A 55,721-nucleotide genomic window follows, 5' to 3' on the forward strand; every position below is an offset into this window, starting at 1 on the left:
ACGGGTAAGAAACAGGCGATCATCGCCTGCACCAGGAAGCTCCTGACCATTCTCAACGCCATGGTCAGAGACGACAAGGAATGGCAGCCTATGATCAAATAACAAACACGGTTGCTTCGAGATGCCGCTTGCGCGGTCCCTCAGGATGACGCTGAATGAATGATGCCCCTCGCCTGATGCTCATTCAGAGCTTGTATTCAGTCCCTGATATCTGCTCCCAACCTCCAGGATGTTTCACATGGCCGTTTTTGTTGCCCTGCTGCGGGCCGTCAATGTCGGCGGAACCGGCAAATTGCCGATGGCCGATCTGCGCGCCATGGCGGAGGCCCTCGGCTTCGACAACATCGCCACCTACATCCAGAGCGGCAATCTGGTGTTCACCTCCGACCTGGCAGCAGAAGAGGTCCTCGCCGGGCTCGATGACGCTTTGACCGCCCATTTCGGCAAGTCTCCCGGGATCATGCTGCGCGCCCTGGACGAGCTGGAAGCGCTGTATGCCCGGATGCCGTTTCAGGACGCGCAGCCCAGCCAGGTCCTGGTCACGTTTCTGCAAGAAGAAACTGCGCCGGATGCCCTTGAGCACATGGTTGCCGCCGATGGCGAGGAGGCCGTGGTCCTGGGGTCCGAGATCGTCGTTCATTACCCGAACGGACAGGGACGCTCGAAGCTGAAGCTGCCGGCCCTGAAGCCGGGCACCGCGCGCAATCTCAACACGGTGCGCAAGCTTCTGGAGTTGGCCCGGGAGCGGGGGTGATAAGGAGGCCCACTCTCGGCAGTCATCCCGGAGGCAGCGCAGCGGAGATCCGGGACCGGGGAGCCCCTGACAGTCAGCAACTGCCATTTGCCTTTATTCAGGAAACTGGCTCCCCGATCCCGGCACGCGTTTCACTTGGCCGGGATGACGAAAGAGAGTTGTGTTGAAAGACCAAGGCCGCCCGGATCGCCCCGGACGGCCCGTTCCTGTCAGCTCTCGAACACCACCAGAAGGTCCTTGGCATCGATCTGGGAGCCTGGCGAGACCAGCACTTCCTTGACCTTGCCGTCGCGCTCGGCGTGGAGCGCGGTTTCCATCTTCATGGCTTCGATGGAGACCAGCACGTCGCCCGCCTTGACGTCCTGTCCGCTCGCAATGGCGACCGTGGAGATGACGCCCGGCATCGGCGCACCGACATGGGCGGCATTGCCGTCCTCGGCCTTGCGCATCGCTGCGGCGCCGGTGGCTCCATGGGCGCGGTCCGGAACCTTGATGATCCGCGGTTGGCCATTGAGCTCGAAGAACACTTTCTTCTCGCCCTTCACGTCCGTTTCGCCGATCGCCTGGCAGCGCACCACCAGGGTCTTGCCGGGCTCCAGCTCGACGAAGATCTCGTCACCAGGCTCAAGGCCATAGAAATACACCGGCGTCGGCAGCACCGAGGTCGGACCGTATTGCTGCTGGGCCTTGTCGAAATCGGTGAAGACCTTCGGATACATCAGATAGGAGGCGAGCTCCGTGTCGCTGATGTCGTGGCCGGTCTTTTCCTCGGCCGTCTTGCGTTCAGCGTCGAGATCGGCCTCCTCCAACAGCGAGCCCGGACGCACCGTGATCGGCGTTTCGCCCTTCAGCACCTTTTTCTGCAGCGCCTCCGGCCAGCCGCCCGGGGATTGGCCGAGATCGCCATGCAGCATCTTGACGACGCTGTCCGGGAAGGCAACGTCCTTCGCCGGGTCCTCGACATCGGCAACGGTCAAGCCCTGGCTGACCATCATCAGCGCCATGTCGCCAACCACCTTGGAGGAGGGCGTCACCTTGACGATGTCGCCGAACATCTGGTTGGCGTCGGCATAGGCCTGAGCAACCTCGTGCCAGCGGGTTTCGAGGCCGAGCGAGCGCGCCTGTTCCTTCAGGTTGGTGAACTGGCCGCCCGGCATTTCGTGGAGATAAACCTCAGACGCACCGAAGCGCAGGTCGCTCTCGAAGGCCCGGTACTGGGCCCGGACCGCTTCCCAGTAGAAGGAGATCTGTCGGATGGTCTTGGCGTCGAGACCGGTGTCGCGCTCGCTGCCGCGCAACGCCTCGACGATGGATCCGAGGCAGGGCTGCGAGGTCAGGCCCGACAGCGCATCCATGGCCGCATCGACCGCATCCGCACCTGCCTCGACCGCCGCCAGGACCGTGGCCGCGGCAATGCCGGACGTGTCATGGGTGTGGAAGTGGATCGGCAGGTCGACTTCTTCCTTCAGCGTCTTGATCAGCAACCGGGCGGCTTCCGGCTTCAACAGGCCGGCCATGTCCTTGAGGCCTAGAATATGCGCGCCCGCCGCTTCCAGCTCCTTGGCCAGGCCGACATAATATTTCAGGTCGTATTTCGGCCGGGCGCTGTCCAGCATGTCGCCGGTATAGCAGAGCACGCCCTCGCAGAGCTTGCCCGCCTCTTGGACCGCGTCCATGGAAACACGCATGTTTTCGACCCAGTTGAGGCAGTCGAACACGCGGAAAAGGTCAATGCCGTTTTCGGCTGCCTGGGCAACGAAGAACTTGACCACATTGTCCGGATAGTTGGTGTAGCCGACGCCGTTGGAACCGCGCAGCAGCATCTGCAACAGGATGTTCGGCGCTTTTTCGCGAATGTGATGCAGGCGCTCCCAGGGGCTTTCCGTCAGGAAGCGCATGGCAACGTCGAAGGTGGCGCCGCCCCAGCATTCCAGCGAGAACAGGCTCGGCAGGCCGGCGGCATAAGCGTCTGCGATGCTGACGATGTCATGGCTGCGCATGCGCGTTGCCAGCAGAGACTGGTGCGCGTCGCGCATGGTCGTGTCGGTGACCAGCGCCCGCTTTTCCGCCTTCATCCAGTCGGCAAAACCTTTCGGACCAAGTTGGTCGAGCAGCTGGCGCGTTCCGGCCGGCTTGTCGTCGCCGAAATCCGGAATGACCGGCGCGGCGACATCTTTGGGCGGGCGGGCCCGGGTCTTGGTTTCCGGATGGCCGTTGACGGAGACGTCGGCGATATAGGTGAGCAGCTTGGTCGCCCGGTCCTGGCGGCGGGTCTGTTCGAACAGCGCCGGGGTCTCGTCGATGAACCTTGTCGTGTAACTGCAGGCCTTGAAGTCCGCATGGCCGATGATGTTTTCCAGGAACACCAGGTTTGTGGCAACGCCGCGGATGCGGAATTCGCGCAGGGCGCGGTCCATGCGCTTGCGCGCGTCTTCCGCGGTCGGCGCCCAGGCGGTCACCTTCTCAAGCAGCGGATCGTAGAAGCGGGTGATCACCGCGCCGGAATAGGCGGTGCCGCCGTCAAGACGGATGCCGAAGCCGGTGGCGCCGCGGTAGGCGGTAATGCGGCCGTAATCCGGAATGAAATTCTGCTCCGGATCCTCCGTGGTGATCCGGCACTGCAGCGCATGACCATTCAGGCGGATCTTGGCCTGCTCAGGCACGCCGCTTTCATAAGTGCCGATCCTGGCGCCTTCACAGATCTTGATCTGCGCCTGTACAATATCGATGCCGGTGACTTCCTCCGTCACCGTGTGCTCGACCTGGACCCGCGGATTGACCTCGATGAAGTAGATCGCGCCCGTGTCGGCATCCATCAGGAACTCGACAGTGCCGGCGCCGCGATAATTCACCGCCTGGCCGATCTTGATGCCGTACTGACAGAGTTCCGCGCGCTTGGCTTCGTCGAGATACGGTGCCGGTGCGCGCTCGACCACTTTCTGGTGGCGGCGCTGAATGGAACAGTCGCGCTCATAAAGGTGAACGACCGTCTCGCCGTCGCCGAGGATCTGCACTTCGACGTGGCGGGCGCGCTGGACCAGCTTTTCCAGATAGATCTCGTCCTTGCCGAATGCGGCCATGGCCTCGCGCTTGGCGGCCAGCACTTCCTTTTCCAGGGTAGCTTCGTCCGGAATGACGCGCATGCCGCGTCCGCCGCCGCCCCAGGAGGCTTTCAGCATCACCGGATAGCCGATCCCGGCAGCCAGGCTCTTGATCTCGTTGATGTCGTCCGGCAGCGGATCGGTTGCCGGCATGACCGGCACACCGGCCTCGATGGCCAGGTTGCGCGCGGCGACCTTGTTGCCAAGACGGCGCATGGTGTCGGATTTCGGACCGATGAAGGTGATGCCGGCCTCTTCGCAGGCATCGACGAATTCCGGACTTTCCGAAAGCAGGCCGTAGCCCGGGTGAATGGCATCGGCGCCGGAATGTTTGGCAACACGAATGATCTCGTCGATGGACAGATAGGCTTCGATCGGCCCGAGCCCCTTGCCGACCTGATACGCCTCGTCCGCCTTGAAGCGGTGCAAGGCCAATTTGTCCTGTTCCGCATAGATCGCAACGGTCTTCAGACCGAGCTCATTAGCGGCCCGGAACACCCGGATCGCGATCTCGGATCGGTTCGCAACGAGAATTTTTGTTATTGCCAAACGCCCATTCCCCCTAATTTTCAGCAAAGAGACCTGCTGGTTTCGGCAAGATTTCTACTTTGGTCGGACGCTCTTGAAAAGGGGCAGAAGGGATGTCCTTTTTTTAACCTGGAAAATATTTTTGCGCCTGCACTGATAACTGTAGGAAAACGAACGCTAAATTGATTGAACCTCAAGCGTTGCGTCGCAATCAGATAAATTTGCGCCGCAGCATTTTCGCGGGTCTTCATGGACATCCTGAAGGCAATTTCCGCGCCTGGACGCTGAGCCGCCTCATTTTGAGACAAGTTCGAGCCGCCAACACAAACGGCTCCGCTTCGGCCTATGGGCATCACGCCGGCCACCTACTACATCTTGTCGGAACAAAGCCGAAACACCGTTGAATCAGCGATTCGTCCGGGATTCGTTCACGCTGTGTCCACGGGTAAACGGGCCGGAACTCCGGCACGGCAGCGACCTTTACAATAAATTATCTATTGACAGCGATTCGACGCAAACGCGCGCACCAGACGGCCCATGACTCAAACCCTTGACCAGATTCAGGATTTCGTAGCGTCACCCTGCCTCAAGACCACATCTGGTAGGGAACAAATCCTGAATCGCCAAGAGTCCGCGATTCGGTTTCGGTTTGTTCCGGAGTCGTTCTCCACAGCTTATTTTTGCCAGCAAAAACCTGACCTTTTGGCCAAAAGATAGGGGACATGCCGTCCCGGCCTGTGCTAGACACGCGGCACCAGATATAGGTGTCCGCTATCCCGACACCGAGCCGTAGAAAGCCGATCACAAGCACTTTCATGCCCCGTCTCCAGAACCTGCCGCTGCCGCCGTCTGCCCGGTCCCGCACAGTGACGGCCGTGCTCGGCCCCACCAATACCGGCAAGACCCACCTCGCCATCGAACGCATGCTGGCCCAGCCTTCCGGCCTGATCGGCCTGCCGCTGCGGCTGCTTGCGCGCGAAGTCTATGGCCGCGTCGCCGAACGCGCGGGCGAGGACACCGTCGCGCTGATCACCGGTGAAGAAAAGATCATTCCGGAGAAACCGCGCTTCTGGGTCTCGACGGTCGAAGCCATGCCGCTCGACCTCGACACGGAATTCGTGGCCATCGACGAGGTCCAGCTGGCCGGCAATCTCGACCGCGGCCATGTCTTCACCGACCGGATCCTGAACCTGCGTGGCCGCTCGGAAACCTTGCTGCTGGGTGCGGCAACCGCCCGCCCGCTTTTGGAAAAACTGCTGCCGGGACTCAATGTCGTCACCCGGCCGCGCATGTCGGTGCTGGAATATGCCGGCTCGAAAAAGGTCTCGCGGCTGCCGGCGCGCTCCGCGATCGTCGCCTTTTCCTCCGACGAGGTCTATTCGATCGCCGAACTGCTCCGGCGCCAGCGCGGCGGGGCCGCCGTCGTGCTCGGTTCGCTCAGCCCGCGCACGCGCAATGCCCAGGTGGAGCTGTTCCAGAACGGCGATGTCGACCACCTGGTCGCCACCGACGCCATCGGCATGGGCCTGAACCTGGATGTTCACCACATCGCCTTTGCCGGCAACCGCAAATATGACGGTTATCAGTACCGTCAGCTGACCCCCTCGGAAATGGGCCAGATCGCGGGGCGCGCCGGCCGCCACACCAAGGACGGTACCTTCGGCGTAACCGGACGGGTCGATCCGCTGGACGACGAATTGATCCAACGGATCGAAAGTCACCAGTTTGACAGCCTGAAAGTGCTGCAATGGCGCAACAGTTCCCTGGATTTTTCATCTTCCGCGGCCCTGCGCCAAAGCCTGGATGCGGTGCCCAGGGAAGAGGGTCTCGCGAGGGCACCGATTGGCGACGACCTCACCGCTCTTGAATATTTATTGCGCGATCGCGCAATATCCGGCATGGCTACGGGCGCAAAAGCGGTCGAATTGTTATGGGACGTGTGTCAGATCCCCGACTATCGTAAGATCGCGCCGGCCAACCATGCGGAGCTGCTGAACACGATTTACACCCATCTGATGCAGGACGGCGCAATCGCCGATGACTGGTTCACCCGTCAATTGGCCTTCGCAGACCGCACGGATGGTGATATCGACACACTCGCGAACCGGATTGCACATATCCGGACGTGGACCTATGTCGCCAATCGACCTGACTGGCTGGCCGATCCGGCTCACTGGCAGGGCGAGACACGCGCCATTGAAGACAAACTATCCGACGCCCTTCACGAACGGCTTACCCAGCGCTTCGTGGACCGGCGTACAAGTGTATTGATGCGACGTTTGAGAGAGAACGCAATGCTGGAAGCGGAAATTACATCGAGCGGCGATGTGCTCGTTGAAGGTCAGCACATCGGGAATCTGCTTGGCTTCCGGTTTGCTCCCGACGCGGCGGCCGAGGGACCGGACGGCAAGACCGTTCGCGCGGCCGCCCAGAAGGCCCTGACCACCGAGATCGAATCCCGTGCTGAAAAGCTCGGCAAGTCGGAGAACAGCGATTTCGTGCTGGCTTCCGACGCCACCATCCGCTGGCGCGGCGAACCGGTGGCCAAGCTGGTCGCCGGTGAAGAGGTCCTGGTCCCGACCGTGCTGCTGCTGGCCGACGAACATCTGACCGGTCCCGCCCGCGATGCGGTTCAAAGCCGGATCGACCTGTGGGCCAAGGCCCAGATCGAAACCCTGCTGAAGCCGCTGGTCGATCTCAAGAACGGCGAAGGCCTTGAAGGCCTTGCACGGGGCATCGCGTTCCGCATCGTGGAAGGTCTCGGCATTCTCGAGCGTCAGGACGCGGCCGACGAAATCCGTCAACTGGATCAGGACATGCGCGCCGGTCTGCGCAAGCACGGCATCCGCTTCGGCGCCTATACCGTGTTCGTGCCCGCGCTTCTGAAGCCGGCGCCGAGCCAGTTGCTGGCCCAGCTCTGGGCCCTGAAGCACGGTTCTCTTGACATGAACGGCATGACCGAGCTGCCGCAGCTGTCCGCCTCCGGCCGGACGTCCATCCCGGTCGACGAGACCATCGACAAGGCGCTTTACAAGGTCGTCGGCTTCCGCGTCTGCGGTCCGCGCGCCGTGCGCGTCGACATCCTGGAGCGTCTCGCCGACCTGATCCGGCCGCTGATCGCCTGGAAACCGCTCGACGCGGAAGTCAGCCCTCCGGAAGGCGCCGTGGAAACCGGTGGCGGCTTCACCGTCACCGTGGCAATGACCTCCCTGCTCGGCTGCGCCGGCGAGGATTTCTCAGCCGTGCTGAAGTCCCTCGGCTACCGGGTCGAGACCAAGGAGGTCCAGCGTCCCGTGACTGCCAAGCCGGACGCCGAAGAGGCCGCTCCGGCGGAACCTGCATCGGCTGAAACGGAAACGGCCCAGGCGGAAGCTTCCGAAGCACCCGCCGAAACCGAGGCGGCCGAGACCGCGCCGGCGGAACCGGTTGCCGAACTGGCCGGCGCCGGAGCCGATGCCCCCGTAGCGGAAGAGACAGTTGCTATGGCCGAACCGGTGGAAACGCCAGCCGAGCCGGAAAGTGCAACCGAACCGGCCGCAGAAAGCACCGTTGCCGAGGCTGTGACCTCTGATGAGGCAGCGGCCGATACTGCGCCTGAGGAATCCGCGCCAGTGGAAACCGCATCCACCGACACTGCCACCGGCGAACCTGTCGAACTGGAAACGGTGACCATCGAAATCTGGCGGCCGGGCCGCCACGACCGGCGCCCGCGCGGCCGCAATGACCAGCGCCGCGGCGACAGCCGCAGGAGCCAGGGCCCGAAGGGTGGCCAGGGCGAAAAACGGCATGGCAAACCCGGCGGCAAGGGCGGTCCGAACCGCAACCGCGGGCAGCAGGGCGGCAAGGGCTTTGACGGCGGCAACCGCCGTGACAAGGCGCCTCGCGACAAGCCGATCGATCCGAATTCGCCCTTCGCGGCCCTGATGGCGCTGAAGGCGGATATGGACAACAAGGACAAGAAGTAATTTCCGCGCCTGAGCCTCAAGCTGCTGCCGGCAGCCTGCGCATAGACAAGTGGCTCTGGTACGCCAGGGTCACCAAATCCCGGTCGCTTGCCCAGAAACTGGCGACCTCCGGTCATGTCCGGGTCAACAAGGACAAGATTGCTTCCGCCAGCAAGACCATCAAGGCCGGCGATGTCCTGACCGTTGCCCTGGAGCGGCGGGTGCTTGTTCTGAAGGTGCTGGCGCTCGGCACGCGGCGCGGCCCTTTTGAGGAAGCGCGCAAGCTTTACGAGGATCTGTCGCCGCCGCCACCGCCCAAACAGGACGCGCCGCCCCCGCCGCCAGGCCAGCGCGAGGCCGGCGCGGGCCGGCCGACCAAGCGCGACCGGCGCAAGATGGATGCCTTTCGCAGCGACGACTGACGCAAAATCCGGCTTCGCCCTTAAAAACGGAAAAACATTCTCTTATTCGGCCGGACTGCGTCATCCAGGGCGCTTGCGCGCGCAGGACAAAAACGATACCCAACAGCAGCATGAAGCGATAAACGTGCCCCGCAAGCGGGCGCACGGCGGAAAACAGATCGCCGGTTGCGATTGACGGCGGGGACCGTCAAGGCAATGCCGGAGCCGAATGAGGATTGAGATGACCTACGTCGTCACAGACAATTGCATCAAGTGCAAATACACCGACTGCGTTGAAGTCTGCCCGGTTGATTGCTTTTATGAAGGCGAGAACTTCCTGGTGATCAATCCGGACGAGTGCATCGACTGCGGCGTCTGCGAACCGGAATGCCCTGCGGAAGCCATCCTGCCCGATACTGAGCCGGGTCTGGAAAAATGGATCGAGATCAACGCCGAATACTCCGAAAAGTGGCCGAATATCACGGAGAAGAGGGATCCGCTGCCGGACGCGGAAGAGTTTGACGGCAAAGAAAACAAGTTCGAACAGTACTTCTCGCCGAAACCGGCTGCCTGATTCGCCACTGGAGTTTCTGCGACGCAGTGCCGCAAGTCGTTTACATAGGACTGGGGCGGTCGATTTTTTGAATGGATTCAGGAACCTGACGGACGTGTTCCGTTAGGTTACTTGTGCTTTTTGCGCACCTGCAAAGCACAACGCTTTAATTTTCCACAAAAGTGTGTTATATATAACAGCTAGTCGCCAACCACGAGAACAACCCCCAAAACGGAGTTTCTGAAATCCTGTCCCGGGCCTCAACAACCGGACGGAGCAAGCTCCCGGCAGCTCATATGACTGACAAGGTTCTAGTGTGGAAATAGACGACTGACCAGCCCTGACACGCCGCATATCAACAGGCGTTCCACTTTGGATCGCTCGGCGGGCTTCGTGTCGCATAAGAAAAGAGGACCGCACGGCGGTCCATCACCGGTCCGGCAAAGACCGATCAACTGCGCAGGAGAGAATACGAGTATGGCAACCAGCACCAAAAAGACCGCGCAGCGCCAGGGATTCAAAACCGGCGAGTACATCGTTTATCCGGCACACGGCGTCGGCCAGATTACCGCCATTGAAGAGCAAAACGTTGCAGGTCACTCTTTGGAGTTGCTCGTTATCGTTTTTGAACAGGACAAGATGACCCTTCGTGTCCCGGTCGCCAAGATCGCGTCCGTCGGCATGCGGAAGCTCGGCGATCCGACTGCCGTCAAGAAGGCTCTCGAAACCGTACGGGGCCGTCCGCGCGTGAAGCGGACCATGTGGAGCCGCCGTGCCCAGGAATATGAAGCCAAGATCAATTCCGGCGATCTGATTGCCATTTCCGAGGTGGTCCGCGACCTTTTCCGGTCCGAGAGCCAGCCGGAGCAGTCCTATTCCGAACGCCAGCTTTACGAAGCAGCCCTCGACCGCATGGCGCGGGAAATCGCTGCGGTGAACAAGTGTTCGGAAACCGAGGCCATCAAGCAGATCGAACAGAATCTGGCAAAGTCTCCGAGCCGCATGAAGGCAGCTGCTGAAGCCGCCGCGGAAGAAGACGAAGACAAGGAAGAAGCCGCCTGATCTCAGCGCGGTTCAGTCCGGAAAACGGAAAGGGTCTGGAAATTCCAGGCCCTTTTTCTTTTTGCCGCCGCGGATGATCGCGTCTTGTTCACGCGAAAGTGCACAATTTTCTGCCCCTACGGAAGCCACATGTGATCTAACCTGAAGTCAGGTACGTAGAACCCCCGATACCACATCGGAGTGTCGATCATGTCCATGAGCGAAAAACGGCAACTGGTGCAAGCCGCGATGAAGGCGCCTTACCTCACGCGCGAGGAGGAGCTGGACCTCGCATTGCGATGGCGGCACGAGCGGGACGAAAAGGCACTGGAAAAACTGTCGCTCTCCCACATGCGCCTGGTGATTGCGGTTGCCTCCCGGTTTCGCAATTTCGGTCTGAACCTCGGTGACCTGATTCAGGAAGGCCATGTCGGCCTGCTGGAAGCCGCCGCCCGGTTCGAGCCGGAGCGGGAGGTCCGCTTCTCAACCTATGCCACCTGGTGGATCCGCGCCTCGATCCAGGACTATATCCTGCGCAACTGGTCGATCGTGCGCGGCGGCACTTCCTCGTCCCAAAAGGCGCTGTTCTTTAATCTGCGCCGGCTGCGCGCGAAACTCTCCAGCAACCAGACGCCGCTCACCGACAGCGAACTGCATCAGAAGATCGCCGATGCCATTGGCGTCAAACAGGCCGATGTCGCGCTGATGAATGCGCGCCTCTCCGGTCCGGACACTTCCCTCAACGCGCCGGTGACCGACAGCGACGGTTCAAGCGCCGATCGGCAGGATTTCCTGGTGTCAGACGCGCCCCTGCCCGATGAAATCGTCACCGGCCATATCGACAGCGAACGACGCCACAGATGGCTGAATTCGGCGCTGGAGGTGCTCAGCGAACGGGAGTTGAAGATCGTGCGCGAACGCCGTCTGTCGGAAGACGGCGCCACGCTGGAATCCCTCGGTGCCAAGCTCGGCATTTCCAAGGAGCGGGTTCGCCAAATCGAAAGCCGCGCCATGGAGAAACTGAAATCCGCGCTCCTGGCAGCCCAGCCCGATGAAGCTGTTTACAGCGCCTGACCAAGATCCAAGACGACCACTGACATGGGAGCCGCAATGGCTCCCATTTTTTGTGGTTTCCCGCATAACCCTCGCCAAAACCACTGTTTCACCCCGAGCAGGCACAAAGCGCCGTCACGCAGGATCCGACACCCCCAATAGAGCAAGTGGCCACTCCTTCGAGACGGACCTGAAGGTTCTCCGCAGAATTTGTTTGTACAAGCAGGTTCTCGGAAAGCGGCCTAGTCCACCACCAGCTTGATCGCCGTACCGGCCGGAATTGCCTTGTCCGCGCCAAGATCGTTCAGGATGGTGAAGAATTCGAGCCGCCTGGACGGTTCCACCCCGCTCATGCCGATGGCCAGCTTGCGCGCCGTGTCGCCCGGCTTCGACTGCACCACCTTGATCCGAAGCGACCTGAGGCGCGCGCGTTCCGTCGGCGACAGCTGCGTGAAGCTCTCGACGGTTTCGTGGAAATCCCGGTCGAACCGGTCGTTCGGCGAACGGCTGGCGAAGATGAAGCGGTAACCCGTCTTGCCGATGCGCACCACCGCAATCCGGAAGGACCAGCCTTGCGTGATCGCCGCGCCGGTTACCGCCGGCAGGCCGTTGATGGTGGTCTCGCGCACGCTGGCCGGCAGAAGGCCATTGATCCAGCCGGAATTCATGTAGTCCCGCAGGCTGGAATAACCGCTGACATCGGCACCGTCGAACCGGATGGCGGTGCCGTCGCCATTGCTGGCCAGCACGGCTTCCGGCGTGTTTTCCAGAATATAGCCCGCAGGCACGGTGTAGCCGATGCCGAGCGCCTTGTGCAGGAACGACCGGCCGCGCACGAAGCCTTCCAGCGGATCGTCGCCGAACAGCATGCCGTTGATCTGGCTGAGATAGCGTTCCCGGTCACGTTCGCCGATGCCCGGCGCGCCGATCTGGCGGGCGGAACGCACCGCGATCTGAAGCCGCTCCGGCGTCGACGGGTGCGAGGACAGGAAGTCGGGCGCCGATGAGCCGGACTTGTCGGCGGACTGATATTGCGCAAACGCCGCCATCGAGCGGAGGAACCGGGCGGCCGCGTACGGATCGAAGCCTGCCTTGGCCAGGGTCTTGACCCCGATCGCATCCGCCTCCAGTTCCTGCACCTGGCTGAAGCGCGCGAACGACAGCTGCGAGGAGATGATCGCCTTGCGTGCTTCCTCGCTGTCCTGGACCACATCGGTCAGGATCCGGTTGGCAAGCTGCTTGGCTTCTGCCCGCTGCTGCCGCTTGATGGCGTGGCTGGCGGTCACATGGGCCATCTCGTGGGCCAGCACGGCGGCCACTTCCGACGTGTCATTGGCAAGCGCCAGCAGGCCGCGGGTGACATAGAGATAGCCGCCCGGCAGCGCGAAGGCGTTGATCGCCGGTGAATTCAGGATGGTGATCTTGTAGCTCTGGGACGGGTCGTCGGAGGCGGCGACAAGACGGCCGACCACGCTGGCGACCGCCCGTTCCGCGCCGGCATCCTTGTAGACACCGCCATAGGTGGCCACAACGCGGGGATGTTCGCGCTCGCCGATACCGGCGGCAAGGTTCGGACGCAGGGTCCCCGGTGCCACCGTGGTGCCGACACTTGGCCCGTCGCCGAGAAGCTGGCAGGAGGCAAGCAGCAGCGCGGCAACACAGGCTAGCGCGCCGCGCAAGGGACCGCGCAAGCGGCTGCGCCCGGTGCATGGCTGTGCCCTCGATCCGCCGGGGCACCGGAAATCAGATGTTGCCTTGGCCTTCACGTGCTGCCCTTCAATCGTCCAGTACCACCAATTGTTCCGGATGCCGCAGCGTGATCAGCGGCCCGTCTTTCAGCTCCACCACACCGCGCAGTTCGACAAACCGGCCCGCCAGCGCGTCCAGCGCTCCGGCCGCGCCGCCCAGCGCCGCGCTGAACCGGTCTTCCTCCGCCGTCTTCAGCGTGCCCGTCACATCTGTTTTCCAGTATTTTCCGAAGTTGAGATAGCGGGTACGGCGGGTTTTTCCAAGAGAAACAATGCGCCCGCGCGCAATCACATAGCGCCCGGCGGCGGCCTCCAGAGGCCCGGGCCGGTCCGTGGAATAGATCCGGACCGTGCCGCCCTGGCGCCAGATCCCCATGCCGGTCCGCCGTGCGTGGCTTTCGGCGCGGCGCAACGCCTGCGCACAGGCGGCTTCGCCATGACCGGGCGCAAAGATGGCGCGTCCCGCTTCCAGCTGGAGCGCTTGCCACAACCCGGCTTCGCCGGCTCGTCCGGTCACGATCCAGGCGGGTATCAGCCCCCAGCGGTTCGGTTCACCCAGCGCGATGGCGGAAAACTCTTCAGCCGGTGCGTCCACCGTCCTGGCATCCGGCGGGGATTGATCAGCCGCTCGCTCCGGGAAGCGCAGGTCGCTGGCGAAATAGCGTGCGCCATCCGCCGCAAGGAACAGATTTTCGGCGGGGGCGTAGGTGACGCTTACACCTTTGACCGGATCCGCGGCGCAATCCTTGAGGATGACCGTGTGACCGGCCTCGTCGGCAAGGGTGCTTCCAACAGACAGAAGCGCGACGCACAGCCCCAGGCAGGCCGCGCCCACGCGCACTCTCCGCCCGCGCCCGCGGGCCGTCTTTCCAGGTCTGGCCAACCTTAGCGGCACGGTCCCCACCTCAGCCGATCAAAAGGGGTCACCCCTTTCCCAGGGCGCCTTCATGAACAGGCGGCTCGGGCAAAGCTGAGAAAGTGGTCACGACGAACCTCTGTGCTACGCACGGAATACGGCAAGTCCAAGACAACAGCCCAAAAACCCGCCCCAGCCCGCACAATCGCCCCGCGACTGAGGGGGTCGCCAAGCCCGCCAAATCATGTTATCCGCTGACTTAAGGCCCCGTAGCTCAGCAGGATAGAGCATCAGATTCCTAATCTGAGGGTCGCGCGTTCGAATCGCGCCGGGGTCACCAAAATCTCTATATTTCTCAATTAACTATTTGGCAGACCACAACGATGCCGGCCGCGCCGGTGCGAATCCCTTGAAGACCGGCCATCTCAGATCGCTGTAAGGCCGGCCGCGCGGGTCATTTCCGTTCGGAAAGATCACCCGTTCCATCGGCTTTCCGAACCGGTTCGCCTTGCGCTCCTCCCGCGTTTGAATATCGTCCAGGCCGCGCATGAACAGGAGATAAGTGATCTGTTCGATCACCTCGTGTGGATTGGCGATGCCACCCGCCCAAAAAGCATTCCAGACACTGTCGATCTTGTTGCGCAGCTCTCCGGTGATCACGGGACGGAGCCTCCTTGTTTTCTGATTCGCCCGTGCAATTTAAAAGTGCTTTCGCGCGCAGGAAAGAGGCGGCGATCCATGGATCGAATAGAGTTCGGGCGACCGCTCAGAAACGCTTGATCCTGGTATCAGCGTGCCCATAGGCGCCTGCGTCCGCGAGCACCATGAAATCCAAGCCTGTCTCCGCCTCTGCGCGAAGCACAACTTCTGCTGCCGCGCGTGCGTCTTCCTCCCCGTCGTGATGCCTGAATACGAGACCAAGATGGCTTTTGAGCGACTTCAGGCCATGGCCGCCATTTCCTTTAAGCTCCGGCCACGCCCGGCGGGCAACAGCAACACTGTCCCGCCAGTGCCAGTCCGGTGCAAGACAGCCATGCAACGAGCAGGCAGCGTTGACCGCGCTGCGGTCGAAACTGCTGTGCTGGAAGACAGTATGGCCTGCGACCACCTGCGTGAGCATGGCAAGCACCTCCGGAAAACGCGGGGCGCCTCGCACGGTCTCCTCGTTGATGCCGTGGACCCAGGTGCAGGTCCAGGTCGGCGTACAGGGATCGACATAGGTCGACCAGGTCGCGACCGATCCGTCCATATCGACACAGGCAAGACCCACCTGGCAGATGCTGGCGCGGTCGTTGTTTGCCGTTTCGACATCCAGAGCCATGAAACGAAAAGACCCCGTGGGGAGCAGCTTTCCAGCAGTTCGATCAAAAATCACGGGCACTTCCCCTTCTTGTTGCACAATATCTTTCCCGCTGGAGCTCAAGCGCTGCCATGACACGCCGGAGACGATCCCCAATGACCCTGGTCGTTCGGGCGCCGCCTTTCGCCACCAGTAACACCGAATGGCAGTACACCCGCATCGCTTCCGTGTGCCGCACGTCTCCCATCTCCCTCACCCCCGCAACAACGCGCTGATCTCGTCCTCCGCCAGCAGTGCTTCGCCGTTGCTGCGGATATAGTCCAGAACCGTCGTCATCGCCGGGTCCGGGGTGAGGTCGGCGCGGTGCAGGACGAACCAGTGGCGGACGATCGGCAGGGGCGCAGCGCGCAGGATGGCGAGGCGGCCGGATTTCAGTTCCTCGATCACCGTGTGGGCGGAAATCAGGGCAATGCCGAGACCGGCGATCACCGCCTGTTTGATCGACTCGTTCGATTCCATTTCCGTGAAGGTGAAGGTCTGGCCTTCGCCGAGCTGGTCCAGAAACCGCATCGACAGGATGCGCGTGCCCGAGCCGGGTTCGCGCATGATGAAATTCTCTTTCAGGATATCGGACTTGTCGGCCTTCCCGGCCGCGACCAGCGGATGTTCCGGGTGGGCAATCAGGATATGGGGATGATCGCCGATATTAAAGGCGGTCACCTCCGGCTGGCGCGGCGGACGGCCCATGATCGCCAGGTCGATCTTGCCCGAGCCCAGATCTGAAATGGTCCTGTCCCGGTTGCCCACCTGCAGCACCACCTCGATATCCGGATAGTCCCGTTTCAGCTGCGCCACGATAGAGGGTGCAAAATATTTGCCGGTGCTGACGACGCCCAGGACCACACGGCCCGCCCGGCCCTTTTTCATGGCATCGATGCTGCCGACGGCCCGGGTCAGGGCAGACAGCGAGGCTTCGTAAGCCTCCAGCAGCGCCCGCCCGGCTGCCGTCGCCTCGAAGCCCCCGGCTCTGGCCCGGTTGACCAGCGCGCAGCCGAAATTTTCCTCCAGAACCTTGAGCTGGGTGTGGACCGCGGGCGGTGTCAGACCCAGAACATCCGCAGAAGCACTGATACTGCCGGTCTTCACGACGGCAGCCAGCGCCCGCAACTGCTTGAAAGTGATCGTGTTTATCAGCGTCATTTAATTTTTTTGAAAGCCGGTTCCGAAGTTTTAAATTCAGTTTACATTCAGAACCGTGAATATCAAGGCCAGCCCACAAGGACGGGAGGCCTTGATGAAAGCGACACGCCCGGCAATAGACCCGGCCCGAATTCCATTGGAAGGTTTTGCGCTGCTCAACGGCCTGTGCCAGGTCGTGGAAAGCCTGTCGCGGACCATCGCCATGGGTCCTCTGACCGGCGGCCTCGGCCGCGAAGTCGGCCGGAACACGGACGGCGATGACCAGAAGGCGCTCGATGTCGAGGCGGACAGAGCCTTTCTCGACGCCCTCGCCAAGTGCGATATCCGCTGGTACGCGTCCGAGGAACAGGACGCGGTCCTGGAGGTGACGCCCGGCGGCCGCTACGCGCTGGCCATCGATCCGCTCGACGGCTCCTCCAACATCGACGTCAACGTCTCGATCGGCACCATTTTTTCCGTCTTCGAGGCCAACAATGATCCGGAAGCCTCGTTCCTGCGGCCGGCCCGGGACCAGCTCGCGGCGGGCTATTTCATCTACGGTCCGCAGACCGCGCTGATCGTGACCTTCGGCTCCGGCGTGCAGCATTATGTGCTCGACCCGATCGACCGCCAGTTCAAGCTGGCCAACGACCGCCTGCTCATTCCGGAAACCGCCAGCGAATTTGCCATCAACGCGTCGAACTACCGCCACTGGTCCCGGCCGGTGCGGGCCTATATCGACGATTGCCTGGCCGGCGCCGACGGTCCTCGGGCCAAGAATTTCAACATGCGCTGGGTGGCGTCTCTGGTCGCCGAGACCCACCGCATCCTGAGCCGCGGCGGCATCTTTCTATATCCGGCGGACAGCCGGCCCGGCTACGACAAGGGCCGCCTGCGCACGGTCTATGAATGCGCGCCGATCGCCTTTCTCGTCGAACAGGCCGGCGGCAAGGCAACCACCGGAACCGATCGCCTGCTCGACCAGACCGCCAGCGAACTCCATCAGCGCACACCGTTTGTCTTCGGATCCGCCGACAAGGTCGACCGGATCACCGCCTATCACGACCTGCCCGACCAGGAGGCTTCCGCCCTGTTCGGCACCCGCGGCCTGTTCCGCGGCTGACACCAGCGCCCTTCGGCGCAGCAAAGATTTTGAAGGATCATCATGTCCAAGAAACATCCGATCATCTCGGTGACCGGCTCCTCGGGTGCGGGCACGACGACGGTCAAGACCACATTCGACCAGATCTTCCGGCGCGAGGGCATCAGCACCGTTTCCATCGAGGGCGATGCCTTTCACCGCTACGACCGCGCCGCCATGAAGCAGGAGCTGGACGCCCGCAAGAGCGCCGGCGACGAGACCTTCAGCCATTTCAGCTACGACGCCAACGAACTGGAGAAGCTGGAAGAGGTGTTCCGCAGCTATGGCGAGACCGGCCGGGGCGAGACCCGGCATTACGTCCATGACGACGAAGAGGCGGCGCGTTACGGTGCCGAACCTGGCACCTTCACCGGCTGGGCGCCTTTCGAGGAAGGCTCGGACCTCCTGTTCTACGAAGGCCTGCACGGCGCCGTCGTCAATGACACAGTCAACCTGTCGGCTCTGGCGGATCTGAAGATTGGTGTTGTCCCGGTGATCAACCTGGAATGGATCCAGAAGATCCACCGCGACAAGGACCGGCGCGGTTATTCGACCGAAGCCGTCACCGATACGATCCTGCGGCGCATGCACGCCTATGTGCATTGCATCTGCCCGCAATTCACCGAGACGGACATCAACTTCCAGCGCGTTCCCGTGGTCGACACGTCCAACCCCTTCATTGCCCGCTGGATCCCGACGCCGGACGAGAGCCTGGTCGTCATCCGCTTCAAGAACCCGCGCGGCATCGACTTCGCCTACCTCCGGACGATGATCCACGACAGCTGGATAACCCGCGCCAATTCCATCGTCATTCCCGGCGGCAAGATGGATCTGGCGATGCAGCTGATCTTCACGCCGATGATCATGCGCCTCGTCAACGAATCCCGGCGCGCCTGAAGGAGCTTGTCATGAACGTCCATACCCCGACGCAGACCAGCGAAACGCTGATGGCCAATGCCCTTCGCGTTCTGGCAATGGATGCGGTCCAGACGGCCAATTCCGGCCATCCGGGCGCACCCATGGGCCTCGCCGATGTCGCCACGGTGCTGTTCAATCGTTTCCTGAAGATCGACCCGTCAGATCCCTCATGGCCAGACCGCGACCGCTTCGTCCTCAGCGCCGGCCACGCCTCGATGCTGGTCTATGCAATCCACCACCTGCTCGGTTATGACGACATGGACACCGGCCAGCTGAAAGCTTTTCGCCAGCTCGGCGCGCGCACCGCCGGCCACCCCGAATACGGCCATGCCAAGGGCATCGAGACGACCACGGGACCACTCGGCCAGGGCATCGCCACCGCCGTCGGCATGGCGCTGGCCGAGCGCATGCAGAACGCCCGTTTCGGCGACGATCTGGTCGATCATTTCACCTATGTGCTTGCCGGTGACGGCTGCCTGATGGAGGGCATCAGCCACGAGGCCATCGACATGGCCGGTCATCTCGGCCTCGGCCGTCTGATCGTCTTCTGGGACGACAACCGCATCACCATCGACGGGCCGACAAACCTGTCGACCTCCATGGACCAGACGAAGCGCTTCGAGGCCGCCGGCTGGCAGGTGCTCAGCGTCGATGGCCATGATGCCGAAGCCATCGCCAGGTCCATCGCGGCCGCCCGAACCGACACCGGCCGCCCGACGATGATTGCCTGCCGCACGGTGATCGGCCAGGGCGCCCCGACCATGGCCGGCAGTCATAAGGTGCACGGGGCGCCGCTTGGCGCGGAAGAGATCGCGGCCGCCAGAAACGCCCTTGCCTGGACCGCACCCGCCTTCGAGACCCCGGCGCCGATCAGAGAGGCCTGGGAAGACGTTGCGGTCCGGGGCGCCGCCGCCCGCAAGAGCTGGGAAACCCGCAAGGAAACGCATCCTCTGAAACAAGCCTTCGACTCCTCTCTCAAGGCCCCGGACGCCGGCGCGCTGGCCGCGGCGATTGCCACGCACAAGGAGAAGCTGAGTGCGGAAGCGCCGAAACTGGCCACACGCAAGGCCTCCGAACTCGCGCTGGAGGTTGTTGGCGCGACGCTACCCAATGCGGTCGGCGGCTCGGCTGACCTGACCGGGTCAAACAACACCTGGACCAGCGGCATGCGCGCCGTTTCCCGCAAGAATTATGGCGGCAACTACCTGCATTACGGCATTCGCGAACACGGCATGGCCGCGGCCATGAACGGCATCGCACTTCATGGCGGTTTCTTTGCCTATGGCGGCACGTTCCTCGCCTTTGCAGACTACTGCCGTCCGGCCATTCGCCTGTCCGCCCTGATGGGCCTGCCGGTCGCCTATGTCATGACCCATGACAGCATTGGGCTCGGCGAGGACGGTCCGACCCACCAGCCGGTCGAGACGCTGGCCTCGTTGCGCGCCATGCCGAACCTGACCGTCATCAGACCTGCCGACGCGGTCGAAACCGCCGAGGCCTGGGAGATCGCGGCAACTTCGCGGACGGCGCCGACCGTGCTGTGCCTGTCCCGCCAGGGATTGCCGACGCTTCGCACGGACCACACCCTCGAAAACAGGACCCGCCGCGGCGCCTATCTTCTGAAGGAGACGGACGGCGACCGGCACGTCACGCTGATCGCGACCGGTTCGGAGGTCGAGATCGCGCTTGCCGCCGCCGATCTTCTGGCCGTGAACGGCATCAAGGCCGCCATCGTCTCCGCGCCTTCCTTCGAGCTCTTTGCAAGGCAGGACCCGGCCTATCGCGCCGCGGTGCTCGGAACAGCGCCGCGCGTCGGTGTCGAGGCGGCCGTCCGCCAGGGTTGGGTCGCCCTGATCGGCGCCGACGGCGCCTTTGTCGGCATGACCGGCTTCGGCGCCTCAGCGCCGGCCTCCGACCTCTACGAACACTTCGGCATCACCCCGGCCGCGGTCGCAGCCGCCGCCAAGGCCCTGATTTAACCCCTAGGAGACTTCCATGGCGCTCATCACGCTCCGCCAGCTTCTCGATCACGCCGCCGAACACGGCTACGGCGTGCCGGCCTTCAACATCAACAACATGGAACAGGGCCTTGCGATCCTGCGCGCGGCGGCCGCCTGCGAGGCTCCCGTGATCCTGCAGGCCAGCCGCGGTGCGCGCTCCTATGCCGGCGACATCATGCTGCGCAACATGGTCGCCGCGCTGGCCGAGATGCATCCGGACATTCCGATCGTGATGCACCAGGACCATGGCAACAACGAAGCCACCTGCCTCTCCGCCATCCGCCACGGCTTCACCTCGGTGATGATGGACGGCTCGCTGGAAGAGGACATGAAGACCCCCGCGAGCTACGACTACAACCTGCATATCACCCGGCGCGTGACCCAGGCAGCACATGCGGTCGGCGCTTCGGTGGAAGGCGAACTCGGCGTGCTCGGCTCCCTGGAAACCGGCGTGGCCGGCGAGGAAGACGGCTCAGGCGCGGAAGGCAAATTGAGCCAGGACCAGCTGCTGACAGATCCGGATCAGGCGGTCGACTTCGTGCTCGCCACCAAATGCGACGCTTTGGCGATTGCCTGCGGCACGAGCCACGGCGCCTACAAATTCTCGCGCAAGCCGGATGGCGACATCCTGTCGATGGCCACCATCGAGGCGATCCACCGGAACCTGCCCTCGACCCACCTGGTCATGCACGGCTCCAGTTCGGTGCCGCAATATCTTCAGGACCTGATCAACGGGAACGGCGGCGACATGCCCCAGACCTATGGCGTGCCGGTCGAGGAGATCGAGCGCGGCATCCAGATGGGCGTGCGCAAGGTCAATATCGATACCGATTGCCGCATGGCCATGACCGGCCAGTTCCGCAAGCTCGCGCGCGACAAGCCGACGGAATTCGATCCGCGCAAATTCATGATCCCGGCAATGGCCGAGCTGGAAACGCTTTGCCGCGACCGTTTCGAGCGCTTCGGCACCGCCGGCCAGGCCGGAAAGATCCGGCCTGTTTCTCTCGACGACATGGCCGCCCGCTACGCCTCCGGAGCGCTCGACCCGCAGATCGCCACCTCACGGGCGGCCTAACCCTTTCAGAAAGAGGAGCTTTCACCATGCTCGACCAGGTCAAGACAGTCACCGACGCCAAGAAGAGATATTCCGCCGGCGTCATGAAATACGCCCAGATGGGCTATTGGGAACCCGATTACACGCCGAAGGACACGGATGTGATCGCGCTCTTCCGGATCACGCCCCAGGACGGTGTCGACGAGGTGGAAGCCGCGGCAGCCGTTGCCGGGGAGAGCTCGACGGCGACCTGGACCGTGGTCTGGACCGACCGGCTGACGGCCTGCGAGAAATACCGCGCCAAGGCCTATCGCGTCGATCCGGTGCCGAACAGCCCGGGAGAATTCTTCGCCTATATCGCCTATGACCTCGACCTGTTCGAGCCGGGCTCGATCGCCAACCTGACCGCCTCGATCATCGGAAATGTCTTCGGCTTCAAGCCGCTGAAGGCGCTCCGCCTGGAAGACATGCGCCTGCCGACCGCCTATGTGAAGACGTTCCAGGGCCCGGCGACCGGCATCGTCGTCGAACGCGAGCGGCTCAACTGCTACGGCCGGCCGCTGCTCGGCGCGACGGTGAAACCGAAACTCGGTCTTTCGGCGCGCAACTACGGGCGCGTCGTCTACGAGGCCCTCAAGGGCGGGCTCGATTTCACCAAGGACGACGAGAACATCAACAGCCAGCCCTTCATGCACTGGCGTGACCGTTTCCTCTACTGCATGGAAGCCGTCACCCGCGCCTCGGCCGCGACCGGCGAAGTCAAGGGCACCTATCTGAACATCACCGCCGGCACCATGGAGGAGATGTACGCCCGCGCCGAATTCGCCAAGTCGCTCGGCTCGGTGATCGTCATGATCGACCTCGTGATCGGTTATACCGCGATCCAGTCCATGGCCAAATGGGCGCGCGACAACGACATGATCCTGCACCTGCACCGCGCCGGCCACTCGACCTATACCCGCCAGCGCAGCCACGGGGTCAGCTTCCGCGTGATTGCCAAATGGATGCGCCTCGCCGGCGTCGATCACCTTCATGCCGGCACGGTCGTCGGCAAGCTGGAAGGCGATCCGGCAACCACCAAGGGCTACTACGACATCTTCCGCGAGGAATACAATCCGATGGCGCTGGAGAACGGCATCTTCTTCGACCAGGACTGGGCTTCGCTCAACAAGATGATGCCGGTCGCCTCCGGCGGCATCCATGCCGGCCAGATGCACCAGCTTCTGACTTATCTGGGCGAGGACGTCGTTCTGCAGTTCGGCGGCGGCACCATCGGCCATCCGCACGGCATCGAGGCGGGCGCAACGGCCAACCGTGTTGCGCTGGAAGCCATGGTCTATGCCCGCAATGCCGGCCGCGACATTTGGAACGAAGGCCCGGACATCCTGCGTGACGCCGCCGAGACCTGCACCCCGCTGAAACAGGCGCTGGAAATCTGGAAGGACGTCACCTTCGACTACACCTCGACCGACGCGCCCGACTTCGCTCCGACGCCGGAAGTGTCCTTCTAACCCGACTTTTCACACCGCCGGCACGCCGGCGGACCTCACCCGATTTAAAGGAGCAAACCCATGCGTCTCAGACAGGGCCAGTTCAGCTTTCTGCCGGATCTCACCGATGCGCAGATCCACGACCAGGCACAATATGCCATCGACAACGGCTGGGCCGTGTCGGTCGAATACACCGACGATCCACATCCCCGGAACACTTATTGGGAAATGTGGGGCCACCCGATGTTCGACAATCCGGATGCCGCCGCCGTGGTGTTCGAGATCAATGAATGCCGCAAGGAACATGGCGGCAAATACATCCGCGTGATCGCCTTCGACAGCAGCGCCGGCTGGGAGTCGATCCGGATGAGCTTCATTGTCAACCGGCCTAAGGACGAGCCCGGCTTCCGTGTGGTCCGTCAGGAAGGCGAAGGCCGCATCATCCGCTACACCGTGGAAAGCTATGCCGTTCGTGAGCCCGAAGGGCGCCGTTACGCCTGAGCGGGTCACAGCGGGCCGCCGAGCCATTCCTTCCTCCGGCCGGCGGCCCGCCTTTTTAGAACGGGAGCAGTCATCATGTCCGATAACGGCACCAGACCACCGACCGAAGTCGACCTTGCAGCGGCCTATGAGGAAAGCGGTGTGCGCGACATCCTGCGCGAGCTCGAAGACACCATGATCGGGCTCGGCCCGGTCAAACAGCGCATCCGGGAATCGGCGGCGCTGCTGCTGGTCGACCAGGCACGGCGGCAAATGGGTCTGGCGACCGACACGCCGACCCTGCACATGAGCTTCACCGGCAACCCGGGCACCGGCAAGACCACCGTGGCGCTCAAGATGGCCAGCCTGCTGCACCGGCTCGGCTATGTGCGCAAGGGACATCTGGTGACCGTGACCCGGGACGATCTGGTCGGCCAATACATCGGCCACACGGCACCCAAGACCAAGGAAATCCTGAAAAAGGCCATGGGCGGCGTCCTCTTCATCGACGAGGCCTATTATCTCTACAGGCCCGAAAACGAGCGCGACTACGGCCAGGAAGCGATCGAGATCCTGCTGCAGGTCATGGAAAACAACCGCGACGACCTGGTCGTGATCTTGGCCGGTTATGGCGACCGGATGGACCGGTTTTTCGAATCCAACCCCGGCTTCCGCTCCCGCATTGCCCATCACATCGAGTTTCCCGACTATTCGGACGACGAGCTGCTGCGTATTTCAGAAGGCATGCTGGCCGACCAGAACTATGCCTTCGATGACGAGGCCCGCCAGACGATGGTCGAGTATATCGCCGCGCGCCGGACCCAATCCCATTTCGCCAATGCCCGTTCGATCCGCAACGCGCTCGACCGCGCCCGATTGCGCCAGGCCAACCGCCTGTTCAGCGAAGCCGCGGGCCCGGTCGATGCGACTGCGCTCTCAACCATCCGCGAGGCGGACATCCGGGCCAGTCGCGTCTTCCGTGGTGGTCTCGACACGGACCGTCCCGTCCGGCGGGACGCCGCCGAATGATCCCCTCTTCTTCAACAAGGTGACACCAGATGACCTTCAGCCGATCCATCAAGATCGCCCCGTCGATCCTGTCCGCGGACTTTGCCGATTTCGGCCGGGAGATCGAAGCCATTGAGGACCAGGGCTGTGACTGGGTGCATGTCGACGTGATGGACGGGCATTTTGTGCCCAACCTCACCTTCGGTCCGCCGCTCTGCAAGGCGATCCGGCCGCATATCACGACGGTCATGGACGTGCATCTGATGATCGCCCCGGTCGATCCTTATATCGACGCCTTCGCAGAGGCCGGCGCCGACATCATCACCGCGCATCTGGAAGCCGGTCCGCATCCGCACCGGACCCTGCAGGCTATCCGCGCGACAGGGAAGAAGGCTGGCCTGGCGCTCAATCCGGGCACGCCGGTGGAGGCCGTGATCCCGCTTCTGGATCTCACCGACCTCATTTGCGTGATGACGGTCAATCCGGGTTTCGGCGGTCAGTCCTTCATCGCCGGCCAACTCGTCCAGATCCGGCGGCTCAAGGCCCTGATCGGCGACCGGCCGATCCATATCGAGGTCGATGGCGGTGTCGATCCTGCGACCGCGCCGCTTGTGGCCGAAGCCGGCGCCGATGTGCTGGTCGCCGGCTCCGCGGTTTTTCGCGGCGGCTCGGTCGAGGCCCCGGAGAAATATGGCGCCAACATCCGGGCCATTCGCGAGTCGGCAAACGCGGCGCTCCACCTGGCGGCCTGAGTGAAAGACTTGCGCACGCGGCCACTCGTGCGCGTTCGGCGGTCGTCGGCTATGATTGCCGCCGCGCCCGTCCGGCACCGCAACTTGCAAAGGAATATCTCTTATGGCCGCCACACCGCCCGTCTGCGATTTCGGCTGGAAAGCCCCGTCCTTCGAATTGCCCGCCACCGACGGCAGAACCTACAGCCTGGCCGACATTGCCGGTCCGAAGGGCACGCTGATCATGTTCATCTGCAATCACTGCCCCTATGTGGTGGCGGTGCGGGACCGTATCCTGCGCGATGCCCGCGACCTCGCGGCTCTCGGCATCGGCGTGGCCGCCATCAGCGCCAACGACACCGAGGCCTATCCGCAGGACAGTTTTGAGAAGATGAAAGAGTTGGCGGAGCGGGAGAATTTTCCCTTCCCTTATCTCTATGATGAGGACCAGTCGGTCGCCCGGGCCTACGACGCCGTCTGCACACCGGACTTTTTCGGCTTCAATTCCGCCCTGGAATTGCAATATCGCGGCCGACTCGATGCCTCTCGCAGGGAAAGCGGCCCGCCGGATCTGCGCCGGGATCTTTATGAAGCCATGCGGCAGGTGGCAGAAACCGGAAAGGGTCCGGAAGACCAGATCCCGTCCATGGGCTGTTCGATCAAGTGGAAGGCCGCATGACGCCGATTCTGATCTTCGATCTGGACGGCACGCTGATCGACAGCGCGCCGGACCTGCATGCCGCCGCCAGCCGGATGCTTGAAGCGGAGGGCGAAGCGCCGCTGCCTCTTGCCACCATCCGCTCATTCATCGGCAACGGCATTCCCGTCCTGGTCGACCGGATCATCGCGGCGACGGCGCTTTCTCCGGTGGATCGCAACCGTCTCGTTGCCGGCTTCCTTGCCGACTACCAGGCCCACGCCACGGACCTGACGGTCCCCTACCCGGATGTCGCGGCAACACTCACCACCCTGAAACAGGCAGGCCACGCCCTGGCGGTCTGCACCAACAAACCGGCAGCGCCGGCGCACGAAATTCTGACCGATCTTGGCCTTGCGTCTTTTTTCGATGATCTGATCGGCGGCGACAGCTTGCCAAGCCGCAAACCCGATCCGGAAGGCCTTCTAATTCTTCGGGATCGCCTGGGTTCAGGCCCGGTCGTCTATGTCGGCGACAGCGAGGTCGATGCGCAAACAGCCCAAAATGCGGGCGTGCCGTTTGCTCTTTTCACGGAAGGTTACCGGAAGAGCCCGGTGGGAGAGATTCCGCACACGGTCAGGTTTTCAAAATTCAACGATCTGCCGCAACAGGTCGAAAGCCTGCTGGCAATAGCAGGCCAAGCGTAAGCCGAACCCGTGTTGGATTCGGGCAAGAAATCGATCGGTTTACGGCGTTGCCGGTGTGTGCAGGGTGGTGACCGGCACGCCGGACGCGACCGTGTTGTCGGTCAGGGCAAGGCTCGGATTGGTGGCCTTGGTGGCGGCGACGCCGACAAGGATCAGCGCGACGACGGCAATGCTCCAGAACTTCATGTCTCTGCTCCGTTTGCTTTGGCCGCCCCCGCCAAGTCGCTGCAGGCCGTTCCGGCGGACGAATCGATCTTCGACTTTCGTCTATATTAGACTTTAGGATGAGTAAGGGCAATCCCGTAGAGTTACGTACTGGGACGGACACCCGATTTGTCGGCTCGTTGGCATCTTGTCAGAAGAATATCCTGCACGCCGAGCAACAGCTGCAACAGCCTGATTGATCGTCTATTGAAATGCCTGGCGCTCCACCCGCCGGGATCGGACACCATTCCAGTCGCTGAGGGAAAGCATGCGCCTACGACGTGAAACCCATATCTGACTAACAGACTACAGAACTGAGTTTTGCCGTTGACCGGAACGGTCTCACCGGTTCCAGGCCCTTTTCGTCAGGTCGGCACGAAATCCGGATCGTCACGCGCTCCGCGGCTTGCGCCGCTGTGCGGCCAGGTCCTTGGTATAGGCGGCCAGGGCGTCCAGTTGCTGCTGCGCCGCGCCACCGTCACGCGCCTCAAGGGCCGCGGCAAGGGCCTCGTGCAGATCGGCGATCCGCTCCCGGTCGCGCAGCCGGTAGACCAGCATGTTCATCAGGGGCTGCATGGCCTCGAAGGCGGCCGACAGCTGAAAGCTTAGCAGGGGATTGCCCGTGGCGGCGGCAATCGCCGAATGGAAAGCAACATCCGAAGCGCAGAATTCCACATCGGTGGTCAGGCTGTCGCGCTGGCGTGCGATCTCCCGGCGCATGTCCGACAAATGATTGTCAGAGCGTTTTTCCGCCGCCAGCGGCAAGGCAGAGGCTTCCAGCGCGAACCGGGCCTCCACCGCGTCTTCCAGCGCGATGTCGTTCATGCCGATCAGGAGCCGGGTGGTCGTCACCAGATTGTCCTGGGCTTCGTCCCAGGTGATGCGGTTGACGAAGGCGCCACCCGAAGAGCCGCGTTCGCTGCGAATGAGGTTTTGCGCTGCCAGGCGCTTCAGCGCCTCGCGCACCGTTGACCGGGACACGCCGAACCGTTCGGCCAGCTCCGCCTCGCTCGGCAACCGTTCCTCGCTGGCAAGCCGGCCTTCCAGAATGGCGTCGCGGATGGCATTGGCGATCTGGACCGAGAGGCCCTCTTTCTGAATCGTGTTGAATTCAATCGCCAAGTCGGTCTCCGGCTATCTTGCAAATGTGCAGGCAAGTTACTGGGGCGCCCGGCAAGGGTCAATTAAAATGTTTAAATGTCTGACAATTAAATGTTTGACTTTTGCACATTGTAAGCGCAGCGTATGGCCAACGACGATCTCGGGAGGATCAGATGGAGACCATGACGCGGCTGCTCACCGGCCAGAGAGGCCTGTGGCTGGCCTTCTATGGCAGCGTGCTTGCGGCCTGGGGCGCCCTGTTCGCCATGCAGGCGCAATTGCCTGCCGCCCTGAGCGTTGACGGTCTCGGATATTTTCTGTCGCTCTGCCGGACCACGGCTGCGGATGCAGGTTTTGTCTCCGCCCTCATCATGTGGTCACTGATGGCGCTCGCCATGATGGCGCCGACCGCCTTCCCGGCCTTTCGCACCTATGCACAGCTCAACCGGACAGCCGGCTCCGGATCTCCACCGCTCATCGCCCTCTTCGCCGGCTACATGACGGTCTGGCTCGGCTTCGCGGTCCTGGCGGCTTTTCTGCAAGTCCGGCTTGCGGAATTCGGCCTGGTCTCAACGTTCGGCCAGTCGATCTCGGCACCGCTCAACGGCGTTCTTCTGCTGCTGGCGGGAGCCTATCAGTTCAGCGCCCTGAAGGAGGCCTGTCTCAACGCCTGCCAGAGCCCGATGACCTTCTTTTTCAGTCACTGGCAACCCGGTGCAAAAGGTGGCGCGAAACTGGGCCTGCGACTCGGCGCCGTCTGTCTCGGCTGCTGCTGGGCCCTGATGCTGCTCGCCTTTGTCGCCGGCACCATGAACCTCGCGTTCATGGGCCTCGCCATGGTGCTGATGAGCCTAGAAAAACTGCCGGCGATCGGCGCACGCCTCACCGCACCGCTTGGTGTCTTTCTCATTCTGGCGGGAGCGGTGGTGCTGCTCCTGTCCGCTTTCATACCATTCAACTAGGGAGAAAATCATGTCCGGATGGGCCATTCGCGGCGAACTGATTCTGAACTGCAACTGCACGGTCTTTTGTCCTTGCGTCGTTTCGCTCGGCAAGCATCCGCCCACCGAGGGCTATTGCCAGACCTGGGGCGGTGTGCGCATCGACGAAGGCCATTTCATGGGCGAGGATCTGTCTGGCCTGAACATCGGGCTCCTGATCGAAATCCCCGGGCTGATGGCACGCGGCAACTGGAAAGCCGCCGTCTTTATCGACGACCGGGCAAGCGAAGCTGCCTATGACGGTTTGGTCAAAATCTTCTCTGGCGAGGTCAAGGGCACCACGGGCCTCTTCAAGGTGCTGGTGAGCGAGTTTCTCGGCGCGGAGCGGGCCCCCATTTCCTACACGACCGAGGGCAAGACACGCCGGCTGGTTGTCGGGCGGGCGATCAAGGGAGAGGTTGTCCCGGTACAGGGCGCGGATCCGGAGAAAGATCTGGTGATCACCAACACCGAATACTGGATGGGATCCGACATCACGGTCGCGACCGCAACGCAAGGGCGTGTCCGCGCCTATGGCCGCGTCTGGGACTTTGACGGCCGCAGTGCCGAAATCTGCCAGATCGACTGGTCCGGCCCCGCCGCCGAACAAGCCGCTTAAGGCCCGAGGAGGTCGCCATGCAGGTTCCCGCGCTTTCCATTTCCCGCCGCACGCGCAAGACACCGTTTTCAAGGCGTGTCCAGGCTGCAGGGGTCAAGGGCTATACGGTCTATAACCATATGCTCCTGCCCACCGTCTTCGACAGTGTCGAAGCGGATTACCACCATCTGAAAAAGGACGTTCAGATCTGGGATGTGGCCTGCGAGAGGCAGGTGGAATTGTGGGGGCCTGACGCGGCGCGCCTCGCCCAGATGCTGACGCCGCGCGATCTCTCCAGCATGACGGAGGGCCGCTGCTTTTACACGCCCATGGTCGACGAGACCGGCGGCATGCTCAACGACCCGGTCACCACGAAACTTGCAGACGACAAGTTCTGGGTGTCGGTTGCCGACAGTGACTTGCTGTTCTGGATCAAGGGCCTTGCCCATGCCTTCCGGCTGGAGGTCGATGTCGACGAGCCGGACGTCTCGCCGCTGGCGATCCAGGGGCCCAAGGCCGAAGACCTGGTTGCCCGGGTTTTCGGCGAGCGCATCCGCAAGATCCGCTTTTTTCACTTCGACTATGTCGAGTTCGAGGGCCGAAGACTGGTTCTGGCCCGTTCGGGCTATTCCAAACAGGGCGGCTTTGAACTTTATGTGGAGGATTCGCGCCTTGGAGAGCCGATATGGGACGCCTTCATGGCGGCGGGTGAAGACCTCAATGTGCGCGCCGGCTGCCCCAACCTGATCGAACGCATCGAGGGTCAGCTGCTTTCCTACGGCAACGACATGACCCGCAACAACACGCCGCATGAATGTGGCCTCGGGCGGTTCTGCCAGACCAAGGACGCCATCGGCTGCGTCGGCCGCGATGCCCTGCTCAGAGTCGCGGTGGAAGGCCCTGTGCGGCAGATTCGCAGCCTGGCCATCGACGGCGACCCGGTGCCGCCCTGCGACGAGCTCTGGCCGATCATTGCCGGCGGCCGCCAGGTCGGCACCGTCAGTTCCGCCGCCTATTCCCCTGATTTCCGCACCAATGTCGCCATCGGCATGGTGCGCATGACCCATTGGGACGACGGCACCAAGGTGCAGGTCGACACGCCGCACGGCATACGGTCGGCGACCGTTTGGGAGACACCCTTTTCCAACCAGGGAGCTTAGGATGAAGCAGCATTACGATGCTTTCGCCAAGGCGTCCGCCAACCATGTGCCGCTGTCGCCGCTGTCCTTTCTGGAACGGACCGCCGCGATCTTTCCGGACCGCACGGCGCTGATCTACAACGACCGGCGCTTCACCTGGGCCGAGGTGATGGACCGGGTCCGGCGCGTTGCCTCCAGCCTGACACAGCTTGGCATTGGTCCCGGCGACACGGTGTCCGTGATGGCGGCAAACACGCCGGAACTGTTCGAGCTGCACTATGCCGTGCCTTTGACCGGCGCCGTTCTCAACACAATCAACACTCGCCTGGAACCGGAAACCGTCGCCTATATCCTGGATCACGGCGACGCGAGGCTGGTGATCGCCGACACGGCTTTTTCCGCTGTCATGCAAAGCGCCTTCCAGCTGAACGGCAAGGCCCTCCCGGCCATCGACATCGTCGATCCGGACGGACCGGGCGGCGAGCGGATCGGCTCTGAAACCTACGAAGAGCTTGTGGCGGCCGGAGATCCGGGCTTTGCCTTCGCAGGGCCGGATGATGAATGGGCCGCGCTGGCGCTCAACTACACCTCCGGCACCTCCGGGCGGCCAAAAGGCGTGGTCTATCATCACCGCGGCGCCTATCTGATGGCGATGGGAACACCGGTCGCCTGGGAATTGCCGCGCCATCCTGTCTATCTTTATTCCGTGCCCATGTTTCACTGCAACGGCTGGTGCCATGCCTGGACCATGACACTGATGGCCGGCACCATCGTGCTGATCCGCCAGATCACGGGCGAGGCCGTCTTCAGGCTGATTGCCGAACACGGCATCACGCATCTCGGCGGTGCGCCGATCGTCCTGTCGATGCTGATCAACACGCCGGAGGCGCAGCGGGCATCCGTGCCGCACAAGGTGAAGATCCTGACCGCCGGCGCCCCCCCACCCGCCGCCGTTCTGGCCGGCGTCAAAAAACTCGGCTTCGAGGTGATGCAGGTCTATGGCCTGACGGAAACCTATGGCCACGTCGCCCAATGCCTGTGGCAGGAGGACTGGGACGCTCTTGCGCCGGACGCACAGGCCGAACGCCAGTCCTGGCAGGGTGTCGTCTTCCCGATGACGGAAACAATTGACGTTGTCGACCGCGACAACGGCCGGCCTGTTCCCCATGATGGCGAGACCCAAGGAGAGATCGTCATTCGCGGCAACACGGTCATGAAGGGCTATTACAAGAACCCGGAAGCGACCGCGGAGGCGTTCTCCGGCGGCGCCTTCAAGTCGGGCGATGCGGCCGTGCGCCACCCGAACGGCTATATCCAGATCCGCGACCGGCTCAAGGACGTGATCATCTCCGGCGGTGAAAACATTTCCTCCGTCGAGGTTGAAGGCATTCTGCACCGGCACCCGGACGTGGTACTGGCCGCTGTGGTCGCCCTGCCGGACGAAAAATGGGGCGAGGTTCCCTGCGCCTTCGTGGAGCTGAAAGAGGGCAGCCGTGAAACCGAAGACAGCCTGATCGCGTTCTGTAAAGGACACATGGCCGGCTTCAAGCGGCCCAAGAAAATCGTTCTGACCGAGCTGCCCAAGACGGCAACCGGCAAGATCCAGAAATACGTCCTGCGCCAGGAGGCCAGGGCGATGACCGAGACCACCAGATAACGGGATTGAGGCTCATGGCTTTCAAAGCACTGATTGTGAACAAGGACGACGACAGCAAGACCCATGCGGGCATCGAGGAAATCGAAGAGACCCGGCTGCCGGAAGCCGATGTCACCGTTGCCGTTGAATATTCGACCCTGAACTACAAGGACGGTTTGTGCCTCGGCCCCGGCGGCGGCCTTGTCAGGACCTATCCGCATGTGCCGGGCATCGATTTTGCCGGCACGGTCGAGGAAAGTTCCGACGACTGGTATAAGCCCGGCGACAAGGTGGTGCTGACCGGCTGGCGCGTCGGCGAAGCCTGGTGGGGCGGCTATTCCCAGAAGGCCCGGGTCAAGGGCGAATGGCTGGTGCCGCTGCCCCAAGGCATCACCACCCGCAACGCCATGGCTGTCGGCACGGCCGGCTTCACCGCCATGCTGGCGATCATGGCGCTTGAGGACCACGGTCTGAAGCCGGGAAACGGCCCGGTTCTCGTGACGGGCGCCGCCGGCGGCGTCGGTTCGGTCGCCACCGCCATCCTTGCCAATCTCGGGTATGAAGTCGCCGCCGTCACCGGCAGGGAAAGCACCTGGGACTACCTGAAATCCCTCGGCGCCAGCTCCATCGTACCGCGCGACGACGTCGCCGAAACGGTCAAGCGGCCCCTCGAAACCGAGACCTGGGCGGGCTGCGTCGATGCCGTCGGCGGCGCCATGCTGGCGCGAATCCTCGGCCAGATGAAATACGGCGCCTCGGTGGCCGCCGTCGGCCTTGCCGGCGGCGCGGCCCTGCCGGCCACCGTCATCCCGTTCCTGTTGCGGGGGGTGAACCTGCTTGGCATCGACAGTGTCATGAAACCTTATGATGCCCGCCTGAAGGCCTGGGAGCGCCTGGCCAAGGACCTGCCGATGGACAAGCTGGAAGCGATGATCCAGCCGGCGACACTCGCAGACCTGCCACAGCTCGGCGCGGATATCCTGAAAGGCCAGGTCAAGGGCCGTGTGGTCGTTGATGTGAACGCGTGACGGTTAAGGGGCGGTCAGACCTCTGACCGCCCGTAATGCTCCTTTAGAAAATCGATCATCACCCGAACCTTCCGCGGCAGGTAGGAGCGGCTCGGATAAAGCAGCCAGGCTGCGGTATCGAAGGATGCCGCGGCACAAGCATGATCCGGGAACAGATCGGCCAGCGTGCCCCTCTCCAGATCCCGCTGCACCAGCATGATCGGCAACAGCGCGACGCCCATGCCAAGCCGGGCAGCCGAGCGGATCGACAAAGCATTCGAGATCACCGTCGCGCCGCCAACCGGCACGCTGAACGCATCCGTGGCGCCCTTTTCCCGAAATTGCCAGAGCGTCTTGAAGCCCGGGATGGCAAAGCGGATGCAATCGCGCTCCGACAGCTCCCCGGGATGCGCGGGCCGGCCCGTCCGTTCCAGATAAACCGGCGAAGCCACCACCCGATAGCTGGTGGTCATCAGCTTGCTGACGATCCAGTCGCCCTGCGGCATCTGGCCGAAACGCACGGCAAGGTCGATGCCGTCCGCCCTGAGGTCCAGATTGGCGTCGGAGGCCAGAATCTCGAGATCGATCTCCGGATACCGCGTTCGAAACTCCGGCAGGATCGGCATCAAACATTCCTGAACGAAGGAAATGCTGGCGGTCATGCGCAGTGTGCCCCGCGGCGAAACCGCATTCATGCGGGCTTCGTCACCGGCGGCTTCCAGCTCTTCGACAAGAGGCCCGATCCGGTTGAGATAAAGCTCCCCTTCCCCGGTCGGCGCCAGGCTCCGCGTGCTGCGCTGAAACAGGCGAAAGCCGACATCCTGCTCCAATTGGGCGATGACACGTGAGACGCTGGAAGCGTCCAGTTCCAGAAGCCGGGCGACCGCAGCAAAGCTGCCGAGATCCCTGACCAGCAAGGCGGTTTTGAGCGTGGAAAGTTCCATTCGTGCAGATTACGCACGAGTTCAGTGTTTTCCGAGCCATTTTTTGAATTCCCGCAAGAAACTAGATCCAACTTGCCAACCAACAAGGAGGCAGGTTCATGACCCAGTTGTTACGCATCAATTCAAGTTCCCGGCAGGACGGCTCGCATTCGGCGGCCGTGGCCGATGTATTCGAGGCCGAATTCCGGCAAAAACACCCCGGCTGCCGGGTGATCACAAGAAACGTCGCGGACGGATCCATTCCGTTCATCGCCCAGGAGACCATCGAGGGCTTCTATGCACCGCAGGACACCCTGTCCGATGATCTCAAGGCGGCTACCGCGCTGTCGGATGAGCTGATCGCGGAAATCCAGGCCTCAGACACGTTGCTTCTGGCCGTGCCGATCTACAATTTCTCCATTCCCGCGGCCCTGAAGGCCTGGATCGATCAGATCATGCGGATCGGACACACGTTTTCGATGGGCGAGGCCGGCTTTAAGGGCTTGGTCAAGGCAAGGCGGGCGGTCATCGTCTGCGCTTATGGCGCTGAAGGCTATTTGGCCGAAGAACCCTTTGCCGCGGCCAATTTCCTGGAACCTTATCTGAAATTCCTGTTTGCTTTCCTCGGCATCGAGACAGTGGATTTCGTCCATGTCCAGGGCACCGCGACGGCGACGCCCGAGACATTTGCCGGCCGGCTGGAGGCAGCTCGGGAAGACGCGCGCCGGGCCGCATAGCAAATCGCACGGGACGGGAACATCGCAACCGGAACCGGGTTTCTCGAAAGATACTGCTTCTCAGGCCCGAATCCGGTTGCATTTGGCGGAAAGCTCCCATATAAGCGCCCGGTCCAGAGTCGTCCGGCTCGTCGTGGACTGGATTTCTGTGTTCCGATGCAGACCGTCTTCGACAACCAAGGGCATGCCGTGTCGGCTCTGAATGCACCAAGAACGAAGCACCCGTTTGACAGCGGGAGCACCAAGGAAAGGATGCAAAATGCCCAAGCTGAAGACGAAGTCCGGCGCCAAAAAGCGCTTTAAAGTGACCGCGACCGGCAAGGTGAAAACCGCGCAGGCCGGCAAGCGTCATGGCATGATCAAGCGCACGAACAAGTTCATCCGCAACGCCCGTGGCACCACCACGCTGAGCGACCAGGATGCAAAGATCGTGAAGCAGTTCCTGCCGTACGCATAACGCCAGCCCCGAAGGAGATCATCTAAATGTCACGCGTCAAACGGGGCGTAACCGCCCACGCTCGTCACAAGAAAGTTATCAAAGCGGCAAAAGGCTATTATGGCCGTCGCAAGAACACCATCCGCGTTGCCAAGCAGGCCGTCGAGAAGGCCGGTCAGTACGCTTACCGCGACCGCAAGGCCAAGAAGCGCAACTTCCGTTCGCTCTGGATCCAGCGCATCAACGCCGCGACCCGTCAGCACGGCATGACCTACGGCACCTTCATCAACGGCCTGAACAAGGCCGGTGTTGAGGTCGACCGCAAGGTTCTGTCCGACCTGGCCATCAATCAGCCGGACGCCTTCAAGGTGCTGGTCGACAAGGCCCAGGGCGCGCTGGCCGCCTAAGGCAGTCACGCTTCTGGAATTTCAGGAAAGCGCGGTCCATCGGACCGCGCTTTTCTTTTGGGCTCGCATATGGTCCCTTGGTGCCGTTGACCTGATCGTCCCTTCCGGTGCCAATGCCATGCCCCTGTCCGATAAACAAACCGCTGTCCTGAAGGGCATGATCGCCGCCCTTCTTGTCTGCGCCCTGGCGCTCATCGCCGGCGCCTTGCTTCTTTCCGAAACGCTTTTGACGGAAGACACACTTGCCGGCCGGTTTTTGCTCCCGGCCAAATCCGGTCTCGCGATCAGCCTGTGGTTGCTCGCCGCCATCGGCGTGCTCGCGCGGCATCGATTCTTCACCCCGGAAGACATCGACGGCAGTGGCCTGACGGAAGGCACCGTGACGGCCAGGCGCCTGCAGGCGGTCCTGCAGAACACACTGGAACAGACCGTGCTGGCAGTGATCGCCTATGGCTGCTTCGCCCTTCTGGCCCCGATCCAATATCTTGGTGCCCTTCCGGCCGCCGCACTCCTGTTCTGGATCGGACGGACACTGTTCTGGCTTGGCTACGGCAAAGGAGCGGGAGGTCGCGCATTCGGCTTCGCTCTGACCTTCTATTCGACTGCCATGTTGCTGATCGCAACTCTGGTTCTCGCGATTTTGTAGCGGCTATGATTGCGCCGAATTGACAGCAGGCTTGCCTCGAATGACCCATGTCATCATTTTCGATTGCGAATTTCTGACGAGACCGGGAGCGAAATCGCGCATGTGGTGCGGCCCCGAGGATCCCGATCCCTGCGTCGTCCAGATTGGCGCCGTCAAATTGTCGCTCGAACCGGATTTTGCCATCGCGGCAACGGAGAAGATCTTCATCAAATCCCGGGACCGATCCGGAAAGACATGTGTCGTCGCCCCGTTTTTCGTCGAATTGACCGGCATTACCCAGGCGCAGGTCGACGCGGAAGGTGTGAGCCAGACGGAAGCGCTCAATCGCCTGGAGCGGTTTGCGGACGGAGCGTCCCTATGGTCCTGGGGCAAGGACGAATTCTTTCTGCTCGCCATAAGCTGCTACGTCGCCGGTATCGCGCCATCCATTGCCGCACATCGCTTCGGCAACGCGGGCAACCTCCTGCTGACCGCAGGAATGCCCCGCGACGATCTGGAGCAGACCACCAGCGGTCAGCTCGCCGGTTATTATGGCTTGTCGGGCGGAAGTGACCGACGGCATCACGATGCGTTGGATGATGCGATTTCCGTGGCCCTGTGCCTTCAACACCTTTTGAGAGAATCCCGACTCACTCCGGAAGACTTCCAACTCCCGGCAAGCGTCAGATCATGACGCGCTAGTATCCGGTCCGGTAAAAGCTGACGGCGCTCGGCACTTTCGGCAGATCCTTCTCGGACCGGATTGTCCATTTGAGCGGATAGGCCCCGAAGGCCAGCCGGGTGCCGTCGGCCCAGACCCGGTCTTGCAGCACTTCATCCACTTCCGGCAGATCGAAAACGGCACAAGTACGGCCGTCCACCGGTCGCGCGATATTGGTCTGCCAGCCCGCAAGGCCGCAGCCAGCGGGGTTTTCCGGGTCGTTGTAGATCGCGGTTACCTCGTCCTGGTTGGTCTTCAGGGTGATCGATTCGACCTTGAGGGCGACACGGATCGCCTCGCTGTCCTCAGATACTTCGACGATCCCGGTCTCGTAGCGGGCCTGAACGGTGGGCACACGGCAGGCATTGCTGGCAAAGACCTGGCTCCTGGCGGCCATGCGGCCGCTGCCGTCGATCGTGAGAAGGGTGATCATGCCGTGCCGGCTATTCTGGCCGATCGGCAGGCAATCGGTGGTCCATTCCCCCTGCAGGCTGGCCGGAACGATCGGGTCGGCCCGAGATTCGGTCGCCAGGACACAGATGGCCAGGCTCAGGGCAACGGATAGCGAACGCATTATGGACTCCGCAGAATTGACGATTGAAGGCGTTCGATCGGTAAAGACTGATTCCGGTCGCGCCGTGACCGAACGATGGCGCTTTGATGGTTGTGTTCCGCAAATTGTAACGGCGTTCCAAATCGCCTTGAGCCGCTTGAGAATCTAGGTTCTCAAGCCCCGTTCCCGGCTTGTCCCCGCTATCCCCGCGCCTCACCGGCCTTTCCGGAAACGTGTCACCTTGTTAACTTTTATTAATACGGATTGGCGGTTTTCTGCGGACAAAAGGTTAACAAGCCGTTAAGCTGGCACGATGATTGCGACGTTTCAGGCAAGGCAACGCCAAGCGTGCCAATCTGAAACAACGAGGCGTGAAGACGTGCGAGTGAATCCGGTAACATCCGCAGGCCGTGCCAATGTGAGGCGCAAGCGTCCCGCAATGGGAGAGACCGAGTCAGAACGCCAGAACAGCTTTGCCGCCCACCTGCCTGTGCCGTCGCAGCCGCTCGAACGGGACCAGCAGGCGTTCACCTCGCGCTACCGCCCGAATTCCGTTTTCCTGGCGCATCTGATCGCGACCCGCGATTTCGACATCCAGGTCGGCAAACCGCTGCCGAGCGACACGCTGAATGGCGCGAACAGCTATCGCGCCGTCGCCGCCCTGCCGCGCCGTCGCGCCGCCGGCCATCTGCTCAAGACCGAGCGCTGAGATTTTCAAAGTTTCCAGATGTACCACTGGATACCACTGGCCCGGGGCACTGCCCCGGGTTCTTTTTTGTCCGAAGGGCAGCGTTCGGCACATCCGGGTTTGTTTCGGCTCCCTTGGAGGCCGACGTCCCGACCAAAGTGTGACGCGCGTCACATTTTTCCGTTGTGCTTCGACCTATATTTAAAAACAGATCCGGACTCCCCGGACCTCCGACAAGATTGGCCACGGACTGGCCCGCCACGGAGACTGACATGCGAGTGACCCCTGTATCGGCCGTTCCGGCCCTGCGCATCCGCCAGAAGCCGGTTGCCGAATTCATCCCGAACGCAGACCTCTTCGACGCCCCGAGGACCGGCTTTGGTGCCATCGACATGCCGGCCCATATCGCCGCAGCCGAGCTGGAGCGCGACCTCTATGCGGGTGGTCATGCGGAATATGCGACCCAGCTTCTGGCCAGCCGCCAGCTTTCCCTGGAAACGGAACTCGAGCGCCGGCAGCACCATGCCCAATACCGCATGGCCGCCGACGACAGCGACGATCGCTCCTATACGGTATCCCTCTCAGCCTGACCTAACTGTCAGCCGTCGACCCTGAGAAAACCGGCCAGGCCGGTTTTCTGGTGTTCGATCACATGACAATGAAATGCCCAGTCGCCCGGATTGTCGGCGACCAGCGCCACATCCATGGTTTCTTCTTCGAGCAGCAACGCGGTGTCGGTCACCAGCGGCGGCAGCTGACGCTTGTTCGAGCGCAGCAGCTTGAAGGACAGCCCGTGCAGGTGGATCGGGTGGTCGTTCGGCGATTCGTTGCGCAGTCTCAGGATATAGGACTTGCCCTGTTTCATTGTCGCCAGCGGATCGAACGGGCCGGGCAGGTCGCCCGGCCAGGCGGTGCGGTTGATCGACCAGAACGTATAACCAAGCGTGCCGCAAATGCTGGCTTGCGGCGCGTCGCCTTCCGGCGACCAGCCGAACACGAACTCCAGCACCTCCGCATTGGCGAGATCCGGCTCCGGCACCGGGTTTGGCGGCAGAGGTTTTAGCTCCTTGAGATCACGTCCAGCGCTCTGACCTACCGGCTGGAACGAACACAGCTCCTTATCGCCATTCGGGCGCTTCAAGAGAAGCCGCACCACCTTGTCCTCGCTGTCCGGCACACGCAGGGCGATGTCCGCCCGCTGGCCGGGCGCCAGGATGAGGTCCCGGGCCGGAACGGGCGCGGGAAGCGGATTGGAATCGAGCGCGATCACTTTTGCGTCGCCGCCCGCCAGCTCGTATGTGCCGACCCGCGTAAGATCGGTTACCGCGAGGCGCAACCGCACCAGACCGCCGGCAGGCAGGTCATAGGTCGGCGCCACCTTCCAGTTCACCGTCGCCACCGTGCCGTAGGTCCCGCCGCGGGCCGCGTTGCGCGCCTTGAAGAACTCGATGAACTGGCCGTCGCCGTCAAGCCGGAAATCGCGGATATTGAGCGGCAGGTCCTGGTCGAAGCCAGGATCCTCTTTTTCTTCCACGATCATCACGCCGGTGAGCCCCCGGGCCATCTGCTCCAGCGTGTTGCAATGGGGGTGGTACCAGAAGGTGCCGGCATCGGGCGGCGTGAATTCATAACGAAAGGTCTTGCCGGCCTCGATCGGATACTGGGTCAGATAGGGTACGCCGTCCATGCCGTTGGGGATCCGGAAACCGTGCCAGTGCACGGTGGAGACCTCGTCCAGGGCGTTGTGGACATCGATGGCGGCCTTGCGGCCCTGTTTGAAGCGCAACACCGGCGGCGGCCCGTCCGGCGCGAAGCTCATCATGGACCGGGTCACGGCGTCCGGCAGGATCTGATGGTCGAGGCTGGCAAGGGTCAGGGCGTGATCGGCGGCCTGGGCCTGGCGGGCGCCAAGCCCGCCTGCGGCAAAGGCGGTCGCCAAGCCGGCGCTGCCGAGCAAAAGTTCCCGCCGGGAGAATCCGGGCATCTTGATACCTTTTCAATAAGTGTCGGCGCGTCCGGTGCCAATCAACACCCGGAAAGACCGAGGCTCAAGGATCAAAGTGTCGCGGGGCTTTAAGCGCCTCAATAGCCGGCCGCGTGGCCGTCCTTGCGCGGATCGGAGCCTGCTGTCAGCAAATGGCGCGCCCTGTCGATCATGATCGCCTGGGACCCGCCGATCGGTCCGGAAGCGGGGGTAACCGTGTGGCCGAGCGCCTTGAGACCGTCGAGCGTTGACGGCGGCACCAGCCGTTCGGCCTGCAGGACATGCGTGTCCAGATTGAAGAACATGCGCGGAAAATCGATCGCCGCCTGCACGTCCATGCCGTAATCGATGATGTTGGTCAGCAGATGCGCGTGACCGCAAGCCTGATACTGGCCGCCCATAACCCCGAACGACAGGAAAGGCGCACCGTTCTTCAGCACCATGGCCGGGATGATCGTATGCAGCGGCCGCTTGCCGCCGTCGATCGAATTGGCATGTCCCGGCGTCGCCCGGAACGATTTGCCCCGGCAATGCAGCAGCACCCCGGTGTTGGGCGCGACGATGCCGCTGCCGAAATCGCTGAAAAGGGAATTGATGAAGGAAACCGCCAGACCGTCCTTGTCGACCACGGTCAGGTAGACCGTGTCGGTCTGCGGTGCCAGCGTGCTTTCCGGGATCGTTGTCATCCGCTTGTCGAGTGACACGGACCTTGCCAGCTGATCAATGTAGTCGGATCCGATCAGGCGGCTGTGGCAAACTTCCATGTAGCCCGGATCGGTAACGAACCTGTCGCGCACCGCATAGGCGATCCTGGCTGCTTCCATTTCGAGATGAAACCGTTCCGGACCGAGCGGATCGAACTGCTCAAGGTCGAACTTTTCCAGTATGCCGAGCATGACGAGGGCAATGATGCCCTGGCCGTTCGGCGGCAGTTCCGCCACCGTGTGGCCCTTGTAATCGCGCAGAACCGGTGAAACGGCTGTGGTGTGGCAGGCCGCGAGATCGTCGGTGGTCATCAGGCCGCCACGCTCTGCGAGGGCGGAGACAATATCTTCGGCGATGTCACCGGAATAAAACGCGTCGGCACCGCCTTCGGCAATCTTCTGCAGAGTGTCGGCCAGGCGCGGATATTTCAGGACGGCGCCCGCCACCGGCGCTTCGCCCTTGATGAGGTAGCGGGCCGCCGAAATGGGATCGGCCCGAAGCTTGTCCACGTCGAGCGCCCAGTCCCGTGCAACGCGCGGCGTCACCGGGAAGCCCTCACGGGCATAGTGTATGGCGCGCTTGAACAGCGACGCGAATTTTGCCGATCCATGGGCCTTGTGCAGGGTCTCCCAGGCACGCACGGCCCCCGGCACCGTGACGGCATGCGGCGAGGTGTCCGTGATCTCCGTGACGCCGAGTTCTGCAAGCTTTTGCGGCGTTGCGGCGCGCGGCGCGGCACCGGAGCCGTTGAACCCGGTCAGCTGTCCGTCCGGTTCCATCACGATGGCAAAACAGTCGCCGCCAATACCGGTCATGTGCGGCTCGACCACGCATTGCACCGCAACCGCTGCGATGGCCGCGTCAACTGCGTTGCCACCGGCCTGGAGAATTTCAAGCGCCGCGCTGGTCGCCAGCGGATGCGAGGTTGCCGCTGCCGCCTGCCGTGCATAGACCGGTGACCGGCCTGGTGCCTGAAAATCGCGCTTCACCTAAATTCCTCCCGCCCGAAACTCATTCTTTCCGAATTGCCGCAATTGCTTCTTGGCAAAGCCGCCTAGTCGCCGACACCCTGGTCTGTTAGCAAATCCATATCGCCGGCAGCACCTTAAGGAGAAGTCATCAAATGAGCAAACTGACATTATCGACAGCAGAGACCATCACCTCTGCCGCACTGGAAAAAGCCGCGGAGCTTAAGCTGAAGCCGTTGACGGTTGCCGTGCTGGATGCCGGTGGCCACACGATGCTGCTCAAGCGGCAGGACGGCTCGTCGATCATGCGGCCGCAAATCGCGACCGGAAAGGCCATCGGCGCCCTGGCCGTCGGCACCGGCACCAGATGGCTGAACGCAAACGCCGAATCGCGCCCGCATTTTGTCAACGCGCTGAATGGCGCTTCCGGCGGCGCCATCATTCCGGTCCCCGGCGGCGTCCTCATCAAGGACGGCAGCGGTGAAACCCTCGGCGCCGTCGGCATCACCGGCGACACTTCGGACAATGACGAAGCCTGCGCCGTCGCCGGTATCGAGGCGGTGGCCCTGATCGCGGACTGCGGCTGACCAGGTACATGCGCCTCAACAAACACTACCGTCATCCTGAGGAAGCGCGAAAGCGCTGTCTCGAAGGATCCGCCACTTGTCACAGAGTGCCTGTCCGATCCTTCGAGACGGGCCTGACGGCCCTCCTCAGGATGACGCAGAATTTTTGGCGTTGCTGATCAAACAAGCATCTTCCGGAAGATCTCAAGCGCGCCACCCGGATACCTCAGCGTGTCGATGTGCTGCCAGTCCCTGGCGATCACGAGAGGTTGCGCGGTCGACGTGGAGACGAGAAGCTCGCCGAAGCCAAGACCGGCGGCTTGCCTTTCAGCGGCGGCAATCAGCGCCGTGCCAATACCGACACGCCTGAAAGCTTCCGGTACGAATAGCGCCGTCAGCCAGACACCCGGATAGCGGTCTGAGCCCGGAGACGTATCACGCAGCGACACGGTGCCTAGCGGTTTGCCTTCCGGACCGAAGGCAACGAGGCAGCGCGGCAAGCGAACCGATGGATCAAGACAGCGTTCGAGATCCCGGCAGGCATCGCCTTGCCCGCCCGGACCATACCAGGCCGGCCACGCTTGCCGGAACCAGAGCGCGATCCGCTCCAACTGCTCCGCACAGGTTGTCAGGGAAACGACCGACACCGGCCGGTTCGGTCCAAGGGACCTGTCCGTGATCACGTCAGGCCCCTGTCAAAATCAGGATTTGTCACTCAGCTGGTTGATCTTCTTCTGCATTTCTTCCAGCTGCTTCTTCATGTCGTCCAAATCGGAGGGCTCGGATTTGCCTTCCTTGGTGGCGGCACCGGCCGAGCTACCGCCTTCACCGGCCGGGAAGGGCATGAACATCTTCATGGCCCGCTCGAACATTTCCGTGTTGCGCTTGACCTGGTCCTCGATGGCGTCGAACGCGGTCGCCCCGAAAGCTTCACTCATCTGCGAGCGCAGCTTTTCCTGCTCCTTGGTCAGCGAGGTCATCGAATATTCCAGGAAACTCGGCACCAGTCCCTGCATGCTGTCGCCGTAAAACCGGATCAGTTGGCGCAGGAACGTGACCGGCAACAGGTTCTGTCCCTTGCCTTCCTGTTCGAAAATGATCTGGGTCAGCACGGACCGTGTGATGTCCTCGCCGGACTTCGCGTCAAAGACCACGAAGTCCTCTTCCCCCTTCACCATCACCGCCAGGTCCTCGAGCGTGACATAGGTGCTGGTGCCCGTGTTGTAGAGCCGCCGGTTGGCGTATTTCTTGATGATTGTCGGCTCGTTCGTCTTGGCCATCCGTGAATTCCGCCTGTTTGCCTTTTGGGCGCGAACGGGACGTCCTCCCGCTCTGGTTTCCCATTTGACGACAAGGCCTTCGCAGACTTGTCATCTCCTCCGACTAAGAGACTAAGCCAATCGTATCGGATCGTGCCACCCTTTTTATGTGCAGTGACGAAAGGATGATGCCGCAAATGCGAAAACACTTTGCCGATAAGGAGTGATACGGTTGACACGACCAGCTGGTGCAGTTCTAGTTCCCGCATCAATAAGGATCAAAAGGTGCCTTAGCGGCACCAGTCCACTACGGCCGTTCGGCCTCGAGTCCTGGAGAGTATGATGAGCGCTTTCACCGATGTCGTCATTGTCAGTGCGACCCGCACACCCGTCGGATCCTTCAACGGATCCTTTGCCAACACCCCGGCGCACGATCTGGGCGCAATCGTAATGAAAGCCGCCATGCAGCAGGCCGGCGTCGATGGCGGCGATATTGACGAAGTCGTCTTCGGCCAGGTGCTGACGGCCGGCCAGGGCCAGAACCCGGCCCGTCAGGCCGCCATCAATGCCGGCATTTCCGATGCCGCCACCGCCTGGACCCTCAACCAGGTCTGCGGCTCGGGCCTGCGCACCGTTGCTGTTGCAGCGCAGCAGATTCTGACCGGCGACGCCACCATCATGATGGCCGGCGGCCAGGAAAACATGTCCCTGTCCCCGCACTGCGCCCATATGCGCGCCGGCTACAAGATGGGCGACTACAAGATGATCGACACCATGATCAAGGACGGTCTGTGGGACGCCTTCAACGGTTACCACATGGGCCAGACTGCCGAGAATGTCGCCGAGAAATGGCAGATCAACCGCGAACAGCAGGACGAATTCGCGGTTGCCTCCCAGAACAAGGCCGAAGCCGCCCAGAAGGCGGGCCGGTTCAAGGACGAGATCACTCCGGTCACCGTCGTGGAGCGCCGTGCGGAACGTATTGTCGAGGACGACGAATATATCCGCCACGGAGCCACCCTGGACAGCGTCGCCAAGCTGCGTCCGGCCTTCACCAAGGAAGGCTCCGTAACGGCGGCCAACGCCTCCGGTCTCAATGACGGCGCCGCCGCCATCCTGGTGATGAGCGCCGCCGAAGCTGAGAAGCGCGGCCTCAAGCCGCTGGCACGCATTGCCTCCTGGGCGACCGCGGGCGTCGATCCGGCGGTCATGGGCTCCGGCCCGATCCCGGCGTCGCGCAAGGCCCTCGAAAAAGCCGGCTGGAGCGCTTCCGACCTGGATCTGGTCGAAGCCAACGAGGCCTTCGCCGCCCAGGCCTGCGCCGTCAACAAGGACATGGGCTGGAACCCGGACATCGTCAACGTCAATGGCGGCGCCATTGCCATTGGTCACCCGATCGGTGCGTCCGGCGCCCGCATTCTCTGCACCCTGCTGCATGAAATGAACCGCCGCGACGCCAAGAAGGGCCTCGCAACGCTGTGCATCGGCGGCGGCATGGGGGTTGCCATGTGCCTGGAGCGCTGATCGCGGCACACTGAGATCCGGTCAGGACCGTCAAGGCCCTGACCGATACGGGCAGATGTTCGTGAAAGTTGAAAAACCTTGAGACCCGAAGGGTCCGGAACTGGAAGTCAGGAGGAAGGGGAATGAGCAAGGTCGCATTGGTCACGGGTGGCACGCGCGGTATCGGCGAATCGATTTCGCGGGGCCTGAAAGACGCTGGTTACACCGTGGCGGCCACATATGCCGGCAACACCGAGAAGGCCGAAGCCTTCAAGGCGGAGACCGGCATTCACGTCTACAAATGGGACGTATCCGATCCTGACGCCTGCGCGGCGGGCATTGCCCAGGTGGAAAACGAACTCGGTCCGGTGGAAGTCCTGGTCAACAACGCGGGCATCACCCGCGACGGCATGTTCCACAAGATGGACTTCGACCAGTGGCGGGCTGTCATGTCCACCAACCTGGACTCGATGTTCACCATGACCAAGCCGGTGATCAACGGCATGCGCGGCCGCAGCTCCGGCCGCATCATCAACATCTCGTCGATCAACGGCCAGAAGGGCCAGATGGGCCAGACCAACTATTCGGCCGCCAAGGCCGGCGTGATCGGCTTCACCAAGGCGCTCGCCCAGGAGAACGCCTTCAAGGGCATCACGGTCAATTGCGTCTGCCCGGGCTACATCAACACCGACATGGTCGCCGCCATGCCGGAGAAGGTGCTTGAGAGCATCGTCGCCGGCATTCCGGTCGGCCGTCTCGGCCATCCGGAGGAAATCGCCCAGACGGTGGTCTACCTCGCATCCGACGCCGCCGCCTTCATGACCGGCGCCGTAATGACCATCAATGGCGGCCAGTACATCGCCAACGGCTGATCGCAGCCAGGTTCTACAAAGCTCGGAAAGGCGCCTCAGAGGCGCCTTTCTTCTTGACCGATCCTTCAGCGGCTCATTGAAGGACGGACTCGCCGAGACAAAATCGTTGGAACCAGTAAGGATCGCTCGGCGCTTCGGAGTCGAATTCCCGCAAGTAGTAGCTCCAGTCCCACATCTTTTTTGGCGACACCAGATGGAAGTGACCATTGCGGTTACGCTTGGGAAGCGTCAGAAACGTTAGCCGCGCCCCTTGCGGCAATGCCTTCCTCGCCTCCGGAGAAAAGAGGCAAAAAGGTTCCCCACCGACTGTCCTTACAATCGCGTCATTGATCATTTGCGGATACCAGACCCAGCTATAAGCCGTCAGGACTAGGATTGATACGCCAGTTCCGACACCTGCGGAAAAATGCAAGGGCCGCGCCAGCGGTGCCATTGCGGCCATGATCACCGGAACGGTGAAAGCGGCCGCTGCTGCAATCGCAAGGATCAAATGCACCAAGAAGGGATTCGCAAGGTCGCGGGTTTGCCACGAGAGTGCGACAAAGCCAGTTAACGAGAGAATTCCCGACGCCCAGAGACCGAAGACCACGTCCAGCCAAACAGGCGAGGCGGACGCGGCATCCCGGATCGCCATCTCCCGGTTGAAGAGATAAACGAGAAACGCACAGAGAAGCCGCAACACGACCGCGAGGCACATGCCAGCGACGATCAGGCCTGCCAGCACGCCCCCCAGCTCCATCCCCTCCGGCTCTGAAGGTGGGGTCAAACGCCACCACAACAACAGTCCGAGAAATGCTGCCGCCGATAGCTTCAAGGCCGTTTGAAGCCTGACAAAAAAGATCGGCGAAATGAAAAACAAACCGATCAAAGCAAGACCGAGCAACATTAAAAGAACGCGCCTCTCGCAAGCACCTGGATGAATGACCGCAGGAAACAATCCGGCGGAGACCTTTACTGGACAAGATCTCGATGGCCCGCTCCAAATTCAATGGAATGCAAAAAACTACTCAGGATTCGCTGAAATGACCCACGAAGTCACGCGTTGAACCGTGTTTGTAGAGGCAATGCCTTGACCCGCGCCACTCTCTGCCCCTATTTCCCATAAACACCCGATGAGGAGCTTTCGAGAACATGGAATTCGAACACGGCCCGAACGACCCGACCCGCAAGGAAATGTCGCCGCTTCTGAAGCTGGCGCTGGAGCTGGGCCCGCTTGGCGTGTTCTTCCTGTTCAATGCCAGGGGCGAACAGATCGCCGCCGCCCTTCCGGTGCTGCAAGCCGTCGGCAAGCCGATCTTCCTGGCGACCGCGGCCTTCATGATTGCGATCACGGTGTCGCTGGTCGTCTCGCTGTGGCTGACCAAACGCCTGCCGATCATGCCGCTGGTGTCGGGTGTCGTGGTCCTGGTGTTCGGGGCGCTGACTCTGTGGCTGCATGACGAGCTCTTCATCAAGCTGAAGCCGACCATCGTCAACTGCCTGTTCGGCTCGATCCTGCTCGGCGGGCTCTTGTTTGGCAAATCCCTGCTCGGTTATGTCTTCGACAGCGCCTTCAAGTTGACCGACGAGGGCTGGCGCAAGCTGACCTTCCGCTGGGGTGTCTTCTTCTTCGTGCTGGCGATCATCAACGAGATCGTCTGGCGCAGCTTCTCGACCGATTTCTGGGTCAGCTTCAAGGTCTTCGGCATCATGCCGATCACCCTGATCTTCACCCTGACCCAGCTGCCCCTGATCCAGAAACACGCCATCATCGAAGAGGGCAAGGCTTAAGGGGCACCGCTTTTCCTGGGTTCCCGCGAAAGCGGGAACCCAGGAAGCCTCATAAATTGCTGTATTCAATCAAGTTTTGCCCCAGGGTCCCGGGTCTCCGCTGCGCTGCGCCTGGGATGACAAAGTGCGCTTTCCCAACCCCGTCATTCCGGACAAGTGCAGCAATAGCTGCACGCTGATCCGGAATCCAGCGTGTCAGCGTGAGCGCAAGCGAACTCGTCTTTCATACAAAAGCTTTGGCCGCGCTTTCAGCGCGAAATATGTCTGGATTCCGGATCAGCGCTCGGCTGCGCCTCACTTGTCCGGAATGACGGTGATTTCGTTTCCGTTCAGTGCATGTCCCCGTGCCCAAAGGAGACATCCCGGCGCGCGCCGGTGATGGAGATGGAAAAGCCCGCGATCACATCGATCAGGGAAATCGCCATCAGGATGAAGAACAGAGATGTTGCCGCCTGCTGCAGCACCAGGAACTCCACCAGATAGGCGACAAACACCAGCACCGAGAACATGTGGTCGAGCAGGGCCGTGGTGCCGATGCGGGTTGCCTTCAGGATCTCGATGAAGAGGAAAAACAGGCCGACGGTGATCAGCACATCGCTGATGAGCAGCTGGAAGGTCGCGCCGGACACCATGGAAATGGTGATGATCGGCTGCGCCCAGAAGCCGGCGTCCGCCGCCCCGGCCGTGAAGGCGAGCGCGTTGTAGATCAGAAGCGAGAACAGCGTGAACGGAACGGCGGAGAAAAGGCGCATGGAGGGTTCCCGGAATATGTGGCCCGTTGGGGCGGATCGCGGCGAGCTGACACGATCTTGAGAGCAGTTTCAAGGCACGTCGCGGATTAGACAAAGAAAAAGGCCGGCCTGTCGGAACAAGGCCAGCCTCAATCTTGTTTTGCCATGCGGCGATCCGCCCGATCGGGATCGAAACAACAACGGTCCGCCTTCAGAGATGAAGGCGGAAAGGCGTTATGCTTCGTCCTTAGCGGTCAGGATCTGACGGCCCCGGTACATGCCGGTCTTCAGATCAACGTGATGCGGACGGCGCAGTTCGCCCGAATCCTTGTCCTCAACGTAAGACGGCTGCTTCAGGGCGTCCGTGGAACGGCGAAAACCGCGCTTCATGCGCGAGGTTTTTCTCTTTGGAACGGCCATTTTTCTTTTCTCCGTGGTCCATAACAGCGCGGCCCGGACCGGGTAAGCCCGGGGCGTGGCGTCACGCAACGTGTTGGAATGCGCGGCGTTATACAGGGAACGCCAGCGTTTTGCCACCCCATAGAGAAAAATTTCTTGGTCTAACTACCCGAAGCCGGATCGTCTGGCCACCGGCCCCGGTTCATTTCCCCAGAACACAGCCGAAAATCGGCCCTGCGCCCGTCACTCTTGCGAGGTTCGTGGCCGCCAGGCGGCGGTGCCCGCCGGAGGGTTTTGCCGGATTTCGACCAAGCGGATTGGGCAGGGCCGTGGCGAGCCGGGCCGCTTCGGTCCTTGTCAGATCCTTGGCCGGCTTGCCGAACCAGGCCTGCGCGGCTGCTTCCGCCCCGAAAATACCCTCGCCCCATTCGGCGATGTTGAGATAGATCTCCAGGACCCGTTTCTTCGACAGGATCGCGTCCAGCATAAGCGCCAGCGGCAGTTCCAGGCCCTTGCGGATGTAGGACCGGTCGCCCCACAGGAACAGGTTCTTGGCGGTCTGCATGGTGATCGTGCTGGCCCCGCGCGGCTTCTCGCCCTCGCTCAAGGCCTCGACCTGGTCCTGCAGCGCGTCCCATTCCACACCATGGTTCTTGCAGAACCCGCTGTCCTCGGAGGTGATCACCGAGCGGATCAGGTTGGGGGAAATCTCGTCCAAGGGCACCCATTGCCGGTCGACCCAGAGAAACTGCACATAGCGGCCGATCATCAACGTGCTCACCGGCGGCACCACGGAATAGATCACCGTCAGCACCGGCGGTGCCAGCAAAATGACAAGCAGCAGCTGCAGCAGGCGTCTTTTCAGGGACCGCCAGAGGCCCTTCTTGCTGCCGGAAGACTTTCCCGAGCCGGGCCGCCCCCCCGTTACCGGCTTAACTTTTGCCATTCAGTCTCCGCTCGTTGTCGACGATAAAGTCCCGAAGGATCGGCACGGCATCCCGTTCCTTGGAGACCAGGAGCTGAAAGACCATGTTCGATCCATGCAGGAACCCCAATTCGACGGCACAGAGATAGAACTCCCACATCCGGCAAAAGGTTTCATCGTAGAGCGCGGCGGCTTCGGACCGCCTGTCCTCGAACCGGCGGCGCCAGTCGCGAATGGTGTAGTAATAGTGCAGACGCAGGATTTCCGCATCGCAGACCCATAACCCAAGCCGTTCGGTCGACGCAAAAACTTCCGACAGCGCGGGCACGTAACCACCGGGAAAAATGTATTTGCGAATGAACGGTCCGGTCGTTCCCGGTGGCGTCATGCGCCCGATCGAATGAATGACCGCAAAGCCGCTCTCCGTCAGGTTCTTGCGGATCTGGCCGAAATACGCGTCCAGATGGCCGATGCCGACATGTTCCATCATGCCGACGGAAATCACCCGGTCGAACGTACCCTCGAACTCGCGATAGTCTTTCAGGACAAATGTGACCCGATCCTGAAGACCCGCCGCGCGGACCCGCTGCTCCGCGATCCTGACCTGCTCCGGAGAGACATTCAGCGAGGTCACCCTTGCGCCGGCCTCCGCCATGCGGATCGCGAGCGAACCCCAGCCACCGCCGATCTCCAGGACGTCCATGTCCGGTTCCAGGTCCAGCTTGGCCACGAGATGGGTCAGCTTGGCGTCCTGCGCCGCTTCCAGCGTGTCATCGGCGCTTGTGTAATAGGCGCAGCTGTAATTGAGGCCGTCGTCCAGAAACAGCCGATAGAGCTCCGTCGACAGGTCGTAATGGTGCCGCGCCTGCGACTTTGCCCGTTCGACGCTGTTCTTCTGCTGGCGCCGGCGCATCGCCTTCCAGCCCTTGCGCAAGAGGCCCTGCACCGGGTTCGCTCCGAGCGGTGCCCGGTTGATGGAGAACAAGAACATGAAGTCGTAGCAGGTCGAGCCCTCTTCCATGGTCAACGTGCCGTCCATATAGGCTTCGCCCGCCGCAAGTTCGGGATTGAGAAACAGCGACCGGTAGAGTTTTTTGTCATGCAGCCGGATGGTCACCGTCGGCCCGTCCGCGCCGGAGCCGAAGGCGTGCACCGCTCCGGTGACGTCGATGACGCGCATGCGCCCGCGTTTGATGAAACCGCGCAAAAGGCTGGATAGCAATCGCATTAATCAATCTCCAAAACACCGGTCCGGCGGGCCGTCAGCGCGCGCGCCGGTCACTTTTTCAATTTCGTGTCTTGACGATACAGACAATACACCTCAGGGAAACCCGGCCCTTGAAAAAGTTGTTGGCAGCAGAGACCCGTTCCGGAGCCCATCGTGACCTTTGACCTGAAACAGCACCTGGCGAAACGCGGCAAATACATCGAAACCGCCCTGGAAGGGATCCTGAGCACGCCCTTGCTTCCGGATGAAACGGCACGGCCGGGCCGGCTTCTGGCCGCCATGCGCCACGGCGCGCTGAACGGCGGCAAGCGGCTGCGCCCGATCCTGGTCTATGAGACCGCAAAGATGTTCGGCCGCGTCGACGACGGCGTGCTCAAGGCGGCCTGCGCGCTGGAGCTCGTTCATTGTTATTCCCTGGTCCATGACGATCTGCCGGCCATGGACGACGACGATTTGCGCCGCGGTCAGCCGACCGTGCACAAGGCCTATGACGAGGCCACAGCCATCCTGGCTGGCGACGCATTGCTGACACTGGCTTTCGACGTGATCGCGGAAGAGGCCGTACACAAGGATCCGGGCGTGCGCCTGACCCTCAGCCGGGAACTCGCCCGGGCCTCAGGCATTGGCGGCATGGCCGGCGGCCAGATGCTCGACCTGGAATCGGAGCACCGCGACCGCACCGAGGCGGAAATCCGGCAGCTGCAATCCATGAAGACCGGTGCCCTGCTGCGCTATGCCTGCCGCGCCGGTGCCCGTCTCGCCGATGCACCCGAAGCGGATATCGACCGCCTGACCCGCTTCGGCGAGGTCATCGGCCTGGCCTTTCAGCTGGCCGACGATTTGCTGGATGTCGAGGCCAGCCCCGAGGTGATGGGCAAGGCGACCGGCAAGGACGCCGAGGCAGGCAAGGCAACGCTGGTGAGGCTCTGGGGCGTTGACAAAACCCGGGCTGAGCTGGTGCGGCTGCAGCGGGAAGCGGACAAGCTGCTCGGCTCCTATGGCCCACGGGCGGAGACCTTGAGCGCGCTGGCTTCGTTTATCGTCAGCCGGACGAGCTGAGGCTCGATCCTTCCCTCTCAGCGTCATCCTGAGGAAGCGCGTCAGCGCTGTCTCGAACGATCGGCCGCTTGCTCCGAGTATGCCGCCGATCCTTCGAGACGGGCCTTTGGCCCTCCTCAGGATGACGCTTCAGTGATTTAGGCGAAGGGCTTCGCGGCTGAAAACACCGCAGTTTTCGGAAGCTGCCAGAGCCTACTCCGCCGGACCGTCCGGATTGCCCTTGCCGTGGCGGCCGAAGTCCGGCGCGTCGGTTTCCTGGCCAGCCTCGATGATCGAGCGGCGGATGCCACGAGTGCGGGTGAAGAGATCGAACAGCGTCTGGCCGTCGCCCCAGCGGATCGCGCGCTGCAGGGCGGAGAGATCCTCGGAAAACCGGGCCAGCATCTCCAGGATCGCGTCCTTGTTGTTGAGGCAGACATCGCGCCACATGGTCGGATCGGAAGCCGCCAGGCGGGTGAAGTCGCGGAAGCCGGACGCGGAATACTTGATAACTTCCGACTTGGTCACGGTTTCCAGGTCATCCGCCGTGCCGACGATGTTGTAGGCGATCAGATGCGGTAGGTGCGACACGATCGCCAGCACCAGATCGTGATGGTTCGGGTCCATCCGGTCCACATCGGAGCCGCAGCCGCGCCAGAATGTGCTGAGTTTTTCGATCGCGTCGGGATCGGTTCCTTCCGGCGGCGTCAGGATGCACCAGCGGTCCTCGAACAGGGTCGGAAAGCCGGCATCGGGGCCGGACTGTTCGGTGCCGGCAATCGGGTGGCCGGGAACAAAATGCACCCCTTCCGGCACATGCGGACTGACCTGATCGACCACCGAGCCCTTGGTGGAGCCGACATCCGTCAGGATGGCGCCTTTCTTGAGCGCCGGTGCGATCCATTTGGCGACCGCCGCGTTCGCGCCCACCGGCACGCACAGGATGACCAGGTCCGCCCCCTCGACGGCCGTGGCGGCGTCGAGCTCATATCGGTCTCCGAGCCCCAGCTCCTCGGCGCGCGCCAGGGTTTCCGGAGAACGGGTCGAGATGGAGATTTCCTTCACCAGGCCGCGCTGACGCGCGGCCAAAGCGAGGGAGGACCCGATCAGGCCGATGCCGATCAGGGCCATGCGCTCAAAGAGGGGGGTGCCAGTCATGTGGTTCTTTAATTCTGTCCCAGAAAGTCTTTCAGATGGCCGATCACGGTCCGGTTGGCGTCCTCGGATCCGATCGTCATGCGGATCGAATTGGGCAGGCCGTAATTGGCGACCATGCGCAACACGCAACCGCGCTCCAGAAGATAGGCATCGGCGTCCTTGGCCCGCTTGCCGTCTTCATCCGGGAAATGCACCAGCACGAAATTGCCAACGCTCGGTGTCACCTTCAGGCCGAGCTTTTCCAGCTCTTCGGTGACGAACGGCAGCCATTTTTCATTGTGCTCGATCGACTTGTTCACGAAATCGCGGTCGCGCACCGCCGCCGTGCCCGCGGCAATCGCCATGCCGTTCAGGTTGAACGGGCCACGAATGCGGTTGAGCGCGTCAATCACGTGGGCCGGACCGAAGCCCCAGCCGACCCGCAGGTTGGCAAGGCCGTAGATCTTTGAGAAGGTCCGGGTCATGAAGACATTGTCGCTGGTCGCTGCCAGTTCGACGCCGCTCTCATAGTCGTTGCGGCGGACATATTCGGCATAGGCCGCGTCCAGAACCAGGAGCACATGCGGCGGCAGGCCCTGGTGCAGACGGCGGACTTCCTCGAAGGGCAGATAGGTGCCGGTCGGATTGTTCGGATTGGCGATGAACACCATCTTGGTCTTGTCGGTGACACGCTCCAGAATGGCGTCCACATCCGTGGTCAGGTCCTTTTCAGGCGCGACCACCGGCGTGGCGCCGGCCGCCCGGATGGCGATGTCATAGACCACGAACCCATGCTGGGAATAGATCGCCTCGTCGCCGGGCGCGAGATAACCGTAGGCCAGCAGGCTGAGAACCTCGTCGGAACCCGCGCCGCAGATGATCCGGTCGGGATTGAGACCGTAGATCTCGCCAATCGCATTGCGCAGCTCATTTGCCGCGCCGTCCGGATAAAGCTCGAGGTTCTGGGCAACTGCTTCGATGGCCGCCTTGGCGGCGGTGCTGGAGCCGAGCGGCGTCTCGTTGGAGGAGAGCTTATGGACGGTTTTGCCGTGACTGCCCTTCGACTTGCCCGGAACGTAAGGGGCAATGTCCAGGACGCCCGGCTTCGGCTGCGGACGGGATGTCTGCGTCTCGTCGGCTTTGTTCACTGTGCTCATCTCGTTCATTCCTGAGGCTCCTCGTCCTCGCCAGCAAAAGTCTCTTCCGGATCGCCGTCGATCGGCGCGGCATAACCGCCAACGCGCCGCAAAACGTCCGGTTCGGCCCCCGCATCGGTGCAGGCCTTGAAAACATCTTCTTCGCTCAGATCCCCGGAGATTGCCAGCAGCGCGTCGACGCCGCTTGCGGAGCGGAAGAAACTGAGCACCTCGATGCCCTGGTCCATCAGCTTGCCGGGCAGAAGGTCGGACCAGCGGGCGTCATAAACCGCAATGTCCGCGTTGTCGATCATGCTGTCCGCCTTGGCAAGCACCAGCGCCGGCAGATCGGCCGGCCGTTCGTCCAGAACCACGAAGGGCAGGCGCGCCTGCACCTGGGCACCGGCCTCGCTGAGACCGCGCCACCAGGGCAGTTCCGCCCGGTCGGTCAGCGCGACCAGGCCAAGATCGCCCACGGATGCTGTGACGGCGCCGACCACATCGGCCGCGTCCGCCGCCGGAACCAGTTCGACAGAGAAGCCGAAATAGAACCGCGCCAGATCGAGCATCTCGATCAGCTCGGCGCTGCCGTCGAGGTGAACTGCCGTGTCGGCCTGCAGGCTGGTGCAGGCGCAGATCAGGTCCCGCCACAGATGCTCGACGGTCGAAAGCGGCAGGTCGCCCTGATGGCGCTCCACCATCTGGCGCATCATGTCCGCGTCCCGTTCCGGGTGAAACAGCGACGCGCCCTCACCGGCGGCGTGTCGGGCGGCCTGAATGCCGGCTTCGGCCCGGGCCCGCTCCATCAAAGCATCGTGAATGCGCCCGTCGATCTCGTCGACCTGCGTCCGCAGGTCCTCCAGCGACAGGCCGCTTTCCGGCAATTGAGACATGAGGTTTTTCCGGTTTTCTGTTCAGGTCAGCGGCGCATAGTCATAGGCATGTGATGGCGCAAACGCAAAAGAAAACGTTGACTCGGCGCGTTCGTCACGGCTACCTCGCCAGTCTGCCCCGGGTGACGGTTTTCCTGCCCGGGAGGAACACCGAACCGCAAAGAGCCATGCCCGCAGACACATCCAGTCCCGCCACACCGGAAGACCTGAAGGCCAGCGAGGCCGTCT

58 protein-coding genes and 1 tRNA gene (1 of these 59 running past the window's edge) are annotated in these 55,721 nt (G+C 62.3%); 35 read left to right on the forward strand and 24 right to left on the reverse strand.

The window, feature by feature from the left end:
* Nucleotides 1–238: 238 nt before the first annotated feature.
* On the forward strand, nt 239–754 hold the full coding sequence (locus M0H32_RS19275; RefSeq protein ID WP_248156817.1) for a DUF1697 domain-containing protein: 516 nt from the start codon (nt 239–241) through the stop codon (nt 752–754).
* Between the two features lie 209 nt (nt 755–963).
* Here the strand turns inward: M0H32_RS19275 and pyc are convergent, their stop codons facing one another.
* From pyc to M0H32_RS19290, 3 genes are all read right to left on the reverse strand, one after another.
* Nucleotides 964–4,404 (reverse strand): pyruvate carboxylase, encoded by a 3,441-nt coding sequence (gene pyc, locus M0H32_RS19280; RefSeq protein WP_248156819.1) that lies wholly within the window; start codon nt 4,402–4,404, stop codon nt 964–966.
* Between the two features lie 20 nt (nt 4,405–4,424).
* Nucleotides 4,425–4,748: a hypothetical protein gene (locus M0H32_RS19285; protein ID WP_248156820.1), complete on the reverse strand. Its 324-nt coding sequence runs from the start codon at nt 4,746–4,748 to the stop codon at nt 4,425–4,427.
* A 221-nt stretch (nt 4,749–4,969) separates the two neighbouring features.
* The gene (locus M0H32_RS19290; RefSeq protein ID WP_248156821.1) at nt 4,970–5,200 is read right to left on the reverse strand and encodes a hypothetical protein; all 231 of its coding nucleotides are present in this window, start codon (nt 5,198–5,200) and stop codon (nt 4,970–4,972) included.
* On the opposite strand from M0H32_RS19290, the gene M0H32_RS19295 reads away from it, so the two are divergent.
* From M0H32_RS19295 to M0H32_RS19315, 5 genes are all read left to right on the forward strand, one after another.
* On the forward strand, nt 5,199–8,348 hold the full coding sequence (locus M0H32_RS19295; RefSeq protein WP_248156822.1) for a helicase-related protein: 3,150 nt from the start codon (nt 5,199–5,201) through the stop codon (nt 8,346–8,348). The genes M0H32_RS19290 and M0H32_RS19295 overlap by 2 nt on opposite strands.
* Nucleotides 8,348–8,749, forward strand: a complete 402-nt coding sequence (locus M0H32_RS19300) for an RNA-binding S4 domain-containing protein (protein WP_248157070.1) — start codon at nt 8,348–8,350, stop codon at nt 8,747–8,749. Before M0H32_RS19295 ends, M0H32_RS19300 begins: the two co-directional genes overlap by 1 nt.
* A 220-nt stretch (nt 8,750–8,969) precedes the next feature.
* Complete coding sequence (gene fdxA / locus M0H32_RS19305) at nt 8,970–9,302, forward strand: ferredoxin FdxA (protein ID WP_248156823.1); 333 nt, start codon at nt 8,970–8,972, stop codon at nt 9,300–9,302.
* Between the two features lie 456 nt (nt 9,303–9,758).
* Nucleotides 9,759–10,343, forward strand: coding sequence for a CarD family transcriptional regulator (locus tag M0H32_RS19310; RefSeq protein WP_248156824.1), 585 nt, complete (start codon nt 9,759–9,761; stop codon nt 10,341–10,343).
* Nucleotides 10,344–10,532: 189 nt separating this feature from the next.
* Entirely contained in the window at nt 10,533–11,396 is an 864-nt protein-coding gene (locus M0H32_RS19315) for an RNA polymerase factor sigma-32 (RefSeq protein WP_425607337.1), read from the forward strand.
* 221 nt (nt 11,397–11,617) lie between these two features.
* On the opposite strand, the gene M0H32_RS19320 is transcribed toward M0H32_RS19315, so the two are convergent.
* Both M0H32_RS19320 and M0H32_RS19325 read right to left on the reverse strand, forming a co-directional pair.
* On the reverse strand, nt 11,618–13,066 hold the full coding sequence (locus M0H32_RS19320; RefSeq protein ID WP_248156826.1) for a M48 family metalloprotease: 1,449 nt from the start codon (nt 13,064–13,066) through the stop codon (nt 11,618–11,620).
* A gap of 85 nt (nt 13,067–13,151) precedes the next feature.
* Complete coding sequence (locus M0H32_RS19325; protein WP_248156828.1) at nt 13,152–13,958, reverse strand: hypothetical protein; 807 nt, start codon at nt 13,956–13,958, stop codon at nt 13,152–13,154.
* Nucleotides 13,959–14,242: 284 nt separating this feature from the next.
* On the opposite strand from M0H32_RS19325, the gene M0H32_RS19330 reads away from it, so the two are divergent.
* Nucleotides 14,243–14,319, forward strand: a tRNA-Arg gene (locus tag M0H32_RS19330).
* A gap of 23 nt (nt 14,320–14,342) precedes the next feature.
* Here the strand turns inward: M0H32_RS19330 and M0H32_RS19335 are convergent.
* From M0H32_RS19335 to M0H32_RS19345, 3 genes are all read right to left on the reverse strand, one after another.
* Nucleotides 14,343–14,639, reverse strand: a complete 297-nt coding sequence (locus tag M0H32_RS19335) for a type I restriction-modification system subunit M N-terminal domain-containing protein (protein WP_345779349.1) — start codon at nt 14,637–14,639, stop codon at nt 14,343–14,345.
* A gap of 106 nt (nt 14,640–14,745) precedes the next feature.
* Nucleotides 14,746–15,300: an exonuclease domain-containing protein gene (locus M0H32_RS19340; RefSeq protein WP_248156831.1), complete on the reverse strand. Its 555-nt coding sequence runs from the start codon at nt 15,298–15,300 to the stop codon at nt 14,746–14,748.
* Between the two features lie 231 nt (nt 15,301–15,531).
* The gene (locus M0H32_RS19345; RefSeq protein ID WP_248156833.1) at nt 15,532–16,479 is read right to left on the reverse strand and encodes a LysR family transcriptional regulator; all 948 of its coding nucleotides are present in this window, start codon (nt 16,477–16,479) and stop codon (nt 15,532–15,534) included.
* 94 nt (nt 16,480–16,573) lie between these two features.
* On the opposite strand from M0H32_RS19345, the gene M0H32_RS19350 reads away from it, so the two are divergent.
* From M0H32_RS19350 to gph, 10 genes are all read left to right on the forward strand, one after another.
* Entirely contained in the window at nt 16,574–17,581 is a 1,008-nt protein-coding gene (locus M0H32_RS19350; RefSeq protein ID WP_248156835.1) for a class 1 fructose-bisphosphatase, read from the forward strand.
* A gap of 42 nt (nt 17,582–17,623) precedes the next feature.
* On the forward strand, nt 17,624–18,496 hold the full coding sequence (locus M0H32_RS19355; RefSeq protein WP_248156837.1) for a phosphoribulokinase: 873 nt from the start codon (nt 17,624–17,626) through the stop codon (nt 18,494–18,496).
* A gap of 11 nt (nt 18,497–18,507) precedes the next feature.
* Nucleotides 18,508–20,496, forward strand: a complete 1,989-nt coding sequence (gene tkt / locus M0H32_RS19360) for a transketolase (protein WP_248156838.1) — start codon at nt 18,508–18,510, stop codon at nt 20,494–20,496.
* A gap of 16 nt (nt 20,497–20,512) precedes the next feature.
* A complete protein-coding gene (gene fba, locus M0H32_RS19365) occupies nt 20,513–21,592 on the forward strand; it encodes a class II fructose-bisphosphate aldolase (protein WP_248156839.1) in 1,080 nt (359 codons plus the stop codon).
* A 26-nt stretch (nt 21,593–21,618) separates the two neighbouring features.
* Complete coding sequence (locus M0H32_RS19370) at nt 21,619–23,082, forward strand: form I ribulose bisphosphate carboxylase large subunit (RefSeq protein WP_248156840.1); 1,464 nt, start codon at nt 21,619–21,621, stop codon at nt 23,080–23,082.
* A gap of 60 nt (nt 23,083–23,142) precedes the next feature.
* Nucleotides 23,143–23,562 carry a ribulose bisphosphate carboxylase small subunit gene (locus M0H32_RS19375; RefSeq protein ID WP_248156841.1) on the forward strand — a complete coding sequence of 140 codons (420 nt, stop codon included), beginning with the start codon at nt 23,143–23,145 and terminating at the stop codon, nt 23,560–23,562.
* A gap of 75 nt (nt 23,563–23,637) precedes the next feature.
* Nucleotides 23,638–24,570, forward strand: coding sequence for a CbbX protein (gene cbbX, locus M0H32_RS19380; RefSeq protein ID WP_248156843.1), 933 nt, complete (start codon nt 23,638–23,640; stop codon nt 24,568–24,570).
* Between the two features lie 29 nt (nt 24,571–24,599).
* The gene (gene rpe / locus M0H32_RS19385) at nt 24,600–25,301 is read left to right on the forward strand and encodes a ribulose-phosphate 3-epimerase (RefSeq protein ID WP_248156845.1); all 702 of its coding nucleotides are present in this window, start codon (nt 24,600–24,602) and stop codon (nt 25,299–25,301) included.
* Between the two features lie 103 nt (nt 25,302–25,404).
* Nucleotides 25,405–25,959 carry a thioredoxin family protein gene (locus M0H32_RS19390; RefSeq protein ID WP_248156847.1) on the forward strand — a complete coding sequence of 185 codons (555 nt, stop codon included), beginning with the start codon at nt 25,405–25,407 and terminating at the stop codon, nt 25,957–25,959.
* On the forward strand, nt 25,956–26,624 hold the full coding sequence (gene gph, locus M0H32_RS19395) for a phosphoglycolate phosphatase (RefSeq protein ID WP_248156849.1): 669 nt from the start codon (nt 25,956–25,958) through the stop codon (nt 26,622–26,624). Before M0H32_RS19390 ends, gph begins: the two co-directional genes overlap by 4 nt.
* A gap of 39 nt (nt 26,625–26,663) precedes the next feature.
* On the opposite strand, the gene M0H32_RS19400 is transcribed toward gph, so the two are convergent.
* Both M0H32_RS19400 and M0H32_RS19405 read right to left on the reverse strand, forming a co-directional pair.
* A complete protein-coding gene (locus M0H32_RS19400) occupies nt 26,664–26,810 on the reverse strand; it encodes a hypothetical protein (RefSeq protein WP_248156851.1) in 147 nt (48 codons plus the stop codon).
* A gap of 408 nt (nt 26,811–27,218) precedes the next feature.
* A complete protein-coding gene (locus M0H32_RS19405; protein WP_248156853.1) occupies nt 27,219–27,950 on the reverse strand; it encodes a FadR/GntR family transcriptional regulator in 732 nt (243 codons plus the stop codon).
* Between the two features lie 152 nt (nt 27,951–28,102).
* On the opposite strand from M0H32_RS19405, the gene M0H32_RS19410 reads away from it, so the two are divergent.
* The 5 genes from M0H32_RS19410 to acuI are packed head-to-tail and all read left to right on the forward strand — an operon-like array spanning nt 28,103 to nt 33,310.
* Nucleotides 28,103–28,891: a DUF2182 domain-containing protein gene (locus tag M0H32_RS19410; protein WP_248156855.1), complete on the forward strand. Its 789-nt coding sequence runs from the start codon at nt 28,103–28,105 to the stop codon at nt 28,889–28,891.
* A 10-nt stretch (nt 28,892–28,901) separates the two neighbouring features.
* Nucleotides 28,902–29,528 carry a DUF1326 domain-containing protein gene (locus M0H32_RS19415; RefSeq protein ID WP_248156857.1) on the forward strand — a complete coding sequence of 209 codons (627 nt, stop codon included), beginning with the start codon at nt 28,902–28,904 and terminating at the stop codon, nt 29,526–29,528.
* A gap of 17 nt (nt 29,529–29,545) precedes the next feature.
* Entirely contained in the window at nt 29,546–30,667 is a 1,122-nt protein-coding gene (locus tag M0H32_RS19420; RefSeq protein ID WP_248156859.1) for a dimethylsulfoniopropionate demethylase, read from the forward strand.
* Between the two features lies 1 nt (nt 30,668).
* Nucleotides 30,669–32,303 (forward strand): acyl-CoA synthetase, encoded by a 1,635-nt coding sequence (locus M0H32_RS19425; protein WP_248156861.1) that lies wholly within the window; start codon nt 30,669–30,671, stop codon nt 32,301–32,303.
* 14 nt (nt 32,304–32,317) lie between these two features.
* A complete protein-coding gene (gene acuI, locus M0H32_RS19430) occupies nt 32,318–33,310 on the forward strand; it encodes an MDR family oxidoreductase (RefSeq protein ID WP_248156863.1) in 993 nt (330 codons plus the stop codon).
* A 14-nt stretch (nt 33,311–33,324) separates the two neighbouring features.
* Here acuI and M0H32_RS19435 read toward each other — a convergent pair whose 3' ends face one another.
* Nucleotides 33,325–34,233, reverse strand: a complete 909-nt coding sequence (locus M0H32_RS19435; protein ID WP_248156865.1) for a LysR family transcriptional regulator — start codon at nt 34,231–34,233, stop codon at nt 33,325–33,327.
* A 98-nt stretch (nt 34,234–34,331) separates the two neighbouring features.
* Here M0H32_RS19435 and M0H32_RS19440 point away from each other — a divergent pair, with 98 nt between their 5' ends.
* The 5 genes from M0H32_RS19440 to M0H32_RS19460 all read left to right on the forward strand — a co-directional run bounded on the left by M0H32_RS19440 (nt 34,332) and on the right by M0H32_RS19460 (nt 37,111).
* On the forward strand, nt 34,332–34,949 hold the full coding sequence (locus tag M0H32_RS19440) for an FMN-dependent NADH-azoreductase (RefSeq protein WP_248156867.1): 618 nt from the start codon (nt 34,332–34,334) through the stop codon (nt 34,947–34,949).
* A 259-nt stretch (nt 34,950–35,208) separates the two neighbouring features.
* Nucleotides 35,209–35,406: a 50S ribosomal protein L35 gene (rpmI, locus tag M0H32_RS19445; RefSeq protein ID WP_023002610.1), complete on the forward strand. Its 198-nt coding sequence runs from the start codon at nt 35,209–35,211 to the stop codon at nt 35,404–35,406.
* Between the two features lie 26 nt (nt 35,407–35,432).
* Nucleotides 35,433–35,792 carry a 50S ribosomal protein L20 gene (rplT, locus tag M0H32_RS19450; protein WP_248156869.1) on the forward strand — a complete coding sequence of 120 codons (360 nt, stop codon included), beginning with the start codon at nt 35,433–35,435 and terminating at the stop codon, nt 35,790–35,792.
* Between the two features lie 118 nt (nt 35,793–35,910).
* Nucleotides 35,911–36,438, forward strand: a complete 528-nt coding sequence (locus tag M0H32_RS19455) for an MAPEG family protein (RefSeq protein WP_248156871.1) — start codon at nt 35,911–35,913, stop codon at nt 36,436–36,438.
* 40 nt (nt 36,439–36,478) lie between these two features.
* Nucleotides 36,479–37,111: a 3'-5' exonuclease gene (locus M0H32_RS19460; protein WP_248156873.1), complete on the forward strand. Its 633-nt coding sequence runs from the start codon at nt 36,479–36,481 to the stop codon at nt 37,109–37,111.
* Nucleotides 37,112–37,115: 4 nt separating this feature from the next.
* On the opposite strand, the gene M0H32_RS19465 is transcribed toward M0H32_RS19460, so the two are convergent.
* Nucleotides 37,116–37,712, reverse strand: a complete 597-nt coding sequence (locus M0H32_RS19465; protein WP_248156875.1) for a hypothetical protein — start codon at nt 37,710–37,712, stop codon at nt 37,116–37,118.
* 418 nt (nt 37,713–38,130) lie between these two features.
* On the opposite strand from M0H32_RS19465, the gene M0H32_RS19470 reads away from it, so the two are divergent.
* Both M0H32_RS19470 and M0H32_RS19475 read left to right on the forward strand, forming a co-directional pair.
* Nucleotides 38,131–38,400, forward strand: coding sequence for a hypothetical protein (locus M0H32_RS19470; RefSeq protein ID WP_248156877.1), 270 nt, complete (start codon nt 38,131–38,133; stop codon nt 38,398–38,400).
* A gap of 251 nt (nt 38,401–38,651) precedes the next feature.
* The gene (locus M0H32_RS19475) at nt 38,652–38,969 is read left to right on the forward strand and encodes a hypothetical protein (protein ID WP_248156878.1); all 318 of its coding nucleotides are present in this window, start codon (nt 38,652–38,654) and stop codon (nt 38,967–38,969) included.
* An 8-nt stretch (nt 38,970–38,977) separates the two neighbouring features.
* On the opposite strand, the gene M0H32_RS19480 is transcribed toward M0H32_RS19475, so the two are convergent.
* Together M0H32_RS19480 and ggt are read right to left on the reverse strand one after the other, a co-directional pair.
* Nucleotides 38,978–40,363 (reverse strand): multicopper oxidase family protein, encoded by a 1,386-nt coding sequence (locus M0H32_RS19480; RefSeq protein ID WP_248156879.1) that lies wholly within the window; start codon nt 40,361–40,363, stop codon nt 38,978–38,980.
* A gap of 98 nt (nt 40,364–40,461) precedes the next feature.
* Complete coding sequence (gene ggt / locus M0H32_RS19485; protein WP_248156880.1) at nt 40,462–42,057, reverse strand: gamma-glutamyltransferase; 1,596 nt, start codon at nt 42,055–42,057, stop codon at nt 40,462–40,464.
* Between the two features lie 134 nt (nt 42,058–42,191).
* Here ggt and M0H32_RS19490 point away from each other — a divergent pair, with 134 nt between their 5' ends.
* Nucleotides 42,192–42,623, forward strand: coding sequence for a GlcG/HbpS family heme-binding protein (locus tag M0H32_RS19490; protein ID WP_248156881.1), 432 nt, complete (start codon nt 42,192–42,194; stop codon nt 42,621–42,623).
* A gap of 158 nt (nt 42,624–42,781) precedes the next feature.
* Here M0H32_RS19490 and M0H32_RS29655 read toward each other — a convergent pair whose 3' ends face one another.
* Both M0H32_RS29655 and phaR read right to left on the reverse strand, forming a co-directional pair.
* The gene (locus tag M0H32_RS29655; RefSeq protein WP_248156882.1) at nt 42,782–43,285 is read right to left on the reverse strand and encodes a GNAT family N-acetyltransferase; all 504 of its coding nucleotides are present in this window, start codon (nt 43,283–43,285) and stop codon (nt 42,782–42,784) included.
* An 18-nt stretch (nt 43,286–43,303) separates the two neighbouring features.
* Nucleotides 43,304–43,882 (reverse strand): polyhydroxyalkanoate synthesis repressor PhaR, encoded by a 579-nt coding sequence (phaR, locus tag M0H32_RS19500; protein ID WP_248156883.1) that lies wholly within the window; start codon nt 43,880–43,882, stop codon nt 43,304–43,306.
* Between the two features lie 321 nt (nt 43,883–44,203).
* Between phaR and M0H32_RS19505 the strand changes: the two genes are divergently transcribed.
* Both M0H32_RS19505 and phbB read left to right on the forward strand, forming a co-directional pair.
* Complete coding sequence (locus M0H32_RS19505) at nt 44,204–45,385, forward strand: acetyl-CoA C-acetyltransferase (RefSeq protein WP_248156884.1); 1,182 nt, start codon at nt 44,204–44,206, stop codon at nt 45,383–45,385.
* 122 nt (nt 45,386–45,507) lie between these two features.
* Nucleotides 45,508–46,236, forward strand: coding sequence for an acetoacetyl-CoA reductase (gene phbB, locus M0H32_RS19510; RefSeq protein WP_248156886.1), 729 nt, complete (start codon nt 45,508–45,510; stop codon nt 46,234–46,236).
* 73 nt (nt 46,237–46,309) lie between these two features.
* Here phbB and M0H32_RS19515 read toward each other — a convergent pair whose 3' ends face one another.
* On the reverse strand, nt 46,310–47,122 hold the full coding sequence (locus M0H32_RS19515) for a hypothetical protein (RefSeq protein WP_248156888.1): 813 nt from the start codon (nt 47,120–47,122) through the stop codon (nt 46,310–46,312).
* 245 nt (nt 47,123–47,367) lie between these two features.
* Between M0H32_RS19515 and M0H32_RS19520 the strand changes: the two genes are divergently transcribed.
* Nucleotides 47,368–48,006: a septation protein A gene (locus M0H32_RS19520; RefSeq protein ID WP_248156890.1), complete on the forward strand. Its 639-nt coding sequence runs from the start codon at nt 47,368–47,370 to the stop codon at nt 48,004–48,006.
* Nucleotides 48,007–48,335: 329 nt separating this feature from the next.
* Here the strand turns inward: M0H32_RS19520 and M0H32_RS19525 are convergent, their stop codons facing one another.
* The 4 genes from M0H32_RS19525 to M0H32_RS19540 form a co-directional block, all read right to left on the reverse strand.
* Nucleotides 48,336–48,758: a hypothetical protein gene (locus M0H32_RS19525; RefSeq protein WP_248156892.1), complete on the reverse strand. Its 423-nt coding sequence runs from the start codon at nt 48,756–48,758 to the stop codon at nt 48,336–48,338.
* Between the two features lie 213 nt (nt 48,759–48,971).
* The gene (gene rpmF, locus M0H32_RS19530; protein WP_248156894.1) at nt 48,972–49,157 is read right to left on the reverse strand and encodes a 50S ribosomal protein L32; all 186 of its coding nucleotides are present in this window, start codon (nt 49,155–49,157) and stop codon (nt 48,972–48,974) included.
* A gap of 181 nt (nt 49,158–49,338) precedes the next feature.
* Nucleotides 49,339–50,082 (reverse strand): monofunctional biosynthetic peptidoglycan transglycosylase, encoded by a 744-nt coding sequence (mtgA, locus tag M0H32_RS19535; protein WP_248156896.1) that lies wholly within the window; start codon nt 50,080–50,082, stop codon nt 49,339–49,341.
* On the reverse strand, nt 50,069–51,289 hold the full coding sequence (locus M0H32_RS19540) for an SAM-dependent methyltransferase (protein WP_248156898.1): 1,221 nt from the start codon (nt 51,287–51,289) through the stop codon (nt 50,069–50,071). The genes mtgA and M0H32_RS19540 overlap by 14 nt, the downstream gene beginning before the upstream one ends.
* 153 nt (nt 51,290–51,442) lie before the next feature.
* Here M0H32_RS19540 and M0H32_RS19545 point away from each other — a divergent pair, with 153 nt between their 5' ends.
* Nucleotides 51,443–52,348 carry a polyprenyl synthetase family protein gene (locus tag M0H32_RS19545; RefSeq protein WP_248156900.1) on the forward strand — a complete coding sequence of 302 codons (906 nt, stop codon included), beginning with the start codon at nt 51,443–51,445 and terminating at the stop codon, nt 52,346–52,348.
* 192 nt (nt 52,349–52,540) lie between these two features.
* On the opposite strand, the gene M0H32_RS19550 is transcribed toward M0H32_RS19545, so the two are convergent.
* The 3 genes from M0H32_RS19550 to M0H32_RS19560 are packed head-to-tail and all read right to left on the reverse strand — an operon-like array spanning nt 52,541 to nt 55,493.
* Entirely contained in the window at nt 52,541–53,485 is a 945-nt protein-coding gene (locus M0H32_RS19550; RefSeq protein WP_248156902.1) for a prephenate/arogenate dehydrogenase family protein, read from the reverse strand.
* 8 nt (nt 53,486–53,493) lie between these two features.
* Entirely contained in the window at nt 53,494–54,630 is a 1,137-nt protein-coding gene (gene hisC, locus M0H32_RS19555; protein ID WP_248156904.1) for a histidinol-phosphate transaminase, read from the reverse strand.
* A complete protein-coding gene (locus M0H32_RS19560; RefSeq protein ID WP_248156906.1) occupies nt 54,627–55,493 on the reverse strand; it encodes a chorismate mutase in 867 nt (288 codons plus the stop codon). Before M0H32_RS19560 ends, hisC begins: the two co-directional genes overlap by 4 nt.
* A 167-nt stretch (nt 55,494–55,660) precedes the next feature.
* Here M0H32_RS19560 and metX point away from each other — a divergent pair, with 167 nt between their 5' ends.
* A protein-coding gene (gene metX, locus M0H32_RS19565) for a homoserine O-acetyltransferase MetX (protein ID WP_248156909.1) crosses the window boundary here: on the forward strand, nt 55,661–55,721 show its 5' portion. It continues 1,142 nt past the right edge of the window; only the first 61 of its 1,203 coding nucleotides appear in the window; its start codon is at nt 55,661–55,663; the stop codon falls past the right edge of the window.

Source organism: Roseibium sediminicola (assembly GCF_023156505.1).
Taxonomy (GTDB): domain Bacteria; phylum Pseudomonadota; class Alphaproteobacteria; order Rhizobiales; family Stappiaceae; genus Roseibium; species Roseibium sediminicola.

Excerpts from the sequence above, each read along its gene's own strand:
- M0H32_RS19275 (WP_248156817.1), top strand. The coding sequence starts at position 239 with ATGGCCGTTTTTGTTGCCCTGCTGCGGGCCGTCAATGTCGGCGGAACC.
- M0H32_RS19295 (WP_248156822.1), top strand. The coding sequence starts at position 5,199 with ATGCCCCGTCTCCAGAACCTGCCGCTGCCGCCGTCTGCCCGGTCCCGC.
- M0H32_RS19290 (WP_248156821.1), bottom strand. The coding sequence starts at position 5,200 with ATGAAAGTGCTTGTGATCGGCTTTCTACGGCTCGGTGTCGGGATAGCG.
- fdxA (WP_248156823.1), top strand. The coding sequence starts at position 8,970 with ATGACCTACGTCGTCACAGACAATTGCATCAAGTGCAAATACACCGAC.
- M0H32_RS19310 (WP_248156824.1), top strand. The coding sequence starts at position 9,759 with ATGGCAACCAGCACCAAAAAGACCGCGCAGCGCCAGGGATTCAAAACC.
- M0H32_RS19315 (WP_425607337.1), top strand. The coding sequence starts at position 10,533 with ATGTCCATGAGCGAAAAACGGCAACTGGTGCAAGCCGCGATGAAGGCG.
- M0H32_RS19340 (WP_248156831.1), bottom strand. The coding sequence starts at position 15,300 with ATGGCTCTGGATGTCGAAACGGCAAACAACGACCGCGCCAGCATCTGC.
- M0H32_RS19345 (WP_248156833.1), bottom strand. The coding sequence starts at position 16,479 with ATGACGCTGATAAACACGATCACTTTCAAGCAGTTGCGGGCGCTGGCT.
- M0H32_RS19350 (WP_248156835.1), top strand. The coding sequence starts at position 16,574 with ATGAAAGCGACACGCCCGGCAATAGACCCGGCCCGAATTCCATTGGAA.
- M0H32_RS19355 (WP_248156837.1), top strand. The coding sequence starts at position 17,624 with ATGTCCAAGAAACATCCGATCATCTCGGTGACCGGCTCCTCGGGTGCG.
- tkt (WP_248156838.1), top strand. The coding sequence starts at position 18,508 with ATGAACGTCCATACCCCGACGCAGACCAGCGAAACGCTGATGGCCAAT.
- fba (WP_248156839.1), top strand. The coding sequence starts at position 20,513 with ATGGCGCTCATCACGCTCCGCCAGCTTCTCGATCACGCCGCCGAACAC.
- M0H32_RS19370 (WP_248156840.1), top strand. The coding sequence starts at position 21,619 with ATGCTCGACCAGGTCAAGACAGTCACCGACGCCAAGAAGAGATATTCC.
- M0H32_RS19375 (WP_248156841.1), top strand. The coding sequence starts at position 23,143 with ATGCGTCTCAGACAGGGCCAGTTCAGCTTTCTGCCGGATCTCACCGAT.
- cbbX (WP_248156843.1), top strand. The coding sequence starts at position 23,638 with ATGTCCGATAACGGCACCAGACCACCGACCGAAGTCGACCTTGCAGCG.
- rpe (WP_248156845.1), top strand. The coding sequence starts at position 24,600 with ATGACCTTCAGCCGATCCATCAAGATCGCCCCGTCGATCCTGTCCGCG.
- M0H32_RS19390 (WP_248156847.1), top strand. The coding sequence starts at position 25,405 with ATGGCCGCCACACCGCCCGTCTGCGATTTCGGCTGGAAAGCCCCGTCC.
- gph (WP_248156849.1), top strand. The coding sequence starts at position 25,956 with ATGACGCCGATTCTGATCTTCGATCTGGACGGCACGCTGATCGACAGC.
- M0H32_RS19400 (WP_248156851.1), bottom strand. The coding sequence starts at position 26,810 with ATGAAGTTCTGGAGCATTGCCGTCGTCGCGCTGATCCTTGTCGGCGTC.
- M0H32_RS19410 (WP_248156855.1), top strand. The coding sequence starts at position 28,103 with ATGGAGACCATGACGCGGCTGCTCACCGGCCAGAGAGGCCTGTGGCTG.
- M0H32_RS19415 (WP_248156857.1), top strand. The coding sequence starts at position 28,902 with ATGTCCGGATGGGCCATTCGCGGCGAACTGATTCTGAACTGCAACTGC.
- M0H32_RS19420 (WP_248156859.1), top strand. The coding sequence starts at position 29,546 with ATGCAGGTTCCCGCGCTTTCCATTTCCCGCCGCACGCGCAAGACACCG.
- M0H32_RS19425 (WP_248156861.1), top strand. The coding sequence starts at position 30,669 with ATGAAGCAGCATTACGATGCTTTCGCCAAGGCGTCCGCCAACCATGTG.
- acuI (WP_248156863.1), top strand. The coding sequence starts at position 32,318 with ATGGCTTTCAAAGCACTGATTGTGAACAAGGACGACGACAGCAAGACC.
- M0H32_RS19435 (WP_248156865.1), bottom strand. The coding sequence starts at position 34,233 with ATGGAACTTTCCACGCTCAAAACCGCCTTGCTGGTCAGGGATCTCGGC.
- M0H32_RS19440 (WP_248156867.1), top strand. The coding sequence starts at position 34,332 with ATGACCCAGTTGTTACGCATCAATTCAAGTTCCCGGCAGGACGGCTCG.
- rpmI (WP_023002610.1), top strand. The coding sequence starts at position 35,209 with ATGCCCAAGCTGAAGACGAAGTCCGGCGCCAAAAAGCGCTTTAAAGTG.
- rplT (WP_248156869.1), top strand. The coding sequence starts at position 35,433 with ATGTCACGCGTCAAACGGGGCGTAACCGCCCACGCTCGTCACAAGAAA.
- M0H32_RS19455 (WP_248156871.1), top strand. The coding sequence starts at position 35,911 with ATGCCCCTGTCCGATAAACAAACCGCTGTCCTGAAGGGCATGATCGCC.
- M0H32_RS19460 (WP_248156873.1), top strand. The coding sequence starts at position 36,479 with ATGACCCATGTCATCATTTTCGATTGCGAATTTCTGACGAGACCGGGA.
- M0H32_RS19465 (WP_248156875.1), bottom strand. The coding sequence starts at position 37,712 with ATGCGTTCGCTATCCGTTGCCCTGAGCCTGGCCATCTGTGTCCTGGCG.
- M0H32_RS19470 (WP_248156877.1), top strand. The coding sequence starts at position 38,131 with ATGGGAGAGACCGAGTCAGAACGCCAGAACAGCTTTGCCGCCCACCTG.
- M0H32_RS19475 (WP_248156878.1), top strand. The coding sequence starts at position 38,652 with ATGCGAGTGACCCCTGTATCGGCCGTTCCGGCCCTGCGCATCCGCCAG.
- M0H32_RS19480 (WP_248156879.1), bottom strand. The coding sequence starts at position 40,363 with ATGCCCGGATTCTCCCGGCGGGAACTTTTGCTCGGCAGCGCCGGCTTG.
- M0H32_RS19490 (WP_248156881.1), top strand. The coding sequence starts at position 42,192 with ATGAGCAAACTGACATTATCGACAGCAGAGACCATCACCTCTGCCGCA.
- phaR (WP_248156883.1), bottom strand. The coding sequence starts at position 43,882 with ATGGCCAAGACGAACGAGCCGACAATCATCAAGAAATACGCCAACCGG.
- M0H32_RS19505 (WP_248156884.1), top strand. The coding sequence starts at position 44,204 with ATGAGCGCTTTCACCGATGTCGTCATTGTCAGTGCGACCCGCACACCC.
- phbB (WP_248156886.1), top strand. The coding sequence starts at position 45,508 with ATGAGCAAGGTCGCATTGGTCACGGGTGGCACGCGCGGTATCGGCGAA.
- M0H32_RS19515 (WP_248156888.1), bottom strand. The coding sequence starts at position 47,122 with ATGTTGCTCGGTCTTGCTTTGATCGGTTTGTTTTTCATTTCGCCGATC.
- M0H32_RS19520 (WP_248156890.1), top strand. The coding sequence starts at position 47,368 with ATGGAATTCGAACACGGCCCGAACGACCCGACCCGCAAGGAAATGTCG.
- M0H32_RS19525 (WP_248156892.1), bottom strand. The coding sequence starts at position 48,758 with ATGCGCCTTTTCTCCGCCGTTCCGTTCACGCTGTTCTCGCTTCTGATC.
- rpmF (WP_248156894.1), bottom strand. The coding sequence starts at position 49,157 with ATGGCCGTTCCAAAGAGAAAAACCTCGCGCATGAAGCGCGGTTTTCGC.
- mtgA (WP_248156896.1), bottom strand. The coding sequence starts at position 50,082 with ATGGCAAAAGTTAAGCCGGTAACGGGGGGGCGGCCCGGCTCGGGAAAG.
- M0H32_RS19540 (WP_248156898.1), bottom strand. The coding sequence starts at position 51,289 with ATGCGATTGCTATCCAGCCTTTTGCGCGGTTTCATCAAACGCGGGCGC.
- M0H32_RS19550 (WP_248156902.1), bottom strand. The coding sequence starts at position 53,485 with ATGACTGGCACCCCCCTCTTTGAGCGCATGGCCCTGATCGGCATCGGC.
- hisC (WP_248156904.1), bottom strand. The coding sequence starts at position 54,630 with ATGAACGAGATGAGCACAGTGAACAAAGCCGACGAGACGCAGACATCC.
- M0H32_RS19560 (WP_248156906.1), bottom strand. The coding sequence starts at position 55,493 with ATGTCTCAATTGCCGGAAAGCGGCCTGTCGCTGGAGGACCTGCGGACG.